Source organism: Bradyrhizobium sp. 4 (assembly GCF_023100905.1).
Lineage (GTDB): Bacteria > Pseudomonadota > Alphaproteobacteria > Rhizobiales > Xanthobacteraceae > Bradyrhizobium.
Genome location: NZ_CP064686.1, coordinates 3,758,318 through 3,808,220 on the forward strand (window position 1 = coordinate 3,758,318; position 49,903 = coordinate 3,808,220).

Below are 49,903 nucleotides of genomic sequence, written 5' to 3' on the forward strand. Positions count from 1 at the left end.
TCTGGCTGCCGGGTCCGCGCTCAAATCCGAACCACGGCAATGCATGCCGCATCGCGCGCGTTGCGAATGCTTCGACGATGACGAACAAGAGAGCGATGCCGGCGAGGAAGGACCATGATGCATCCGGCAGCATCCATGCCGCGAGCCACGCGGGAACGGACGCCTTCAGCGATGCCAGCAGCGCGAACCATCCGAACAGCGATACGAAGCCCTTGATGATGTCGGGCCCGATCGTGCCGGGCTCGAGACGGATGCCGATCTTTCCAAGAGCGAGTTCGATGCGCTCGCCATCGGTGAAGAAGAGGAAGGCGCCGAGGTAGAGCGGGACGCGCGACTGAAACAGGAGCGCGACCATGCCGAACAGGACGGCGTAGCCGAAAGCGTCACTGACGATGGTCGTGCCGGCCGCCTGCGATGGCTCCGGTGCAGCCGTGGCCCGAGGCAGCGACCTGGCGCGCGCCATGTGCTCGAGCATTCTAGCGCGGCGCTCCGGCGCGTAGGCTGCCGAGCGGTGGATCCATGGCGGCGGCGCCGGCGAGGCAATTCCGGCCTGGTCGTCCGAGGGAGATTTATGCTGCGCCATGGGCCTGCATCCGGTTCCATCTGGACATTGGTCGGAGCCGAGGGGCAGGGAGGTTCATGCGGGGGCCGCAGATATCGCCGCGTCATCCAAAACGCCCGGATAATGGCGCTCCCTAGCGGAATCGAACCGCTCTCTCCACCGTGAAAGGGTGGCGTCCTAACCGATAGACGAAGGGAGCAAACCCAGGGCCCCGCCGCTTTTCGCGGCACGGCCGCTGGCCGCCCGAGTCATGCCCGGCGGCTGCAGCGGGCGAACCTATAATGGCCTTTGGCGCCCTGGGCAAGCCGTCAGGGAACGGTCTTTTGGCACCGGTGGATAGCATCCTCCGCCGGATCATTCGGGGCGAATTCAACGGTTTCTTAGGTTCCCTGAGCTAGCGCTGGAGGGGGAGAATTTGAGCCGATGCCACCGCCCAAGAAGCGCGCAGCCCGCAAGTCGCTGTCGCAGCATGCCTGGATCACGCTCGAGGGCGGATTCGCGGCGCGGCAATGCCTGGTCCAGGACATCTCCGCCACGGGCGCCAAGATCACGCTGGACGAGGATGCGGGCCAGCTCCCGGGCGTGATCCGGATGGCGTTCGCGCGCGATGCGCGGACCGGGCGGAGCTGCCAGGTGGTTTGGCGCCGCGGCAAATCGGCCGGCATCAAGTTCATCTGACCCCGGGCAAAGTGACCTCGATGGCGCGCGGCGCCGGTTCGGGTTAGAACGGCCCGCATGCGTGCGCCGCTCCTCATCCTGATCTCGTTGCTGACCATGTCCGCGGCCGCGGCGGAAGCCTTGCGTCTGCCGCCTCCGGAGGGCCCGCAGACCGGCAAGGCCTTGCCGCTCAAGGGTGCCGGCGGGAGCGCGAAAGCGGGCTCCTGCCCCGCCTATGGCCGCGGCTTCCATCTGGTCGAGAGCACCGGCACCTGCGTCAAGATCGGCGGCTCGATCAGCGTCGAGACCACGATCAGGCGCTGACCTCGATGCCACCGGATATCATGCGGCCCGAAATCATCGTCCCGTTCGTGATGTATTGCGCGCTGCTGTGGTGGATCGGCCGCGGCCTGAGCTGGACCGCGCGGCTCGCCACCGCGGCCGTGACGCTCGTGCTGATTTTCTGCGTGCTGCTTTTCGAGCGCGGTTGGCCCTAAACAAAAAAACGCGAAAACAACCCCATGCACAGTAGCCGCCACCTCTTGGCGGCACGCGGCGAAGTGCCGATTCATCGTGCTCTCAACGAGGGTTAAGCCGCATCACCGCTCACGACATCGGCGGTGCCACAAATTGCGCAAAACCGGGCCGTTTGCCGAGATCGGCGAGCCAGCGCGTCAGATGCGGCTGCGCGGGCCGGGTGATGCCCTCGACGCCGAGCCAGCGCCGCGCATAGGCGCCGATCGCGATATCGGCGAGGGTGAACGCATCGCCGTCCATGAACGGACGCGTGGAGAGCAGACGGTCGGCGATGGCCCAGACCTCGGCGGCGGCATCCGCATCCTTCTGCAACTGGATCATGTCGCGCTCGGCGGGCGGCGTGCGCACGAGGCCCCAGAACACCGGGCGGTCGACCGGCTGCACCATCGACAGCGTCCAGTCGAGCCAGCGGTCGACGCTGGCGCGCAGCTTCGGCGCCTCGGGATAGATCGGCGTGCCGCGCCCGTGCGCGAGGCAGAGATAGCGCATGATCGAATTGGACTCCCACAGCGTGAAGTCGCCCTCGACCAGCGTCGGGATCCGCGCATTGGGGTTCATCGCGAGATAGTCGGCCTCGCGGGTCTTGCCAAACGCCATGCCGGCGTCGATGCGCTCGTAAGCCAGGCTGAGCTCGGCGAGGCACCACAGCACCTTCTGCACGTTGACCGAATTGGCGCGGCCCCAGATCGTCAGCTTTTGGTCCGGCACGTCATCCTCCCCAGGCGTTTCTTTCGGCGCGGGTAATAGCGGAATTCACTGCGGCGAGCGACGCGCGATTGCGCCGATCCTCTCATGCAAAAGGTCCGCATGCAAAAAGCTCCGCCCGAGGCGGAGCTTTCATTGCAAGGTCAAGCTGGTCAGGCGATCAGCGGCCGAAGAACAGCCACAGCAAGATGATCACCGGGATCGGCACACCCAGCATCCACAACAAAATTCCGCGTCCCATCGTGTCCTCCTCCAATTGCATTGTCGAAGAGAGAACGCTTAGGGCAGGGGCTGGTTCCCGCGGAAAGGCTCTACCAATGGCCGATGTTGGGCATCGACGACCACGGCTCCTGCGGCGGCTTCGGGTCGCCCTTCTGCAAGATCTCGATCGAGTGCAGATCCGGCGAGCGGACGAAGGCCATGTTGCCGTCGCGCGGCGGCCGGTTGATCGTGACGCCGGCCTTCATCAGCTTCTCGCAGGTTGCGTAGATATCGTCGACCTCATAGGCGAGATGGCCGAAGAAGCGGTCCTCGCCGTATTTTTCCTCGTCCCAATTCCAGGTGAGCTCGACCAGCGGCGCGCCGCGCGTCTGCGGCTGCTTCTTCAGCGCCTCGAGATCGTCCGACGAGCACAGGAACACCAGCGTGAAACGCCCCTTGTCGTTCTCGATCCGCCGCACCTCCTTCAGCCCCAGCGCATCCTGGTAAAACTTCAGCGCGACATCGAGATTGCGCACGCGCAGCATGGTGTGGAGGTATCGCATGGTTGTTGCTCCCTGGGTGGATGGAGGGTTTTTGGTTCGGCCGAGCCGAAGGGAGTAGGAGATAGCAGGAAAATCCGAGGAGGGGCAGGGGGCGGGTGCACATGTGCATGAGGGCGAAGCCGGCTGATGAAGTAAATCAGCCGGCGAAATTTCAATGCACTTTCACCGTAAATCCAGTGGCGCACACGCGCCATTGGCAGTGTGTGCGGGGCGGTCTGCTGCCGCGGCCTATTGCGTCGCGAGGCGCTTTCCGGCCTGCTCGGCCGGCGGCGTGAAGAGCGATACTGCGGTGCCTTCGGGGTCACGAAACTGGAACGTCCTGTTGCCCCATGGCATCGTTTTCAGCTCGTGCACCAGCGTGACCTTGTCTTTCAGGCGCTCATAATCCGCATCGATGTCCTCAACCTGAAACTCGATCACGGCGGTCCGATTGGCGCCGGGCTCGGCACTGTTTTCTTTCCAGAGCGCGACCGTCTCGGCTGCGCCGATTGCCAGGTTGGCGCCCGGCGTCACGATCTTGGCGAACACCGGCGCGAGCCATTCGGCGGAAACTCCGGTGATCATTTCGTAGAACGAAACCATGCTTTTGATGTCGGTGGCGATCAGGCGAGTGGAGGCGAACTTCATGGCATGTCCTTTGGTTGACCGCAGATTTGAGCGGCATCGCGGGGCTCGTCGCACACCGCTGCTGCCACCCTGATGTCAGCAGTCACGACGCCGCGCCGAGCGTGCGAACTAAGGGCATGAATTGCGATGGCAGTGCTCAAGCGCTAGACCACGAGCCCCTTCACGCGAAGCGCCCCAGAGCGCGAACCGGGCCGTCAGAACGGTGACGCAAACCGCAGAATTGGCCACCTCACTCACGGGTGGACAGGCTTGTGTAGCCGCTCGCAGATGAACTCCTCGCGGCAATGACGCGACTAACGGCCATGGCCAATATCCTAGGTGAGCTTCTGTTTGCACTGATCCGCTCGATTGTTGCTGGATGGGCGTATGCGCTCTGGGTCAAACTGGCGACATGGCTCGAGCCGAAAATCCAACGGCGTTGGGTGAAGCTTGCCGTAGGAGGCCTCCTCGGCTTGGCAGCTTATTTTATGATTCCGATCTTGATGGGGCTGTTGGGCCTTTGAACACAATGAAATCCGTTCTCATCGTCGCACTGGCAATCGGGGCGCTCGTCTCGACGGTGCTGCTCGTCATGGAGCAGCTCACCGACTACTCCATCGCTGTGATGGTATGGGAGATGCCGGGCATATCCGCAGCCTACCTTTTCTGGGGAGCGGTTGGCAGTTCCGTTTTCCTGGGCGTCGCCATCACTTGGGCCGTGAATGCAATCGTTTACGGCGCGCCCGCCTTCGTTGTCCTTACAGTCGTCAAGCTGGCAATTCGCGGTCTGCCGAAGTGATCTGGCAATGACCGTGGGGGCAGATCTTGGCCTATGCGTCGGGAATTACGCATTACGGTGACACGCAGTTAACTGCGTGATCGCGGTGCTGTTCGCGAGCACCGACGGCTACCTTACGGGACAGTGCACTGACGCCGCAGGTGCCAACGAAACGCATCACGCTTAACGTTTGTGAATGCCGCGTTGGCCGAACGCCTGCAATTCTCCAGTATTGGCGGCACTTCAGATCATCGGTGGAGTCAGGCTCTCCCGTCTCGCGGGACGGAGCGTGCATGCCTCGATCGGCGTCCGCCCGCCAACACACTAGCCGTATTCATTATGAGATTGAGGACAGGTGATGTTGTTTTTGGAGGAGTTCAACGAGCGAACGCTGTCGCACATGGACAGGGCGCTGGAGCGCGTCAGCGAGATGATGCCTGAGGTGATGGAAGCCTACACCGCGCGCCGGTATGTCGCCGAACGAATCATCCACTGCGCCAAGCACGAGACACGCGAGATCGACGGCCTCGTCGCCGCCGGCCGGCGTGCGGTCGCTGAGCTGGCTGTGAGGGTCGTCGAAAGCGATTAGCTGTCTGGCCGCGAACCTGCCGCAGAGGACCGCGCTCGCCGGCGATGATGGGGGTGAATTGGCGCTTCGTGAGAGGCGGCGATGGGCGGCCTCCCTGTCAGCCGCCGCCCATCTTTCGGGTTTCGAAATGCAGCGCCGTTTACTTCTCGAGCCCGGCCTTCTGCCGCATCGTGTCGATCAGCTCTGACGCCTCTGCCTTGGTCAGATCCTCCTTGGGGAGGGGCTTGTGGGCCTGCTCGGCGAGGGTCTTGAGGTAGGATTCCTGGGCGCCGGTCATCGGGTCGTCCCCGGAGACCCAATCCTTCGGATCCTTTTGGGTGTTGCCTGCGGTGTTGCCAGCCATCTTGTTGTGAGTCACGGCGATCTCTCCTTTTCAGGCTCAATGCCGACTGATGCTTTTTGTTCCTTATTTGTTCGTGGCCGGCCCCTGACGCAGCCAGGGGCGCACTTTGCCCGGATCAGCGTCGGGAGATGATCACGGAACGGCCGGCAGCGATCGGCGTCTGCGCATCAGACTTAGCTTGCGCCCCCAATCGAGGATCGGTGCCTCAACGGCGACGTGCAAGGCGGCGGCGAGACCGATGGAGAGCAGGATGCCCGCGATGATTGTCCCGACGGTCGACAGAAGCCACAGTCCGTCGAAGCTGGCGATCCATTTCACCACCAGATAATGGACGATATACAACGCGTACGAGATCTTGCCGAGCCATTGCAGGACCGGTGAGAAGGATCGCCCCTCGATCTCGACAGCGACCACAGCATGGATCAGCAATCCCGCGCCGAGGCCATAGGTCAGGACGCGCGCGAATTGCGGGTCGGCCGCGCCGCGCACGAAAATCCAGTACCACCCGGCCACGAACAGGCCCGCGGAAACGGCGGGGAAGTGGCGCGAAAAGCGCAATCGTCGGCTTCTCTGGAGATAGGCGATAACAACGCCGGCACCGAATTCCAGCACCAGCGGATGAAAGTAGATCCCGGCCTCCAGGCCGAAGACGAGAGCAAGAATGACCAGGGCGAATCCAGCGAACAAGATATCGAACAGCCGGTCCGGCTTGATCGCCAGGACGATGGCGACGGCGACGTAGAAGTGCAGTTCGAAAGCCAGCGACCAGGCTGGGCCAAGGTACCAGTTCGGATAGGTCCATGCGAAGATGGTTCCGAGATCGAGAGCGGGGCGGTCGCCCGGCGCCAGCGCGATCCAGGAGGAGCTGACAAACGCCGCCAGCAACACCAGCCAATAGAGCGGGAAAATTCTGAGGGCCCGTCTGAAAGCGAAATCCAGCGGGTTGTGTTGTGCCGTCGCGGTGGTCGCGATGATGAAGCCGGAGATCACGAAAAAGATGTCGACGCCGCTCGCAAGTATCGTCAGCGCACCCTCGGCAAGCTCCGGCCCAACCATGTCGGGTCGCGCACTGATCGCGTGTCCGCAGACCACCGACAGCGCAGCGACGCCGCGCATCGCCTGTACACCCGCGAAGATTCGCACCAAGCCTCGCCACGTTCATTCCAGAATAGTGCAATTTAGGCGAGAAACCCATTAAGGAACAGTTGCGCGGATGCGATAGAATGGGTGTGGATGCGTTAGGGTGAGGCATGCATCTGAGGCGGATTGATTGCTGTGCCCTTCCTCCAAGGCACGACCACAGGAGCACTCCCTAGCGCTTTGCTTCCTGCTTGCCCCGCCTGATTTCCTCTGCCTCGTCCACCAGCTTCAAGGCGGCGCCGTCGTAGCTCAGCTTCAGCCCACGACCGACGGTCCATATCCATCCCTCCCGGGCATCCCCGGTTGGCTGGGCGTTGAACTGGTCGGATATCGATTTGACGGCAGCGTCTTGGGGGCCCGGATTGCTCAACTCCGCGTTGACGCGCCAGATGGGATGTTTGGGGTCCGGATTCTTGGGGTCGACGTCGTCGGCAAAGATCGTGACCTTGGCGCCGTCGACTGCGCATTCGAGGACGTAGGAATCGCGAAGCTGACGGCAGCGGTAGCGACGTTGCGTGATGAGCTTGTTGGTCTCGTCGAATGTCATGCCGGGCGAAAAGCCGAGGATGTCGGACTTCTGCACGAGTGCCAGTGACGCAGGCTTCAGAAAGCTCGGCTGGACCGCCACGAGAACAGCCGCGGCAACAACGATCACGCCGGCGACAACAATGGCAATCTTCATCAGCCCCTCGTAAGAAACGTCCGACCATACAACAGCCGGAGCGTTCTACCAGCATCGCGCTGCATGGTTCGAGACGTCCGCTATCGTTGGAGGATCGCACCACCGAAAGATCGCATGGTCACATATCGCTTGGTCATGAACGTGAAAACCGCCCCTGACATGACCAGGGGCGGTTTAGCAAAGGGGATTTCGAAACGCGGTCTAGTGACCGGTGCCGGGCTTCGTCGTCTTCGGCGGCTTGCCATCTTCGATCCGGCCTTCGTTGCGCAAGTCGCGACCTTCCTGGGCTTTCTTCTGGCTCTCAGGGGACTTGCCGTGTTCGTTCATCTCTTCCTTGATGAACCCGGCGCCTTCCTTCACTTTACCTTCAACGCTCATGACGATCTCCTTGTCCTGGTAATAGGTCAACTCGCGCGAGACCTGACCGTTCCGGTGCGCGCACCTATGTGAGGAGTGCAGTATTGAGGGTGCACTTTGTAAGGGTGCACTTGCCGGGAACAGGTTAGTTGTCAGCGCGTCCCGATGCGTTGATGTCGCGGGCAGAAACCGGAAAAATGCGCCGCGTCCAACATCCCCATTGCGTCCGGTTGTCACCCGGCAGTGCGTTGGACAACGCGGCTTCGGGCGACAGGTTTCCATCGGGACCCGTTATGAAATGGCCGCGCCGCCTTTTGGAGAGCGACGCGGCCAAGAGGCAAGCGATATAGGAAACCGGCTTACTTCATGTTGCTGCGGGTCTTGGTGCCGCCCTGGTCGCTGCCGGGGCCGGAGCCGCCCTGGCCGGAGGCGTCGGGCCTCACCATTCCGCCCTTGCTCGTGCCGTCATGGCTCATGCCCGTCGTGCCCCTCGTCATCGTGCCCTTGTCCGTGTTGTTCATGCCGGGCTTCTGCATGTTGTCCGACTGCGCGGCGGGGCCGGTCTGGGTCTGGGCAAAGGCAGAGCCGCACATGAGGCCGAGGGCGGCGGTCGCAATGATGAACTTCTTCATCTCAAACTCCTGGTTGGTTGAGTAAGCCAACGGGAGCGCAGAAGCCCTGTTCCTAAAACAGGGCGTTCCAGAGTGCAAAAATTCTCGTCTGCGCGCGAACCGCTATCGACTTCGCTTGAAAGCGCTCTAAGCCGCAATCCGCTGGTCGGCCGGACCCGTCAAGTGCTTGAGCACTTCCGCATGCTCCAGGTCTGGAACCGCGATGGCGGTGTGGCTGTAGCTCGCATGGGTTCGTGATTTTGCAATCTGGTCCAGGATCTCGCCGCCCTTGATGACGTGGAGGCCCATGCCCTCTCCGGACGGGAAGATCGCGAGCACCACGTCATAGGCCGTGATGACGGCGCGCAGCGCTTCGGCCTTGTCTTCGGCAATTTCGACGAACACGCGAACATCGGCCGCGAGTTCACGCAGCTCGTTAAAATCCAGCACTGTGGGTACTCCAACGCAACGATACTGAGAGGAGCTTGGAGGGGTTAGGTTACCGAAGTCTCAACGGCGCATGCCCGGCAACAGGTTTCTCGACCGGGCGCCCCCCGCGAGGCGATAGACAAGCGGGCATTGCCGCCTGCTCGGCAATGCGCCGGCACGGAAAGAACATCTGGAACGGGGGAGGGACGAAGCGCGCCTCATACCCCTAAGGGCGTCACACGATGCGCGCGTGACTTTATGCGCGCTTTACTTGGCGTATCCCTGGGAGCGGAGCCACGCGATCTTGCGGTCGCCGTTGATCCAGTCGTCGGCATCTGCCTTGCTGGTGAAGCCCTTGATTTCGCGCTGTTCGCTGTCCGGGTAATCCGCCAGGATTTTCCAGTCGTTGTCTGCAATGCGGACGGTTTTGAAGGTCACTTTTGTTTTTGCCATGCCGCATTATGCAGGAGATGACCGGAAAAGAGAACCTGCCTTGTGACGGTCACCCGCGCGGCCCCAGGCGCAGACCTGGGGCCAGCCTGATCGGCATTGCGCGGCCGGGTCCCCCAGAAAAGGCGAAAGCCCCGCCTGGGGGAAGCGGGGCTCTCTGATGGGGGTGAAGCTTGGGGACTTCAAAGAGTTAGACGCCTCAGGAAGAAAATGGTTCAACGCGGAAACGGCGCAAGCTGCGGCATCTTTGCCGGGGCGTCCGGGCTCCCCCAGAACCCCCTGCTTGCGTTTTGGGCGTCGATGGGTTCTAAGCCCCGTCACTTCATGAAAGTTGGCATGAATCAGAAGCGCGTTGCGCGGTTGGACCGCGTCCTGAGCAAAGCCTGCTCGCGCGCACAGAAGGAAATTCAGACATGGCGAAGATGACCAAGACTCAGTTGATCGATGCAATTGCCGAGGGTACGCAGCTGTCGAAGAACGACGTGAAGTCGGTCATCGAGTACATGGCAACCGTCGGCTACAAGGAGCTCAACGAGTCCGGCGAGTTCGTCATTCCCGGCTTCGTCAAGATGTCGGTTGTGAACAAGCCGGCGACCGAAGCCCGCATGGGCGTCAATCCCTTCACCAAGGAGCCGATGCAGTTCGCCGCGAAGCCGGCGAGCAAGTCGGTGAAGGCCTCGCCGCTGAAGGTGGCCAAGGACTCCGTCTAAGGGCTCGCCAAGGGCTCGCGTTTTCGTTGTGGACCCTCTTTTTCGCGGAGTGCTGCCGCGGAGTGCTGCAATGACCGCTTGCTTGTGCTGAACCAATAAGGAACTCTGTTAGGGAACTCTCGGGCGTCGTCAGGCTTTGCTTCCGAAAGGGAGAAATCACATGACTGGTCTCAGTGAAGTAGAGATTCGAAACCGCGCCTATCACCTCTGGAAGGAGGCCGGCGAGCCCGCGGGCACGATGGACACCTTCTGGTACGAGGCCGAAAAGGAGCTTCTCGCCGAGCGGACCAAGCAAAGCGAAGTCCCGCCCGGGATGACCGACAATCTGCCGGTCTGACTTTGCTGGTCTAAGAGGCGGACAGAGGCGAGCGTCGACAGTTCTCAAAGCAGCCACCCGGCGTAACGCCCGGGTGGCTGCTTTGCTGTTCGGGCCATCGCTTGGATGGCGGCCGCCTCAAAGAAAAACCCCGGGCTTAGGGACCGGGGCTCTTCAAGCTGGTCGGCCGCGTCGCGACATGCCGCCAGCACCACTGAATTCGGTTTGACAACGCGAGACGAAAAAATTCGTTCCGGCTGCTACTCCGCCGACACGGACACGTCGACGATCGCCGGCGTATCGACCTGGCGCTCGCGCCAGACGACGAGATCGCATTTGGGATTGAGCCACTGATACTCGGAGCCGCGCGCCTTCAGGTGCGCGAGCGCTGCATCATGTGCGGCGGTCTGATCCGGCGCCTCGACCATGATTTCCACGGTCTCCTCGATCTGACGCACCACCTCGACGGCGTAGTATTTTCTGGTCACGGTCCCTCGCTCCGGAATGACTAACGGGGAGGGCCATGGCGCGTTCCCCAAAAGAAAAACCCCGCGCTTTCGCACGGGGCCTTCCTGGCTGGCTGCGATGGGATTTCAGCGCCGCGCCGCCGGCCGCGTTCTCGAACTTAAGGTTGAAAACCCAAAAAGCAACCGCGCCGACGCGCGGAAGGCTCAAGGCGATGTGCCCGGCGAATTTCGCGGGAGGGGCTGGACTTTTTGTTCTTAGTTTGTTCTAGTGAAGCATCTCTTTTGGCGGCGACCATTTGGTTGGAGGTCCCCATGACTGTCGAGAAACAACGCGAAGTGATCAGGCTCTGGAATCAGCTCAGGAAGCTCGAAGGTCCGGCCGCGGAAGAACTCCGCATCCAGATCCTCGAATGCTTTTCGGAGAAGGATCTGTCGGGGAAGGAGACGGTGAAGCGCGCAGCGTGATGAGCGTCGCACTACGTCGACGATAACAGGCAATCGCGCCTGCCTTCACCGATCGTTAGGAATCGTTATGCGCTGATTCCTCGACTCCGATTCGTTCCTTGCGAACGAAGTGGAGTCGGATGCAGAACAAGCCGTGGCTTCTGTGTCGATGCGGGACATGCCCTCTCTGACCCAGCCGGCGTGATGCTTGGCACAGTCCCGTTGGCGTCTCCTCGTTATGAGATCAGGCGAGGGAGACGCGACATGGATGCGTGCTGGTTTATCGAGATGTTTGCCGAGATCGCAAAAGTGTTTTGGTATGACCGGCATCCGCGCTTGCGCAAAGGCAGGCCGTCGGTGCCGCAGGTGCCACCGCGATCGAAATCCGATGACGCGATGTGAGCGCGCGACCGTTTGCGATGATGCGATCATTTGCGCACAAACGAAGAGTTAAGACTTGCTTCGCGCCGATTTCTGCGATTCCGATTCGTTCTTCGAGAACGAAAGGCAGGTGAAGCTGGAACAAAGCCGGCCGGCGGATCGCCACAAGCTCCGCAGCCTCGGCTTCGCGCGAGGTTGAGACGGCTCGCCGAGTTCTGAAGGCACTTGGCGAACTCCTAACGGAAGCTTGCCGTGAAGCCGATAACCCTATTCGGTTAGGTTAAAAGCCCAATCGCGTTGCGCTTGCCGCTGCTTGGGATAGGTGTGTCTGGCGACGTCTGGAAACGACTTTGCCAACAAGCGACTTTGGCCAACAAGCAATTTTGCCAAGAACGAATTCATGACACCTTTTTCACAACCGAGCTTTTATCAAGGCGACCGCCACACCTACCGGCGCGTCGCCATCGTCGGCACGCTCTTTTGTCTGGCCTTCGTGGTGATCAGCGTCTCGCTGCGGCCACAGCTCGAGGACACGCGTGTCGCGGTCAAGGCCGACAGGCTGATGCGCACGGCGGGCCAGCCACCTCACACGAATTAACGGTCGTCGCCGGAGATCTGATGGTCGGCGCAATTCCCTGGGCACGCGGTGCCATGTGAGGCGAGCGCCACGAAACCGGCATAACCGGACAGGTTGAGCAGGACTTCGAGCCAAACGGGCATGTCGGCCTCTTTTCTCCTTGAAGGCTACGCCAACGTGCGCGCGAAGCGCATGTTCCCGGACAAGACGGACCGGCGCCTCAAAGCGGGGTGGTGGGGTCGAGCCGCCGGCCGAGGGCGCCTACGGACTCGCTCGACGGCTGTTCCTTAAGGAACTCGGCAATGGCCCGCGCCAACTCGCCGTCGCTCATCGGCGTCGGCGGCGGGCGCAGCGTGCCGACACCGAAACTGCGGACGATCTCGTCGTAATGCTGATCGCCCGATCTCGGAACCAGCCTGCGGATACGGGCCAGCAATCTGGATATCGGCACTTTATCCTCCTGGACGCTCCCCGCTGGCAGCAATTGTGCTGCGTTGCCAATTTGCTGTCCGTGAAACTGAAAACCCCGCCAGCATTGGTGATGCTGACGGGGTCTTCGTGCTGTTGCCTCAACCGGATGGCGGAGGCGTCCGCACTTGAACAAGCAATTCGCGGAACGCGCGCCTGTTCCATGCGTGGCGGATTTAATCCGAGCTCGGTTCCACAGCCTTGCGCGCAACCATCTCACCGCGCCGGCGTTGTCTATGCGAGATACGAAGGAGGAGATTCATGATGAGGAAGACACTGGCAGTTCTGGCTACCGTTGCGGCCGTCGGCGTGACCGCGGTCGCGGCGCCTGCGCCTGCCGAGGCGCGCGGCCGCGGCATCGGTCCGGGCCTCGCATTCGGCCTCGCTGCCGGCGCCATCACCGCGGGCGCCGTCGCCGCGTCCCATCCTTACGGCTACGACTACGGCCCGGGGTACGGCTACTATGGCCGCCCCGCTTATGCTTACGGCCCCGGTCCGTACGCCTACTACGGCGATGGACCGTACTACCGCCGCCACCATTATTACCGTCACTGGTAACGGCTGACCAAATGAAAAGCCCGGAGCAACGCTCCGGGCTTTTTTCATGTCGGTGATGTGTGTCGTTACGGCCAGAGCGAGGGCCGCTCCACCTTGCGCGCGTTGTCGAGCGTCGACACGAAATACTCGTCACGCTCGCGCTTGAATTTTTCCTGGGTGGCACGGAAGGCGGCGACACGGGCGGCGATCTCTTCGCGTTCGCGGATTTTACGTTGTTCGTCCTCGGTCATTTCAAATCCCCTCTGCACGTGAGTATGTGTCCTACTGAACTCAAGCACTGCCGCCGCAATCACGTTGAGTCGCGTCAACACATGCATTGGCGCTTCTGATTGGGGCGTCAATGGGGAGGAGGCATTGCAGGATTGTGATAAGCGAGGGGCGGAAAAAATTGCCGACCACGTCGTGCGCCGCGGTGGATAACCGCGTCAACAATCTTGTCGCTTGCGCATGTTGCAGCTAGCGCAAAAACAAATCGGCAAAACCGATCGGCCAAGCCAATCGGCAAAGCAAAACGGGAGGCCGCGTTGATTGCATCGGATCTTCGCAGCGGCGTCGAGCGTCTCGGCGACATGATCGCCGAAGCCAAACGGATCGTGCCGTTCACCGGCGCCGGCATCTCGACCGAGTGCGGCATCCCCGACTTCCGCTCGCCGGGCGGAATTTGGACCCGCAACCGCCCGATCCCATTCGACGAGTTCGTCGCCAGCCAGGAGGCGCGCGACGAATCCTGGCGCCGGCGCTTCGCGATGGAGGAGGTCTTTGCGGCGGCCAGGCCCGGCCGCGGCCATCGCGCGCTCGCCTCGCTCTATCGTGCGGGAAAGGTTCCCGCGATCATCACCCAGAACATCGACAATCTGCACCAGGCCTCAGGCGTCGCGAGCGACCACGTGATCGAACTTCACGGCAACACCACCTATGCGCGCTGCATCGGATGCGGTCAGGCCTATCCGCTTGATTGGGTCAAGCGCCGCTTCGACGAGGAGGGCGCCGCGCCCAACTGTACCGCGTGTGACGAGCCGGTGAAGACCGCCACGATCTCCTTCGGCCAGATGATGCCCGAGGACGAAATGCAGCGCGCGACTGCGCTGTCGCAAGCTTGCGACCTCTTCATCGCGATCGGTTCCTCGCTGGTGGTATGGCCGGCCGCGGGCTTTCCGATGATGGCGAAGAGATCAGGCGCACGTCTGGTGATCGTCAATCGCGAGCCCACCGAGCAGGACGACATCGCCGACCTCGTGATCCGCCACGACATCGGCGAAACGCTCGGGCCCTTTGTCGGTAATTGAGGCAGCAATTTGATTCGCGGCTGTGCAAGCTGTTCATAGGTTCCGCCGAATCTCTTTTTTGTCTATGCGTCGCAACCGGGAGTGTTATCTTTTGAGTCGAAAGATTCGCGTCGCGTCGAGTTGAGAAGATTCTCTAAAGACGCGTGATTCGGCGCCGCCATTCAGGCGGGTTGCATGGCATGTGTGGGGTCCGGGGTTATGGGGTCGTCGGACGGATTTGAGTCCAAGAAGGTCGGAGTTCCCGCGGTGGGCGAACACGGCGGTGGCGGTCGCGACAGCGCACTCAGTCCGTTCACCGGACTTGGTGAGAGCAGCGCCAACCTCGTCGAGGTTCACGGCGTCATCAAATGGTTCGACGCCTCAAAGGGCTACGGCTTCATCGTTCCCGACAATGGCTGGCCCGACGTGCTCCTGCACGTTACCGTGCTTAGGCGCGACGGCTTCCAGACCGCCTACGAGGGCGCCCGCATCGTCGTCGAGTGCATTCAGCGCGCCAAGGGCTACCAGGCGTTTCGCGTCGTCTCGATGGACGAATCCACGGCGATCCATCCAGCGCAGATGCTGCCGCCGCGCACCCATGTCACGGTGACGGCGACCAGCGGCCTGGAGCGGGCTCAGGTGAAGTGGTTCAACCGGCTCCGCGGTTTCGGCTTCCTGACCTGCGGCGAGGGCACGCCCGACATCTTCGTGCACATGGAGACGCTGCGCCGCTTCGGCATGACCGAGTTGCGGCCCGGCCAGTATGTCCTGGTCCGCTTCGGACCCGGCTCCAAGGGCATGATGGCGGCCGAGATCCATCCCGAGACGGGATCGCCGGTTTCGTCCCACTAATTCCATTCCCGCGATCGTGAGCAGAGGCGCGCTGGCTGGCCGGCGCGCCTCTGGCTTTTCCGGCGACCGCCACGTAAGGACTGGTCCAGTCCCACGCCTCGAGAGCCATCCATGAATTTCGATCGAAAGGCCGTCTTCGCCGTTGCGAAGGGCTGGCTTGCCGCCATCCTCGTCATCGCCGGCTGTGCCGTCGCGAGCGCACCCGTCCGCGCCGCCAGCTTCCAGCCGCTCGAGATCGTCACCAGGAACGGCGTGCAGGTGTTCTCGGTCGAGATCGCGACCACCGAGGAGGAGAAGCAGACCGGCCTGATGTACCGCAAGGAACTGGCGGACGGCAAAGGCATGCTCTTCGACTTCAATCCCGAGCAGGAGGTGTCGATGTGGATGAAGAACACCTACGTCTCGCTCGACATGATCTTCATTCGCGCCGACGGCCGCATCCTGCGCATCGCCGAAAATACCGAGCCGATGTCGACAAAGATCATCTCATCCAGGGGGCCCGCGCGGGCCGTTCTGGAGGTTGTGGCGGGGACGGCGCAAAAATATGGTATCCGCGCCGGCGACCGCGTCGGCCACCCGCTGTTCGGCAGCAAGTAGGCGGGCAAGGGGCTATTGGCAGGGCCATTGCCCCCGTCCTGACGGTCTTTTGGGAAGCTTGCTGGCGCCTTTGGAAGGCTTGCTGGCGCTTTGGGAAGCGTGTATCGACGGGGCTCGCCGGACATTCGGGGTATAGCGCAGCCTGGTAGCGCGGCAGTTTTGGGTACTGCAGGTCGTTGGTTCGAATCCAGCTGCCCCGACCAAGCCCTACCGCTAAAGACATGATTCAACGCCTCTTTTTTCGCCCGATTCTGAAAGATCGTGCGATTCTGAAAAACTGGTTCTGACCTTGTTCTTGGCGACGAAACGCGCGATCCGCTCCTCGTAACGGAACCACTCCCGCGTGATGCACAGATCTGCGAAACGGCGATGCATCGCGTGCTCGTTCAGGATCGACCCGGGCAGAACGAGGAGGAGATCGAGCGGCTCCGGAAAGAACGTCTGCAGCTCCGCAACGCGGCGGCGCACGTCCTTACTAAACCCAATCTTGACCCGCTCCGCGGCACGCACGAAGTAGATCGAACCGCGCGGGCTACGTTTCGCAAGGCCCCGGCCGGGCTTCTTCCGTGCACGGAGCTGCCACTCTTGCAGGTCCTGCGTGAGCCGGAGCGCGCGGGCTTTGATGACGGTCAGCTGCTCGGCCGCCGGCTCGCCGAGACCATGCCAAAGCCTGGCGGTGCGCGGCGTGAAATCCTTGGCCTCGCGGGTAAGCTGGGAAGCCGACCAGTACCAGGTCGAAAAGCCGCCGGGCTTCGGCAGCCGCTTCAGCCCTGGAATGTCGCTCGCTTTAGCCATTGCCTTCCCCTGATTGGCGCGACTGTTTCCGAGCCTCCGCGATCGTCACGATTTTGCGTCGACGTTGACGGATGTAGCGCTCTGTCGTCTGCTTGTTTGTGTGGGTCAAACCCTCCTGGATGACGGAGCGGTCTACCCCTGCCTCTTCGGCTTCAGTCGCGCCGCCGGCACGCGCGTCCATGCTCTGGATATCGGCCGGGATGCCTGCCGCATTGGCGATCTGGCGCCACCATTTCGCATACGAACGATACCGGATCGGCAGACCGTGCTCGCCTTTGACGATCGCGCCGCGGCGCTGATCGTCCGAAACCAGTTCCAACAGCGGGAAGAGCAAGTCGTAGATCGTCAGATCGAACTCTGCGGCCGCGCGATACTTCGACTTCGAGGTTCGCGTGCGCCAGCGCCAGCCTGGGATGGCTTCCCACGTGTAAAACCCCGTCCAAGTCTCGTCATCCTGATGAAGAATCGAGATACCGGCGGGGTAACGAGCTTCGGCGGCCCGGGGTGACCAGTCGCCGATGATGTCCTTCTGCCGCAGCATCAGTTCGAACTGCGATGCCGTCCCGATCGACATGTAGAGCGCGCGTTCGCGCGGAATGATCCCCTTATCCGCCATCGCAAAAGCGGTGCGGATAAATGCGCGAACGTGCTGATACGTGAGCTCCTGCTCGCGAGCTCCTCCGCGTTCAAACTGGACCTTTGCGAGCTCGTCAGCGAGAAGCTTGCACTCCGGATGACGCAACGCCGCCATGAAGCGTATCACCATGCGCACCATCGCGACCGCATTGTGCGCCCGATCAACACGCTCCGGCCCGACCGTTTGACTGCCGTCGACCTCGATCGTGACGACGCCCTTCCGCCATTGCTGGTACCAATGCTCGACGTCCAGGACGGTCACATTTTTGATTAGCCTGGCGCCGACGGTGCCGATGATCACCTTGATATCCGCCAGGTAGCCGCGCCGGGTATTGTGCTTGACGCGATGGAAGCGTGAGAGGGGGTGCTCCTGATAGATCTGGCAGGCCGATTTAACGGTGCCGTCGTAGCGCGTTCGGGTCAGCGAGGGCTCCTGCTCCGCGACCGAGGTGCGCTCAGCGACCCAGGTACGCAAGCGAGCTGTGTGCTGCTGGCAAAGCTCGACGAGCTCGTCTTCAGTCGCGTCCGGTGGCAACGGGACGCAGATGTCGGGGTAGCCCATGGGGTCGCGCAGGATCTGCTTGGCGATCCAGTAAGGCAGGTTGTGTCTGCCGCGCTTGAGGCCTGGCGCGCGTCCGCGGCGGGGCATCGAAGTTTTCCGGCCCGTCCTGGGCGTTTGTGACAAATCCGCGGAAATCATCTGCTCCAACCTCGTTGTCCGAGTCCAGCCAGCGCCGAACCTTCGGCCAGTAAAAACCGCCCCATTCCTCACGGAGCGGTGGAAAACCGGCTCGCGCCTGTTTCTCCTTGATCAGCGCGCGAAACCGATCGCGGCCCAGTCCCGGAGCGATGCGTCGGCGCAACTCGTCCCAGCCGACGTAAAGCCCATCCGATTCGGTGCGGTCGGGCTCGGTGTCGATCATGGCGCGCCCGCGCTTGCCGATTCTCTGCCGCCGACCACCGCGAGCTGCGGCTTGTTCAGCCGCTCCAGCAGTTCGCTGCAGCTCGTGACCCGGACGCCGTCGACGAAGAAGCTCTTGCCCGGCTCGACCTTCGACCGGCGCCGGCGCGGTCCGCTGACGGTGCCGGTCAGCCGCGGATACGTCTCGTTGCGGTAATGGTTGGCGTAGAAATCACTGCCGTCGACGTGGCAGACGAAGACCAGCTTGCTGGCCACAAGATCCTCGCGCGTGATCGGGCCGCTCATGGCGTGCGCCCTTCCAGCTTGTCGGCGACCTCGCGCATGCGGCGGACGGTCCGCCAGAGATGCTCGGGGGAGGGCGCCGTGCAGCGGCACAGCTGCATTTCAAGCCGGGCTGCCGCGATCCGGCAATTCTCGATCGAGCGGACCAGGCGGCCGACCTGGGTGATCTCGGGTGCACGCTGCATCATAGGAAGAACCCTTCCTGGCAGCGCGCGCAATGGCCGGAGTCTTCGTCCACGAAGATCGGCGCGTGCAGGGCCGGCGTTCGCGAAGCCGGGCAATACTGCGCGCTGAAGAAGCCCGCGTTGGCGGGAAGCACGAGCTGAGGCCGCTCCGCGTCATCCTCGACCATCGCCCTGGGCTCGCACGCCGAGCAGAGCGGCGGGTCGATCGAGACCCAGCCGCAGCCGCCCGGACAGGCGTTGTCGTCGGTGCAGCCGCAGACATGGCAGGCCATGCCGGCCGTGCGCGGGCGCGCGGTCATTTCGATGGCTTCGCAGCGCATGGGCTCCTCCCATTGAGGCGGTCGAGCTCGCCGGCGCGGTAGCCGACGAGATAGGACAGGACATCGCGATCGCCGCCGAAGGTGCGCGCCAGGATCTCGTCGGGCGTGACGCGCCAGGGCCGCGCGGCGACCGCGTCGTCGCGGCCGAGCTCCCAGGCATCGCGATCGGAAGCGGTGGAGCGGGGAAGAGGATTCGATACCTCACCTCCGGCGCGGGAAGGCGCCGGCGCTCTGTCTTGAGCTATCCCCGCAGAAAGCGTGTTAAACATCGGACCGCCCCGAAAACGACGACAGGCTGCCGTCGATCAGCGGAAAGTTGCTGCGGGACGCGCGCAGCAGGATCTCGGCCTCGCGCGCCTTGGCCTTGATCAGCCGGATTTCGGCGAGCACCGCGCCGCGATCGGCATAGGTGCCGTCGGGATCGGCCGCGCGAACGGTGTGGGCCGCAGCCAGGATCTCGCGAAAGCAGTTTTCCGCGCGTTCCGTCATCAGCGATGCGAAAGAGATCCGGGTCATCGGCGCAGCACCCGCACGCCCTTGGGTGCATTCGCCGCGATCCACTTCGACCAGGCCCCCAGCGCGGTATCGAGCGCGAGCTGGCTCTCGGCCTCGGGCATGCCGGGGACGACCAGGTCGAGCGTCTTGCGGTTGCGGTAGAGCCGCGCCTGGCGCGCGTTGCCGCCGATGAAGGCGCGGAGCTGCGCCTCAGGTCCACGGGCGATCACGGTGGGGCCCTTGGGAATGGCCAGGCCAAACTCGATCAGGCCGGAGGCGTAGCAATAGGCGCGGATCATCCGACTGCTCCAATGATTTTGCGAAGCAGCGCGGTTTCGAGCGCGTTCAAATCGCCGGATCGGATGACGGTCTGGCCGGTCTCGCGAACGATATAACCGGCGGCTGCAGCCCTCACGACGTCGATCCCGATCGCAGCGACCAACCCGTCCTTCAGGAGGGACATTAGCGGCGGGGTGAGGTGGCGCGCGGCGAGTTCGATGTCGAGGGCGGTCATGGATCGATTCATCGACATAGCTGCACCTCGAGCGGCGCGGAGAAGTCGTCGACCTGCACCAGAACCATGCCCAGGGCCGCGGCCTGTGCGCGGCGGTTGATGCCGGCTTCCCAGCCGCGGTTGTAGAGCTTGGCGTCCCAGTGCGCGTCGGCCTTGGGGAACGCGGGGCCGGGCAGGCCGGCAAGGCCGTCGGCTTCGCCGCGGGCGTAGGGCGTGCGTGGAATATCGGCATCGGAACGCATGGCTTCCCCTCATGCGGTGTGAAGAAAGACGCGCGGGCTGGTTTTGCCGGTCGAACCCAGGGCTGCTGGGACCAACCCGCGCGTGGTGCCGGACGCTTACGAAGTTGCCGGCAGCAGTCTCGGTTGGAATTGACCGGCTCTCGCCAGATTGCCGGCCGCCCGACTCAACCGCCGGACAAGGGCAACTATGTTCAAGAAAATTTTGAAATGCAATCCGAATTTCAAGAAAATCCCGATATTCAAACTCGCCTCATACAAGAGGTGAATTGCGCAACGCTACTTTAGGTAGGAAGCTCAACGGTTTGAGTGAGGGGACGATCGGGGGTTTTGTTTATGAGTACCGACCCGAGCTGGCAGAAACGACAGGCGCTGCAAATCGCGTCGATGCTGCCCGAGCAAATCGAGGACGCCTGGGCCGTCCTGGATCTGGTCGAGGAAATTATAGGGTATTTGTTCGGGCCGCGGCCGCCGGGTGTGCCGCCCACCGACGGAGGAGATCAGGCTGACGTCTTGCCTTTTCCCGGGGGGCCGAGGGCACCGAGGCGTCGCGCCAGCTCAAGCGGCAGCGCTTCAGTCTTGCCGAAGTAGAGCCAGTCGAGCGATAGGCCGGAAAACTTCCGTACCAGCAGGAAAGCAACTTCCCTGCTGAGCGGTGCGCCGTTTTCGAACGCGTTCCACCGCTGTACGCTGATGTTGAGGAATTTGGCGACCGCCGTCGACGTCTCGAATCCAAAAGCGCGCCGCAGGTCTTTCAAACGCTGCGACTGGCCCGGCACCTCTTCTTTAGGTTCCGGATTTGTACTCTTGGACGCCTTCTTCGCCATCGCAGCGAAAGGTGCAGCGCGCGCAGATTCGAAGCTATCAAGCATTTCGATCTCGTTGCATTTCAAAAAAATCCCGAATATCGCTGGGTGCATGGGCAAGCGGTCTGAGTCGCGAGAGCTTCAAAACACCATCGAAGTGCTGGAGGCGCTTGGCGGCGAACATGTCGTGGCCGAGCTGACGCTGCAGCGCGGTCCAGACGGCTGGAAGAACGTGGAGGGATGGAAGCGGGCCCCAACCTTCCCGTCCCGCTACTACTGCGTGATGAATTGGGCGCTTCGGAAAAAGCGGCTGCGTGCCCATCCCAAGCTTTGGGGGCAGGTGATCGCTCCGGACATGGAGGAAGCGGCGGCGTGATGCAGAGGTACGCGGGAACATCCGCGGAGTCACCACAGCCGACGACACAGAGTCGAATCGCGCGCAAGGCCTAAGCGCATCACACTCGACCTGTGGATAAGTTTTTTGGGTTTTCTGGCGTTTTGTTGCGTTCGCGTCCCTTTCCCTCCAAGTGGCTGAGGCCGCAATGAATCTCCTGCGCGATCGGGGGCGATCGCCCGAATTTCGTCAGACAGACGTCGACGAGCTCGTCGCGACGGCGGCCCAGGCTAGTTGGCCGCGCGGGGCGGGCCGTCGGTTGATTGAGCCGCAGCCATCAGAGCCGCCCCAAGACGATTGGCGTCCGTTGGTGTCATGGCCCCAAGCAGCGGCTGTGACCGTTCGCCCTCCATCAGCACGATCACGAACGGCTCGCCGGAGTTCTGCTCGATGCGCCGTTGCGCGTTGTAGCGCATTATCCGGTCAGGACTTCGCGGGACGCTGGTGGGCACGCCGTCTCGCTCGAGCTGCTGAATGGCTTCGCTCAGCCGTGCGACGATGGTGCCGGCCATGACGCGACCCATTGAGAGCAGGAAGGGCTCGCCCTCGGCCGGCGTGAAGATCAGCGCGAAGCTGTCGTCATTCTCTTCGCGCGTGAACGCGGCCAGCTCGAAGCCCTCGATCGTCTTCTGGTCCATCGAACGTATCCTCATTGGTTGTTGCAGCGGGGATGCCAGGCCTGCCGGCGAGTGCGAATCGCCGGCGGGCTGCCTTTCAAGCCTAGCAGTGGCGGGGGCCGCTCCATGAACCTTCTCCGCGACCGCTGGCGGCGCTCCGCTCTCCATCAATTCTGGCAAGGGCTCGACAGAGCGGATCGTGCGACCGCCGTGATCGGCATTGCGCTCGCGTTCGCCGCAGCGGTCAGCGTCCAGGCAATCGCGCGCGCCTGGTCGGCCGAGACGGTGACCCCGCGGCTAGCCCCGCAAGTCACTGCGCCGCCCTTCGAGCTGCGCTTTGCTGAGGCCGGCAGGTGATGGGAAAGCTTCGATCCTGGCTCCGCCGGCTCCTGGTCCCGCAATGGCCGCCAGGCGAGGCCCTCGTCGCGGCGGATGGTTATCGCTACGGCACAAGGCTGCCCGACGGGTCCGTTGCTTTCGCGCCGGGCATCAAGGTGTCGCGCGACGAAGAGGTGATCCGCTTCCTGGCGCGGGACGAGATCGCTAAGCGCGAGCAGGAGATCCGGCGCGCGCTTGATCTCAGGCTTGTCGCTTGGGGCGCGCCGCCGCCACCGCCCGATACGGACTGGAGGCGAGGCGGATGACGAGGGAAACCGCTTATGACGCCGCCAAGAGAGCCTTTAACAACCGCATGCTCGAGCACGCGACCCGGATAAGGCGCGACCCCTCGCTGTCCGGTAAGACGCAGACCGTCGGCGCCGAGCTTAGCGCGCTGGTCAACCACGAGACCGGCTATGCCTGGCCGTCCCAGGACTATCTCTGCGATCTCCTCGGCATGCCGAAGAGAACGATCAAATGGGCAATCGCGCGGTTGAGCGAGGCCGGCTATTTCGAGATCACCAAGGTCGGCTTGAACAACCGATACCGGCCAATCGAGGAAGTACAACAGGGGCAAATCTTGCCCCTATTGGAACGTCAGCAGGGGCAAGCTTTGCCCCTAGTTGAGGAAACCAGGGGCAAGAATGCGCCAAACAAGGGGCAAGAATCGACCCCTGCTAGGGGCAAGAATGTACCCCCTACCTTACTAGATACCTTTCTAAACACCTTTCCGCCCGCGGACGCGCGGGCCGGCGGCGCAGCGCCTGACGGCGCCGCTGGCCCCTCGTTCGATCTCGGCCTTCCCGGGGTGGAGCTGCGACGGAAGCTCGGCGATGATGTTTTCGGCAGCTGGCTCGGCAAGGTCGCGATCGTCGCGATCGAGGAGGACGAACTCGTGTTGCAGGCGCCCACCCGGTTTGTAGCCGACAAGCTGGTCAGCAACTACGAAGGGCCCATCCTCGCCGCCTGGCGCCTCGAGCATCCGGCGTTGGCGCGGCTGCGCACCATCGTGGCGCCGACCCCGATCGCCGCCCGGCGGCCGGAAGACCCGGACATCTGCTGGTTGGGGGAGGTCGGCGTCGATCTCGTTCGGAGGCGGATGCAGGTGTCCAAAAAGCGCGCGGCGGAGGCCGTCACGAACTGGCTTCAGCGCTGCAAGAGCCCAAGCGGGCTGCGCAGAATTCTGGTTGAAGCTGATCAGCTCGGCAACATCGGAACGCGGGATCAATTTCGCAACGTCGTCAACGATCGCACTCGGCGAATGCTGCAGGATGAGCAGCGGCCAATGCCGTTCATGCTGGGTCCGCAGGCCGTCAAGAGGAGCGCATCATGAGCGACGAGCACCAGGCGGCGGGCGAGGGCGCCGCCGCGCCGTCACCGGGTGCCGCGAAAGCGGAAAGCTTCGCCGGCCGCGTGCGCATCGGCCACTCGATTGAAAACCTGCGCGCGCTGCACGGCAAGATGGGCGCGCTCGAGCTGACGATGCTGGCGTCGCTCGACGAGCTGCGGCGGCTCAAGGCCGAGGCCGCGGCGATCGCCGACGCCCTGGCGAAGGAGCGCGGCTAACGATGCTGGCAAAATCCGAAGCCGAAGACGCGCCGGCGACGAAGTTCGCCAAGGATCAGCTGAAATCGATCGTGGAACGCATCGAGCGGCTCGAGGGCGAGAAGAAGGCGATCTCCGATGACATCCGGGACGTCTATTCGGAGGCAAAGGGCAACGGCTACGACGTCAAGGCGCTGAAGACGATCGTGCGGATGCGCAAGCAGGATCCGAACGAACGCGCGGAAGCGGAGACGATCCTGGAGACCTATCTGCAAGCGCTGGGGATGCTGTGATGGCAAAGGTGGCGCCGACCGGGACGTTGACCTGCGGATCACGTTCACGATCAACGAGACGGAAGCAAGGGCGCTCGATGCGCTCGTCGGATATTCCGACGAAGCATTTCTCGGCGTCTTCTATGAGAAGCTCGGCAAGGCGTACCTGAAGCCTCACGAGGTCGGGTTGATCCCATTTTTCGCCGCTGTCCTGGCAGCGGTGAAGGGGCCTCTTCGTCGGGTCGATGAGGCGCGCGATGTCTACGCGGGACGAAAGAGGGCTTTGACGCCTGCGGAGATCAGCAGGTTGTCGGGCGTGCTCTGATGCAGCTCGCCGAGATCCTCACCGTCTATCGTGCCTCCGATGATGAGGCAACGCGGCAGCTGTACGCAAAACTCAACGCCCAAGGTCATGCCGGCGACATCGCCGTCAACCTGCTGCGCGCCTGCAAATGCTCGGAGCGGGCCAAGCTCTACCGCCGCGGGCCGGGCCACAGAAGCGCGGCGTACGATCGCAAGGACTGGAGCATCAGGAATCTCGTCGGCGTGCTTGCCAGGCATGATTTCGGCTGGCGCTGGGGGTGGGCGATCGACGCGGATCTGCGCGGCCGCGGCGATCCCCATCACCACATCGTCTATCTCGAGCTGCCGACCGGGCAGGTCTCGTTCCACGTCGGCGAGCGTTACGAGGGGCCGGACTATGCGGGCGCTTGGGATGGCGTCAAAGAGGTCGCCGCGGATCGCATCTGCCGGTTCGCTGCGCAGGTGTTCGTGGGGGATTTCGCGCCGCTGCTGGCACCGGCGGACCCCCGCTAGAATCCGGGTTAACGGGGCTCAACAAGCGATTGTATTTGTGCGGCTTTCCACCGACCCCTATATAGGGATTCGGGGGGAAGGGCCCATGCCGTCTGGCAAGGTGGTGACGGGTGACACCGTCTACGTTCGGGCGACGGCCGAGGAGGTCGCCTCGGACGGGTTGCGCGTCCTCATCGACAGCGGCAACTGGGCGGTGTCGGTCTGGGTCCCAGCCCGGGAGTGCGCTCGGCACGAAGACATCGGCGAGCTGAAGCCGATCCGGAGAGCCAATCCAAGGCATATAGAGCGTTAACGGCTTCGTCACCGGTCTGCCGTAACCCTGCACCGGCAAGGGGTTATGTGCATGCGTTACCACCCCGGTTCATTTGATCTTTCATTCCAGCTGCCCCGGCCGGCGCCAGGGCGCGTCTATGCGGGCCTCCAGCGCGGCATTGTCGAGCAGGGCGGCTGCGCGCTCGAGGTCGAGCTGCCGTTCGTGCGGATCCGCGGCGGAAGCCAGCCGGTCGTGTTCAACGCTGCGGCGGCGCTGCTCCTGGACGCCATCCGCAGCGGCCCTGCGGCCATCAGCGCGATCCTGCATACTCCGCTGCGGCCGTCCGGCTTCGATCGCTGGCACATCATCGTCGGGGCCCCGGTGGCGTTCGCGCCCGGGGGCATCGACCCGTATTTTCCGAGGTCAGCATGAGCATGCCGAGCACAGCCGCCGAACTGCAGAAGGTGTTGCTTCCAGATCTGCGGGAGCTGCTGCATGCCTTCGTCCAGTGCAACTCTCGCAGCAGCGACCTGCCGACCCGCTTCATCGCGCTGCGCGCCGCCAATCTCGCCAAAGAAGTCTCTTCGGTGCTGACCCCGCACAAGGACACAAGAAGCCCTGAGGTCGAAGCCGGAATCCGCGAGCTCCGGCTCAACGAGCTGCTCGAGCAGCGGCGCGAGCTTTCCAAGCAAATCGATGCGCTCGATGCCGAGGAGCGCAAGATCAAGTCGATCGACAAGAACGCCTGATGCGCGCGAAGGGCCATTCTCCGGGCGGCAATCAGATGCCGCGCGTCCCAGTGGGCTTCGAGAAGCACACCTTCGCCGAGTTGGCGGCCGCCGCCGAGAAGCGCGGGATATCACTGGCCGAGTTGATCCGCGAAATGGTCGAGCTCGGGCTCGAGACAATGAAACAAGAAAAGGCCGGTGCATGCCCCACATCGATACGTCCACTTGGGTCAAAGGCACCTTCGTCGGCTATGTCGACCTCGTAAAGCCCGAGCCGATTGCCACCACCGGGCGCGAGCTGCTCTGGCACGTCGTCATCACCGAGCCAGGGCGCGAGGCGCGCGCGATCGACAGCATCCAGCAGCTCGGCCTCAACCCATATTGGCCGCATCTGCACAAGCGCACGCCCGGCGGCCGCCGGCGCTCGCGCGAGATCGAGGTCTCGATGTTTCCGAGCCGGATCCTGGTGCCGATGCCGCAGACTGTGGAGGCCTGGCATCGCATTCGGTCCGCGCGCGGCGTGGTCGACTTCATGATGCAATCCGGCAGCCACAAGCTGGCGACCCTGCCCGAGATGGTGGTGCGCCTGGTGCGCGAGGTTGAGGAGAAGAAGGACGCGAAATATCGAAACCTCCTGATGCGCGCCAAAAAGACCCCGTATTATTCCGGGCGAGACGTGTGGGTGGAGATCCTGCCGCTGCGCAAGATGCTGGGCAAGATCGTCGACCTGGACAGCCAGGGGCGCATCAATGTGCTGACCGAGGTCGAGATCCTCGGCCGCCAGATCTGGCCGCTCAAGCCGCACCTGGTGCAATTCGTCGAACAATAATTTTGCGAATCTGGATCAGGTCAGGATTCCGCTGCCTTATGATCCTCGACTGCAAGTGACGCGGCCGGCTCGCCCGGTGCGCGGTTCGCGGCATCGACCGGCGTAACCCGGGGAGTGTCGCGGCGCGGCCTCATCGCCGTTCCGGACCCTGATCTCCTTCGGAGATTAGCTACTGCGAAGCTATGACGATGAAATAAGACCAGGACGCCCTCTGATGTCTTTCTCGATGAGCTTCGTCGCGCGATCGCGCCTTCATGCGCTTCGCCTTCTGGACCAGCGCAAGGCCGACGTGCCGGCGCCGGTCCACGCCTTCCTCAAGTCGTCGATCGAGAACGTCTCCTCGCCCAAGGACGCGCAGCGCGTCATCCAGGTCGAGGCCAGCGGCCATCTCTGCGACGGCAATTCATCCTCGCCCTATTCGAGCGCAACGCTCAAGGTCCAGCCGATCGACATCGCGGACTGATGGATATCGGAGACGCGATCGAGGCTGCGGCCGGCGATCGCGCCGATCAGATATCAGCGGATCCCGCCAGGGCAGCTTCCGCCCGCCGCGCGGTCAATCGCGTGCGCTCGACGGTGACCCGATTCTTGGACGAGTGCCCGGACGATCTGACCGTGTTCGAGCTCAAGGAGCTGCTCGAGCGCGGCAATTGAACTTCGAGAGCCGCGCAAGCGGATTAGGGCCGGCCTTTTGCTTGGGCGCCGGCGGCCGGCGGATGTAACCGGAACGGATGGGAGCTCTCTCGGATGAAACTCACGTCGATCGCGAAGAACGTCTTCGCGCACACCGCGCCTGGATGCGACATGCCGGAATTCGTGTCGGTCAACCAGCACGTCGACGGCGGCTTCAGCATCATGGCGCGGAGTCCCCGGGATGCCGGCGGCGGCCTGGGGCAATCGATGCTCAATCGAGCCAAGGCGCGAGAGCTCGGCCTGGCGCTGATCCAGGCCACGAACTGATGAAGTCTACCTTTCTGCATTAATGCATAAAATGCATAGTTCCATCGTCCGCGCCGCCCCACGAGCGTCGATGTTCATTTTCTCCTCCTCGATCGAGGTCGAAAAAAGTGACGTCCACCGAGCTCGTCGACCCGATGGCCTCGGTGCGCGCCTATCTCGAGGCGGAGAAGTCCGCCAATACCCGCAAGGGCTACACGGCCGATTGGGCTGACTTCACCACCTGGTGCGGGCAGGTTTCTGAAGACCCGCTGCCGGCGCTTCCTCTCACCGTGGCGCGGTACTTGGCGCATCTGGCCGATATCGGCCGCAAGACCGCCACGATCGAGCGGCGGGTCGCCGCGATCCGGAGCGCCCACAAGGCCGCAAATCACGAGCCCCCCACGAACAGTGAGGGCGTCAAGGCGACGATGCGCGGCATCCGCCGCACGATCCGATCGAAGCAGACCCGCAAAAAGCCGACGACCTCCGGGGTGTTGGCAAGAGTGCTCGAGCATTTGCCGCCGACCACTGCCGGCCTGCGCGACAGGGCAATTCTGCTCGTCGGATTCGCCGCGGCGCTGCGGCGCTCCGAACTGGTGGCAATCCAGCTCGAGGACATCGAGCGCCGCGCCAGCGGGGTTCTGATCCATCTCGGCCAGTCCAAGAGCGACCAGGACGGCAAGGGCACCGCGCTGACCGTGCCCAACGGCAAGAAGCTTCGGCCCATCGACGCCCTGGACGCCTGGATCGCCGCGGCCAAGATCATCAGCGGTCCTGTTTTCCGCGAAGTCGATCGACACGGCCGGGTCGGCGCTGCGGGTCTCTCTGGCAGATCCATCGCCCGGATCGTGAAGCGCGCCGTCAAGGCGGCCGGGCTCGATGATGCGGCCTTCTCAGGACATTCGATGCGCGCGGGGTTCATCACGTCGGCTCTCGATGCCGGCGAGGATCCGCTGAAGCTCAAGAAGCACAGCCGGCACGCCAAGCTCGACACCCTGTCGATTTACGACCGCCGCGAGAACGAGCTCGAGGATCACGTCGGCGGTGACTTCCTCTAACCCCACGAGAGGCAACCATGAACGCGAAGACAAACGGCAAGCCGCCGGAGATTCCGTCCGGCAAGTCCGGCGACCAGGCGCCGCCGGCGGAAGCCAGCGAGGCCGTAACCGAGTTGGACGGCACCGAGCTCAACGACCGCAAGCGCGAGCGCATCGGCGAGATCAAGGCGGCCGAGGCCGCGTTCCTCGAGCTGCTCGCCTATCTCGCACCCAACGGCCATCCGAGCCGCGAGCTCAACCTGGCCAAGACCAAAGTCGAGGAAGCCGCCATGTGGGCGATCAAGGGTGTGGTGGCGCAATGACGCAGCAATCACGCCTCGCCGTGCTCGGCGCCGTTGCGCTCGCAGCCACTATCGGTCTCGGTGTTCCAGGCCCCGATCGCACGTGCCTCCGGCCGGCTCCCCAAACCGTCCCGAACCCGCAGCGCCGGCCGAAGCCGAAGCGGAAAAGGAAGGGCTTCTCGCCAAATTCGAGATCGGGCCAAGAGGCCGATCGCTCACGCCTCATTTGCGATCGCTCATCGAGCGTCAAGTAGTTCTGCCGCTGGGCCCGCGCCGGCAACATTTAAGCAAGCCGATTCCGGAGACACCTCATGTCGAACCTCTATCCATCTGGCGTCTCCGCGTCGGCAAGCTTCATGCCGAACGCCGCGGCCTATCCTGCCGGAAACATCGTGGACGTCGCTAAGGAGCTTGTCTTCAAGGACAAGGATGATCGCCCCGTCACGCCTGGCGCGATCATCCGCGTGCTCAGCGCCGTTATCAAGATCGACCAAGCTGCGTTGATCTCGGGCGAGGGCGCCTATCGGCTCCACTTCTACAGCGTGACGCCGCCGAGCGTGCGCGCCAAGAATACGGCATGGGCGCGGGCGTCCGGAGATCTTGCCGCATACCGTGGCGCACTGGATCTCGGAACGCCCGTCGCCGCCGGCGGCACCTGCTACGTCAAAACGCAATTCTCCGATCAACAGGATTTTAATCTGGCGAGCGGACTCAACAGTTTCTTCGGCGAGCTCGTGACGGTCGGCGGCGTCACGTTCACCGCGACGGCGCGCCAGATCTTCCTCTATGGCTTTTTGATCTGAACCCATGGCCACGACGCCTCAAAAGCTGCTGCTCACAGGCCTTGGGTTACCGAACATAACTTTGGAGCAATTTATCGTGCTGTCAAACCCGATGACCCTTGGAACGGCCGGCGACAGCCGCAATGTTTGGCCTTCGACCAGCGGCGTCACCAACAGCAAGCAGTCCAACCAGATCGCGACATGGCTGGAGTTCTTCTCGCAAGGTCGGTTCAAGCTATCGCAAGCCCACGCCTTCGCAGTGGGCGGAACGCAAGTAAGCGATCTGCCCGGGCAGGTTGCTAGCCTTCTTGCTGTGACCCCGCGGTGCGCTGCGGCTCTGATCGAGACGGGCACCAACACTTTCAACGGTGGCGGTACGGCCTCGGCGGCATGGGCAATCTATGGACCCTGCATTGCACAGCTCGCAAATGCCCGGATTACGCCGGTCGTCGTCCTAGACCTTCCTCGACAGCAATCGACGTTCTCTCCGGGCGCGTCGGCTGCTCTTGAGAGCTGCAGGTTCAACCAGTTGATCCGCCAAAACGCGCCTGCGCTTGGCGCTATCGTAGTCGACCTGACGGCGCTCTTCGTTGACGCTGCTAGCGCAACGGGAGACCCGTTGTCTGTCAACTATGGAGATGGCATCCATCTTAATCCGCGCGGTGCGTTCCTAGCTGGTCAGTTCATTGCGAATTACTTCACGGCCTTCGGCAAGCCCGCCGGCGGCTTCGCCTCGCAGCGCGACACCTACGATGCCGCGCACAATCCGAGCGGCAGTTTGCTTACCGCGAGCATGGGCTTGATGCAGGGGGCCGGCGGCAGCAACTCCGGCACGGGCGCATCGGGCACCGTAGCCACGGGTTGGAAAAATCACTTGAATGGCGGCACGGGAACGTCTGTTGCGTCGATCGAGGCGCGGACGGACGGTGGTCCCGGCAACTGGCAGCGTCTTGATGTTGCTTCGACGGGTGCGAACGCGATGGATGTGCGGCTCGAGCTGGCGAGCCAGATCACCACAAATTTTGCCGCGGGAGATCAGGTCTATCTGGAAGCGGATATCCAGATTCTAAATGGTGTGAACGTAAATGCCGCACGCTCGGGCTTGGTTGCCTACGCCAGCGGTTTTGTGAAGGTATCGGAAGGAAATTACACCGCTCTAACGTCTAGCCCGGTGGAAGTGCTCCCGGATGGTACCTATGCAGGCAAACTGACGACGCCACCTGTCACAATTGACGGCACCGTGGTCAATCTGACGCCCACCTTCTTCTTTGGCACTACGGCGGCGGGCGGGTCGCTGGCTGCTCGGGTTGGCGCCGTCGTACCCCGAAAGGTGATCTAGCATTGTGACGGCTTATTCGTCACCACGACAACTTCCGGAAATTGCATTGCGCGAATGATCGACCGGTCAACGGCATGGAATTGCCTGACCATCATGAAAAGAAGACCTCCGATGCAACGGAAGTCGTTCACGGCCGCCGCAATCTGATGAATCGAGTTGAGCGCCCTGCCGACCTTTGGGTGGACAGCGAAGTCGTCCCGAAGTTCCTTCAGCTTGCGAACCTTGAGCCAAGATGGAGACTGTGAGAAATCGATTGCGAAACTAGGAGCCATTTTCGGCATCCACTTTTTGATCTTGTCCTCGGTCGAAAGCCGCCTTGATCGACTATCGATCAGATGCTCTGCCTCAGGACGCCCCGCGTTGTAGACGTGAGCCCTAAGCGCGAGGAACGCTTCAAGAGTTGTGAATCCCTTCTCCAGCATGGTCGCGACTGCATCGATATCGAGCTTTTCGACGGCTCGGTCACGAGCCTCGCAAGCGGATAGCCAATTGGATAAGAATGCGATGCGGATTTGCACGGTCTCCTCCAATCGAATTTCTGTTGTTTCTATCGGAACGTTTTCTACGCTGAGGACTGCTGTGCCGGTGGCGGAGGCATCCGCTGAGCTGGCGCTGATGCGGAAGTTTGAGGGGGACGCCAAATTCTCCAACTCCGGGATAGTGAAGAAGAAATTCGCAGCGAGGGCATCAATCGTTCCTTGCCAAGGATATCCATGAAGCTTAAGCGTCGCGGCGATGCCTCCGTCTGACATCGTTCGAAGATGATCGCCCAGGCTGTGGTCGGCGTTCCGTACGAAAAAGAAGAGCAGCTCTCGTGCCGCGGCAGCGCCGATCGACCTTTGGATTGTAAGCGTCCTGGCCACCGAAACTATCTCCCCACAGCACGGAATAGCCCAATCTCTTCCGCCTTTTTCCGGACGTCCGCTACAATGCCCTCAACCAGATCGATCATTGCATTGATCGACCCCACCGGGGGTTGCCACATCAAATGCCCGAGCTCGCCCGCCTCACCAAAGCAAATAAACGGCGTCACGTGGAATTCGATGTGGTCGACCACACGCTGATCGAAAGTTACGAGTGTCATCTCATGGGATCTGGCGTCCCATAGAGGTGGAAAGTGAATGATCGGCTGGGTGATCAGATCGGTCACGCCAGATTGGCAGAGTTCCATGATCGTCTCGAGTCTCATCTCGGATGGCGCGCCCCAAGACAGGGGCATGAACCCGAAGGGACTCAATAGCCGATGGGTGTCTGAGTTACGAATGTCGCTGATGGCGTACAGCAGCTTGTTTCCGTCCTCATCGCCATATCCTTTGTAGGACAGCATTACATCCAATATCTCTGGTCGGATGCCTTCGTTGCTCCGCTTTGGACCGAACTTGGACTTCTCAGGGTGTAACGGGAAACTGGTATTGAACGGAGTTCTCTTTTGAACGTCGGCGCAAGCATAGGCGGCGTGATCCAGGGCATCTCTGAGGTCACGGATGGCATCGCGAGCGGCTCTGCGCATCTCCTTTGGAAGAGGAACAAACTTGACCTTGTAAAAACCGTACCGACGATCGGTCATTGTATCCACCCGATCAACCGGAGGGGTCTCGGCGATATGCGTATCGATTAGGTGCTTCAGATCAGAGAGCCGCTTTTTGGAATTCTCGATGAGCTCGTAAGCACTGCTGAGAGGATGGTCCGGGTCTAGTTCATTCGACTTCGATTCGACGAGGAAAGGGTAGTCGGGCAAGCGGCTCTCGATCGAGGCGACCTCCACCCCCTCCGGAATCTCATGGTCAAACCTACAAAGTAGGCCTCCCTGCCAATCGCGCCGCCCAATGATATGACACCATAAGCTCTCTCTCAATTCCTGCGCGAGCGACTCGACTTCGCGGACGTCGATGATGGTCGCTTCGCGCTCGTGCTTCAGCCGAGGGAGACCGCCAGAATTCAACGCCTCGTCACATCGGTCGTGGATCTCCAGCAATCTTGTTTGCGTCAATCCAGGCTTATCGCGAAAGCGGAAAAAGAAACCATCTGGCCCGCTTGGGTCGCTTGGATTCGCGGGTTCATAGTCCGTGGCCAAAGGGAGAAATCTTGGATGCAGCCCAGCCAGCGCGTTGACGATCTCCTTCGTGGACCGTTGATTTTGCCTCATCTTGACTTCATCAATGTCCCTATGGGCAACCAGACATCCCATAGCGACCAAGTCGCATATCTTACGGAGATGAAGGTAACAGAATTCCCGACTAAACATTGGGGCGGGATCGTCCCCAGCCCTGCCGCGTGTGATGTAGCGGTCGATTTCTGCCAAGCGAAACTTTATCTCCGCCATGATCGATGCATAAAGCTGCCCAGCGACATCAATTTCCGAGTTCGTCACCGCAACCCCGCCGTCAAAAAGGGCAGCATATCGCACATTTGCAAGCCGGTCGCCCCTTCGCTGGCAGCAAAAAGCCCGCAACGACGTGCGGGCTTAGTTGGCAGGAATTGGGTATTGGGGCGTCAGCTTTCGTCGTTTTGCCAGAAGGTCAGCGACGGTTTGGTGACAAATACCAGTCCAGCAAGGGCGGCGACGGCGACAGCGACTAACGTGATTGCAGTCTCTTCCATGAGTTCTCCTAGGGCAGCCCTCCTAAGCAGGGATGGCGGCTCGCTGCGGCGGTATCGTGGCTGCAACATGAGTTCAACGTGCTGTTTGGCTAACCGTTCCGTGACAGGCGGTGAAGGTTAACGGTGCACTCCCTTCAAGGCCGCGGATGCGATCCACTCAGGCGTCCTCTGGAGGGAGTTTCGCAACCAGGTGGGGCCAGTTTCGTTCAACGATGCCGCGGATCTCCGGATCGATGACCTCGATGCTATCGAAGCTCTCGATCTGCATGCGAAGTGCTTCCAGTTGGTCTGGGTCGAGCGGTTGGCCTTGGTAAAATTCCATCTTCATGGGGCTAGCTCCAACCGGTTACGCTTAGCCTTCGTTCCAAGGAACGTCCACTCAACTCAGGGATCGGCCCCGCTGGCCGATCGTGATCTTTCACCTATCAGCCCAATCATCTTCGCACCGACTCTCGTTGAGGGACGCGATGAGGCTACGCAAGCTGATCAAGCGCTACCAGTCGCATCCGCTGTCCCGGTGGCACAAGCTCCGTTACTCGACCCAACAGAACCATCGTAACCTGCTCCGGCAGATCGACCGTCGCTACGGGCGCGTCAAGCTTCGCCGCATCAAGGCGAAGACGCTGCTGGAGTGGCACGGCGAGTGGCTGGACGGAACGAAGTTCTCGGCGGCGCGGGCCTTCATCAAGAAGATCCGGACCGTCTTCGGCTTCGGGATGACGTTGCTGGAGGACAAGGATTGCGTGCGGATCCGACAGGTCATGTCGGCGATGCGATTTCCGGGCCCGGCAAAGCGCACTGAGCGCATCACGGCCGAGCAGGCTGTCGCGGTCCGAGGGCGTGCCTGGCGCGGCGGCTGGGGTTCGGTCGCATTGGCGCAGGCATTGCAGTTCGATCTAATGCTCCGGCAGAAGGATGTGATCGGCGAATATCTCCCGGCCGAGCTGAAGGAAGGCGGCGCCGGCATCGTCATCGGCGAGGAAAAGTGGGTGAGGGGTCTTCTCTGGTCGGAGATCGACGACGACCTGGTGCTGCGGCATCAGACCTCCAAGACCGACAAGCCGGTCGTGGTCGACCTCAAGCTCGCGCCGATGGTGTTGGAGGATCTCCGGCGTATGGGTATCGTGTCCCGCCGGGGGCCGGTGCGCCTGATCAAACGACTGGATGGGCCGATCATCACGAACGAAACGAGCGGGCTGCCCTGGTTCGCGTTCGAGTTCCGGCGCGTTTGGCGCACCATCGCCAGATCGGAAGGCGTTCCGGACAACGTCTGCAACATGCACAGCCGCCATGGCGGCATCAGCGAGGGCTTCGACGCCGGCGCCAACCCCGACAATATTCGCGCGGCGGCCACGCACAGCGATCTCGCGACCACTCAAGGATACAACCGAGGCAACGAGCTCGAGCGATCGTCCAGCGTGCTGATTGCGCGGGCTCGGCACAGGGGAAAGACGAAGCCAGTTCGTCACAGTACAAAGCTCGCCAGGCGCCCGAACCGTCGATCGACAGGTCAACCGCGAGCAGCATAATCCTGGCGTCCGCTAGGGGCGATTATCGGACTCCAGCCAAATCCAGCTCTTGGCTCTTCACCGCCTTGGCGCGGAACGTACGCAGCGATCGTTGGCCGACAAAGTGTTGGTCCTCGCTTGTGAGCACGATCTCGATGCCGAGCTCGCGCGCCTTTGAAGACGCGTCGTTCAGAGCCTTCACTACTTCGAGTATGTCCTTGATTACGACTTGCTCCGTGTAGTCGGCCATGATTCTCTCCCCCCTGCAGGTGATTTGCCTGCGTTAACAAAGGAGAGAGCATGGCCACGACAGCAACGAAGCGCAAGCCGGCCAAGGCCAAGTTCACCAAGAAGGCTGCCAAATCGACGGCGCGAAGGAAGTCAGCAGCAACGCGCACCAAGCGCTGACGCTCTACGCGCCGCACTCGGCGGAGCAGCTGCGGTGTGCAGCTGCTCCGATCCATAGCGAGATCAGAAGCATGCAGGCTCTGAAGAACTGTTTGGCTGTTAGTCCGTTCGATCGCGAACGGATCGAACGGGAAGATCGCGCTCATTTCCGCAATCTCGAGCGCATCTCCGCAAAATCCGAAGATGCGGAAGCGCGGCTCGCTTCGGCAAATTCGAAGCGTGAGCGCCGCCAGGCGCGCAATCACCGCCTTGTCGCAGCCGGCTAGCGCGGGTCCTCCCGGGGCGCAAAGCAAAACCGGTGGCCCGGCCCCAAAAAGTCGCTAGCTCCGGGGGTCAAATCTGATGCAACGACCCCCTGATGCAACGCCTTTGGAGCTGATTTCCATCAGCGAGGCGGCCCGGAAGATCGGGGTCAACAAGTCCACACTGAGCCGCCAGGTCGAGAGCGGCGCCGTCCGGTCCCACGATGGAAAAGTCGTGTTGGCTCAAGTCCTTGAGGACCGGCAGAACAACGTCAATCTGAGCCAGTCGCGGCGCCGTCCGGCCAAGCTGAAGGGCACCAAGGCTGCAACGAAGCCGCGCACCGTTGCATCCGCGGATGCAACGCCAGGCCGCCCGGATGCAACGCCTGGGACCGATGCCGCGGACGGCGACTTCGAACAGCAGCTGGCCGAGGGCAGGATGCTGCCCTTCGCCGGTGCCCAGCGGGTCAAAGAGAACTACCTGGCGCGGCAACGCGCGGTCGACTTTGAGAAGGACGTCGGCCGGCTGGTCGAGCGCGCCGCCGCGAACAAGGCGTTCTTTGACCAGGCCCGCGAACTGCGGGACGCCTGGCTGGCATGGCCGGTCCGGGTGGTCACCCTGATGGCGTCGGATCTCGAGGTCGACGATCGCAAACTGGTCGAGGTCCTGACGAAGTATGTCCGCCAGCATCTCGACGAGCTCGGCAAGCCCGCTGCTCCCGAGCTCGCTCCGCCAGGCTGAGGATCTCGCGACGTCGTGGCGCGCGGGGCTGAGGCCTCCGCCCAACATGACCGTCGTCGACTGGGCGGAGCAGAACCGAAAGCTTTCGAAGGAATCTTCAAACGGCGGACGCTTCATCGTCGCCAGGGTCGAGGTCGCGCGCGGGCCGATGCTGTGGGCCACCGAGCCCGGCGTGAAGGTCATTACGCTGCAGGCCTGCACCCAGCTGCTCAAGACCACGTTCCTCGAGAACGTCGCCGGCTACTACATGCACCTGGATCCATGCCCTATCCTCGTAGTGCAGCCCAAGGACGCGGCGGCCGAGACTTTCTCGAAGGACCGCCTGGCACCGATGATCCGCGACACCCCTGTGCTGCGGGATATCTTCCGCAGCCAAGCGCGCGACGCCGGCAACACGCTCACCCACAAGCAGTTCCCGGGCGGGCATATCACGATGGTCGGCGCCAACAGCCCGACCAACCTCGCGATGCGGCCGATCCGCATCGTGCTGTTCGACGAAATTGACAAGTACCCGCTGTCGGCCGGCAACGAAGGCTCGCCGATCGTGCTGGCAGAGGAGCGCCAGGCCGAGTTCGCCGCCAACAGCCTGTCCGCCCGCGTCTGCTCGCCCACCGTCGAGGGGCGCAGCGCGATCGCCAAGTCCTACGAGGTGAGCGACCAGCGCAAGCCTTTCGTGGAATGCCCGCACTGCAAGACCTGGCAGGTCCTGGAGTGGGAGCAGGTCCGCTTCGAGAAGGATGCCCAGGACCGGCCCAAGCCCGACACGGCCGCCTACATCGGCGAATGCTGCGGGGTCGTATGGACAGAAGCCGACAGGTTGCGCGCGCTCGAGCGGGTGACCTGGCGCCAGACCCGCGAGTTCTTTTGCTGCGGCAAGAAGCAGAAGCCGGAGATATGGATCCGCGAGCCCGCGGCGCCCGGTGTCGAATACGCCGTCTGCAGTGAATGCGGCAAGCGCGCGGTCCCGAACGACCACGCCGGCGGAATCGCCTCGAAGCTCTACGCGCCGAAGCAGAGCATCCGCCAGCTGGTGAAGAAATACCGGAGCGCGCTAAAGGCCGGCATCGAGGAGCTGAAGACGTTCTACAACACGCAGCTCGCCAGGACCTGGAAGGTGGCCGGTGAAGCACCCGAGTGGGATCGCGTGTATGGCCGCCGCGGCGGTTATCGATCCGGCACGGTGCCATCGGGCGTACTGATCCTGTTCGCCGGCGTCGACGTCCAGAAGGATCGCCTCGAGATCAGTGTCTGGGGTTTCGGCCGCAATCGTGAGCGCTGGCTGATCGAGCACCGCGTCATTCCTGGCCAGGTCATCCAACAGGCGACCTGGGACGAGCTCGCCAAAATGTTCGACGATGTCTGGCGCCGCGAGAGCGGCGCTGAAATGTCGGTCCGCGACTGGGGCATCGATTCCGGCGCCTTTGCCGCAGAGGTCGGCGCCTTCGTCCGCAGCCAGATGGGACGCAACAACGTCCACGCCGTCGACGGCCACGACAATTCGCTGATGCCGTACATCGGCGTCGGCGCCCTCGATGTCACCGTGCACGGCAAGAAGCTTCGTCGCGGCCTGAAGACGGTGAAGGTCGGGTCGTCGTACTGCAAACAGGAGCTGATGGGCCAGCTGGGCCTCGACCGGCCGGAGGAGGGGAAGGCGTTCCCGCCCGGCTATGTGCATCTCCCGGAAGATGTCAGCGAGGACCAGGTCAAGCAGCTGACCTCGGAAGAGCTGCAGGTCAACGTGGTCCGCGGCCGCACGCGTCGCACCTGGACCGTAATGTCCGGCCGGCGCAACGAGGTCCTGGACTGCGCCAACTACGCGCGCGCGCTGGCCGCAATGCGGGGCTGGGACCGTTGGCGGCCGAACAGGTTTCGCGAGCTCGAGGACCAGCTCGGCGTTCCCCACAACGACAGCCCGCCGCCGGCCGGCGCGCCAGCCGCGGCCGCGGGCTCCGCTCCAGCATCGACACCGGCGCCGGCGCGACAGCCGCTGGTGCGGCGCTCCTCTCGATCGAACTACATGGATTGATCATGCCCGCTTCCCTCGAGCAGCTGCAGGCGCGCCTCGACGCGCTCTATGAGCTGCAGGCCACCGGCATCAAGGCGTCGAGCTCCGGCGACAAGCGCGCCGAGTTTCGCGACATGTCCGAGCTGCGCGACGCGATCGCGGCCGTGCAAGCCCAAATCGGCACGCTGCAGTCGACGCCGACCCGCAGGTCCCGTCGCATCATCGTCTGCAAGGATCTCTGAAGGTGGGTCTGTTCTCCTTCATGGGCGGGAAGGCGAAAGCCTTCAGCGACGGCCTCGAGGCCGGTCGCATGGCGCGGCGCATGGCCAATTGGGTGCCGAGCCGGGTTCACGTCAACACGCTGATCTCGGCCTCCGGTGCGACAGCGCTGTCGCGAGCGCGCTACCTGGTCCGCAACAACGGCTACGCATCGAATGCCGTCGAGGTCTTCACCTCGAACCTGATCGGCGCCGGTATCGTGCCAAGCTGGAACCCGCCGCCGGAGACGAACAACGGGCCGAAGAGCGGCGTTGAGGTGATCGGCGCCAATGGCGGTCCGAACCTCGAGGACGAGCCGCAGCCTGACGATACGGAATCTCCGCTCAAGGCGAAGCTCCAGCAGCTCTGGACCGATTGGACGGACGAGGCCGACGCAGAGGGCCTGACCGACTTTTACGGGCTGGAGCGCCGCGTCGGCCGTGAGCTCTTCATCGCCGGCGAGGTCTTTATCCGGCTACGGCCGCGCTTCCTTTCGGACGGGCTCACGGTCCCCCTGCAGCTGCAGGTGTTGCCGAGCGAGATGCTGCCGATCTGGAAGACCGAGCCGGCCGAGGGCGGCAACTATATCCGGCAGGGCATCGAGTTTGACCGGATCGGCCGGCGCGTCGCCTACCATTTCTACAAGGAGCATCCCGGCGACCAGACCGTCCAGCAGAACACTGGCGAAACCGTCCGCGTGCCTGCCGAAAGCATCCTGCACGTGTTCGATCCCGTCGAGGCCGGTCAGATTCGGGGGCTCTCGAAGCTGACGCCCGCGATCGTCTCGCTCTGGATGCTCGACAATTTCGACGACGCCGAGCTCGAGCGGAAGAAGACGGCCGCACTGTTTTCGGTGTTCATCCACCGGCCGGACCCTAACGGCGAGTTTTTCGAAGAAGCGCTGGCCGCCTCCAAGGACCCGAACAACAAGCCGGCGGCGATCAATCTTGCGCCAGGCACCGTGCACGAGCTGCTGCCCGGCGAAGAGATCGAGACGGCGTCACCGGCAGATGTCGGCGCCAGCTACGAGCCGTTCCAATATCGCACGCTGCTGCGGATCTGCGCCGCGCTGGGGCTGCCATACGCGGGCATGACCGGCGACCGCAGCCGGGCGAACTATTCTTCCGAGCGGTCGGCCAACATCGATTTGCGCAGACGTTGCGACGCGCTGCAGCACAACGTCGTGGCTTTCCAGATGTGCCGCGCGGTCTGGGCGATGTGGCTGCGCCAGGCCGTCCTGGCCGGCGCGATCGAGCTGCCCGGCTTCGCCGACGATCCCAAACCCTACAATCGGGTGACCTGGATCCCGCCGAGCTGGCAGTGGATCGATCCGCTCAAGGATCTGCAGGCCGAGGTTCTGGCGATCGACAACGGCCTCAAGCCGCGCTCGCTCTCGGTCGAGGAAGCCGGCCGGGATCCCGACGAGAACGACCGACGCATCGCCGCGGACCAGCGCCGCGAGAAGCGGCTCGGCATCGTGCTGCGGGGCACGCCGACCGCAGCCAAGCAGGTCTCGCTGCCGCCGCCCGACGACACGCCGCCGACCCAGCAAGGAACACAGCAGTGATGGCCTATCCGCACATTGCCGAGCGGCTGTTCGGCCACCCGCAATGCATCGAGCCGGCGGCGTTCCGGACCATTCTGGAAGGCCCGCTGGCCAGGCGCGTGCTGTCGGGGGAGCTCGCCGAGGCGCGCGCCAGCAAGAAACAGAAGCAGCAACTGAAAGCCTCGACCTCGCGGCTCTCCGCGATCGTCGATTGCCAGCCGGTGATGGTCGCCGGCGGCGTCGCCGAATTCGGGCTCACCGACGAGGGCGTGGCTATCCTGCCTGTCTGCGGCGTGCTCTCGCGGCGGTTCGACTGGCTCACCGCGCTGTGCGGCTGGACCACCTATGAGGGCCTGAGCGCGGCGTTCGATCAGATGCTGGCCGACAGCCGCGTTAAGGCGATCCTAATGGACGTGGAGAGCCCGGGCGGCGAGGCCGCCGGCATGCTCGACATCTGCGACAAGATCATCGCCGCGCGCAGCATCAAGCCGGTGTGGGCGGTGGCCAACACCTTCGCGGCCTCGGCCGCCTATGGCGTCGCCGGCAGCGCCGAGCGCCTGGTGCTGCCGCGGCTGGGGCAGGTGGGCTCGATCGGCGCGGTGATCGTGCACATCGACCAGTCCGCCTACGACGCGGCCTCCGGAGACAAGTACACGGCCATCTATTCCGGCGAGCGCAAGATCGACGGCTGGGCGCATGCGCCTTTGTCGGACGGCGCCGCCAAGACGCTCCAGGCCAACGTCGACAATTGCCGGCAGCAGTTCTGCGACCTGGTCGGCCGCCAGGGCCGCATGACCACGAGCCAGGCGATGAAGACCGAGGCCGGCGTGGCCGCGGACAACAGCGCCGTCGACGGCCGCTATGCCGACGCCGTCGCCACCTTCGAAGATGCTCTTGCCGAGCTCACAGATCTCGCGGCCGGTCGGTCGCACAGCATTTCCGCCGCTGCGAGTGCGGGCTTAACCGGAGGGCCTTCGCCCATGAAGACCGAAAAGACCGCGGCGACGGCCGAGACCGTACCCGCCAAGATCGAGACCACCGTCGCGACCACCACGACGCAGCCGGCCGCCGCTGCCGCCGACGACGGCGACAACGGCGACAAGTGCCCGAGTTGCAATGGCTCCGGCAAGAAGCCGCAGGCCTCGGCCCAACAGGCTGCGCCCCAGGCCGCCGCTCCCGCGGCCGCGGCGACGGCCACCGAGGCTGGCTATACGATCGAGATGGCGAATGAGACGCTGGAGCTCTGCGCGATCGCCGGCGTCAGCTCGGCGGAGGCCCGCAAGTTCACCGCGGCCAAGACCCCGGTCGAGAAGGTGCGCGCCGATCTGGCCGCAGCGAAGGCCAACGCCTCGGATGCAGTCGCCCTCAACACTGCGCCGGCGGCCGGCAGCGAAGCCAAGCAGGCAACCGCCGGCTGGGACGATGCGATCGCCCAGGCGAACAAGCTCAACGGCATCCCCACGAAGTGACGTTGTGACGTTCCGCGCATTCGCGCGGCACGCAACCCCGGTCTTGAGAACAACAGGAGTTTGAGACCATGACGACTTTGACTGAAACTCTCCATGCCGGGGGCTTCATCGTAAGCGAAGCCAACGGCAAGCGCTCCCGCGACCAGGTCACCATCGGCCTGTCGCAGACCCTGCTCACCGCCCAGGTGCTCGGCCGCGCGCCGGTCGCCGCAAGCGTAACGTCCTCGGCCGCGGCCGATGCGGGCAACACCGGCAACGGCGTCTTCACGATCGACGCCACCACCCCGGTGCTGGCCGACGCCAAGAACGGCGTCTACCGCATCGTCTGCATCGAGCCCGTCACCAACCTTGGCACCTTCGAGGTCCTCGATCCCAAAGGCATCGAGATCGGCCGGTACATCGTGGGCGGCACCTTCGCCACCCAGATCAAGTTCGCGATCGCCGACGGCGCCACCGACTTTGTCGCAGGCGACGCCTTCTCGGTCACGGTCGGCATCGAGGATCCCGTCGACTACGATTACAAGGCCTTCGACACGACGGCGACCGACGGCTGCCAGCGTGCGGCCGGCGTGCTGTTCAGCGCGGTCACCACCGATGGCTCGACCAAGAAGCAGGCCGTTGCGATGCGTCGCGCGTGCGAGCTTCGCGCCTCCGACCTGGTCTGGCCCGGCAGCAACCTGACCGCGGCGCAGAAGGCGCAAGCGATCCAGGACCTCAACGACCTCGGCATCATCCTCCGCTAACCGGCAAGCCGACTTCCCCACGGTCGCTTGAAGCAACCCGCGCCGGCGCCGCCGGCGCGAACACGTCTCCTCGCGCTTCATGCGCTCCATTCCACGAAGGGAATTCGACTATGCTGACCATGGACGTCTTCAAGCAGGATGCGTTCAGCTCCACCACGCTGACCGCCGTCGTTGACAAGCTCGGCTACACGCCCGGCTTCCTTGGCTCGATCGGCGGGCTGTTCCTGCCCGTACCCGTGCGCACCACCGCCGTCTTCATCGAAGAGCGTGCCAATGCTCCCGCGCTGATCCAGACCACGCCGCGCGGTGCGCCGCCCAAGCAGCGTGGCGGCGAGAAGTCGAAGGTCCGCGCCTTCGAAACCGTGCGCCTGGCGGAAGCCAGCCGCATCACTGCATCGGAGCTGCAGGGCATCCGTGCGTTCGGTTCGGAAACCGAGCTCAAGCAGCTGCAGACCGAGGTCGCGCGCCGACAGGGCCTGATCCGCGGCGATTTCGAACTCACCTGGGAATACCATCGCCTCGCGGCGATCCAGGGCAAGGCGCTCGATGCCGACGGCTCCACCATCTATGACTGGGCCACCGAGTTCGGCCAGGCCATCCCGGCCGAGATCGACTTCGACCTGGACAATGCGAACCCCGTGACCGGTGCTGTCCGCAAGAAGTGCAACGCCGTGAAGCGTTCGATCCTGACTGCATTGAAGGGCCTCGGTGGCAACGCCGTCGGCATCGGCGCGGTCGTCGGTGACGCCTTCTGGGATGACCTGACGAGCCATCCTGAGGTCGAGAAGACCTTCATCAACACGCAGCAGGCGGCGGATCTCCGCAACGGCTTCGGTACTGCCTGGTCGACCTTCCGCTACGGCGACATCACCTGGGTCAACTATCGCGGCTCCGACAACGCGGAGGTCGCGGTTGGCGCTGACAAGGCCAAGTTCTTCCCGATCAACGCCGGCATCTTCCCGGTCGCGCAATCGCCCGGCGAGAGCTTCGACTTCGTCAACACGCCCGGCCAGCAGGTCTATTCCGGCATCGTGACCGACAAGGACCGCAACTCCTGGGCCGACGTCGAGCTGTTCTCCTATCCGCTCTTCGTCTGCACGATGCCGTCGGCTCTTCACCAGGGGCGCCGGACCTAACCGATGGCGCTCGCCGATGCTCTCGCCGCCGCGGCGGTCGACGCGGCCTACCTCGCATGGGGCAGGTCCGCGTCGTATTCGCCTCCCGGCGGCGGGAGCTCGGCGAGGTGCACGGTGCTGCTCGACATCAGGGATTCCTCCGCGAAGCCGGAGGATGGCTCGCCGCCGGCGGGCCAGGCCTGGATCGAGGTTCGCGCCAGGGAAGTCGCCGCGCCTGCGGCCGGCGGCACCTTCACCATGACGATCGGCGGCAAGGTCTACGCGGTCGCAAGTCGCCCGCTGCCGGCCGACGGCGACGGTTATGCCTGGAAGATGTGGGTCGAATGATCGAGGCAAAGGTGCAGCCGATCCGGCGCGAGCTCGACGTCGCGATCGCGTCCTGGCTTGGTCCGGAGGCGAGGGCGGATGTCCTGGTCGAGAACGCCCGCGAGATCCTGAGCGAGACCGATGCGCGCAACCGCGACGCGCTCGGGCAGGATGTGCCGCATCGGACCATCGTCGACGGGCTGCCGACCGAAGCGCTCGAGCGCGTGCGCGCCGACGGCGTCATCGTCCGGACCTACGACGTCATACCGATCCTGCTGATGGAGATCGGCCGGCTGCTCTGGATCCATTCGCCGGTGAAGTCCGGCGATTATCGGCGCTCGCACCGGCTGCTCGCGGACGGCGACGAGATCGCCGAGGTGCGGGAAGGGTGGTCACTGCCCTCGCTCCCGGCCGGAACAAAGGAATTCATGTTCGCGCCGATCGTGCCCTATGCCCGCCCGATCGAGCGCGGCTGGTCGAAGAAGGCACCCGACGGCGTCTACCAGGTGGTCGGCGTGATGGGCAAAGCCGTCTTCGGCAAGTTCGCCAAGATCTCCTTCGCCTATCGCGAGATCACCGGCCTCGCCGAATCCAGGACCGAGCAGAATGCGCGCCCGGGCAAGCCCCGGGATCTGCGCCAGCCGGTCATCATCATCCAGCCGAATTGAGCCATGCCGAGCAAGGCCGTTTCCGATGCATTCGAGGCGCGGCTGCAATCGTGGCCGAACCTTGCCGCGTGCCCGCTGGCCGATCTCAACGAGGTCTCCATGGTACCGAAGCCGCCGTATCTCCAGATCGAATGGCCCGCGGTCGTCGAGGACCGCATGAGCAAGGGCAAGCCTGCCGTCTTTCGCGAGAGAGGCGGCGCCCGCTTCATCATCACGGTCTCAACGAATGCTGCCGGCTGGAAAGCCCAGGTGCTCGGCTGGGCGGACGAGCTGCGAGATCTGTTCCGCGCGCAGGCCTTTGGCGGCGTCGATACCGACGAAGCATCTCCCGCAGTGCTCGACGAGCGCAATCGCGAGGGCACCAAATTCCACGTGCCGTTTGCCGTCGCCTACACATTCGACGTCCTCAAATAGGCCGTCGCTTCTCTCCCCGAAACCTGTGACGAAGGAGCCTGCAGATGAGCGGCCTTGTTCCCTCAACCAACCAGACCAAACAATCCTATAGCCGCAAGGTCGCGGCGAACTACGGCGTCAAGCCGACCAATCCGGCCTGGCAGGAATTCCAGAACGGCACGTTCGGCCTGAAGGCCTCGCCGACCCGCGGCCGCAGCAACGATCGCCGCGGCGATGGCCAGGCCGCCGGCACCTTCCTCACCGATCTCTCCAACGCGGGCTCAGTCGGTACCGAACTGAAATTCAAGCACCTCGACGATCTCTTCGAGGCGATGATGAAGAGCCAGTGGCTCACTCAGGCCGTCATCCAGGTATTGACGATCGACACCGAGATCAGCGACGTCTCGACCACGGCGGTGACGGTGTCCGCCGGCGGCGCCAGTTTCAAGACCGGCCATTTGACGCGTACCCTGGGCTTCACGACCGCAGGCAACAACAAGGTTGCGCGCGTGGCCTCGTCGACCGCCACCGCGATCACCTATCCAGCTGCGACCTTCGTCGCCGAGAGCAATCCGATCCCGGTCGGTGCCAGCGTGCGGGTGATCGGCTTTCAGGGCGCCAGCGGCGACCTGGTCGCGACCGTCACCGGCGGCAACGGTCTCACCTCGACCCTGCTGGACTTCACCACGCTGGGCAATGGCGTCGGCGTCGGGCGCTGGGTCTGGATCGGCGACATCACCGCCGCGGGCAACAAGTTCGCCACGGCCGGCTGTAACGGCTGGGCACGGATCTCCGCCGTCGCGGCGCAGCGCCTGTCGTTTGACATCGTGCCGAGCGGGTTTGCGGCCGATGCCGGCACGGGCAAGACCGTCGCGGTCTACACCGGTGACTTCCTGAAGAACGGCACCACGATTTGGGCCTTCGACTGGGAAGGTCAGCAGAGCGGTGTCACCACGCCGATGTACGAGTACTTCTACGACACGCTGGTCAACGGCTTCACGATGACGCTCGCCGGCGGCAAGGAGATCACCACCTCGTTCGATTTCATGGGCAACCAGGCCGACGCGATCGGGACCGTGCGCTACACCGGCTCGACCGATACGGTGCCGCCGACCTACGGCACCATGACCTGCACCACCAATGTCGGCGACCTCACCGAGGGCGGCGTCACGCTGATGGGCGGCGTCAACTGCATGAGCTCGGGCTCGATCAAGATCGCCAACAACATCGGCCGCGATCCCGTGGTCGGCCCGCTCGGAGCGTCGGCGACCAATGTCGGCGCCTTCACCGTGACGGGCAATATCGACACCTATCTCGCCGATCCCACCATCATGGCGAAGGGCATCAACAACACGCTGTCCTCGTTCGTGACCTTCACCGGCAACAATGCCGGCGACAAGGAAGGGTATCGCTGGGACGTCCCGGCGATCCGCCTGACCCCGGATTCCGAGGTCGGCGCCTCCAACCAGGCCCGCAAGGTCTCCGGTCCGTTCGACGCCGAGCCGCATCCGACGCTCGGCTACACCATGTCGATTGGCCGCTTCTGGTACATGCCGTCCTAACTCCCGGCATCGAGACGCGCCCCCACGCGCGCAGAAAAGCCCGTCCAGCCGCCTTCCTCCCCGGGGCGGACGTTCGGGCCCGGCCGGGCAGTCGTGGGGCTGCCCGGCCTTCCAACCCCACGAGGAATTCAAATGGATATCGAAAGTGCAGTCGTCGTCACGGACGGCCAGCAGTGGCAGAAGGACCTCCCGGAGCTCGGCGACCTCGAGGTGCTGGTGGCGCCCTGGGAAAACCCCGCTTTCGAGCGGGCGATGCAGAAGGGCATCCGGGCGCTTCCGCCGGCGCTGCGGGCCGACGGCAACATCGACCCGACCGCGTACGGCAAGGTGCTGGGTCGCGCGATCGCGCGCACGGTGCTGTTCGGCTGGCGCAACTTCACCAGCGGCGGGGTCGAGAAGCCCTTTGACGCAGCCTATGCCGAGCAGCTGCTCAGCGATGCCAAGTACAAGCCGTTCCGCGACGGCGTGATGGCCGCGGCCAGGCGGGTCCAGCAGGGCGTGAAGGCGGAGGACGAGGCAGTCCTGGGAAACTTGCTGACTTCCTCGAGTGGCAGCGTCAGTGGGGCGCAGACGTCGAGCTCCTGAGGAAGCGCTACGACGAGATCGGCGTGGAGCATCCGGCGCATTTCTATCCGCCCGAGCTCCTGCCGGGATCGGGCATCTACCTCACCGCGCTGCGCGCCTTGCGCGGTGATCGCCCCCTCTCGATTGGGGCCATGGGCGGCGCGGTGTACTGCGCCATTCCGTTCCGCTCGATGGTGGCGTTCGCCGGACACTACGGCATCGACAGCATCTGCGAATTCGACCGTTTTGCAGAGCTGCTGCGCAGGCTCGACGAGCTCGAGCGGGCCGAACTCAACAAGCCAAAACCCGGATCATAGGCGTTCATGGACATCCAGCAGGTTGTTCGCGAGGTAACCGTCCGTGGCTCTTCACAGGGCATGGACCAGGTCGCGCGCGCCTATAACCAGGTGGCGGAGGCGGCCGATCGGACCGCGACCGTCACCGAAAAGACCACCAAGGCGCAGCAAAGTGCGGAAGCCGCCGTCGAGAAGCTGCGCTTGCGGTACCAGGACGGCTATCGCCAGCAGCAGCAGCTCGTCGAGGCCCAGCAGATCTATCAGCGTGCGGTCGACCAGGGGCGGGTGTCCCAGGCCGCCGCGGCCGCCGAGCTCGCCAACATCCAAGGCAAGCTTGGGCAGGTGACCGCCGCGCAGAAGGCGGCCGCGCCGGTCACAGCCGCGTACAACGCGCAGATCTCCTCGCTCACCGGGAATCTCGGCCTGGCCGGCCAGGTCCTGACAGCGCTCGGGCCCGCCGGCGTCGCCACCGCGGTCGGCATCGGCGCCATCGTGGCCGTGTTGAGCCTCGCATCCGAGAAATCGCACGAGCTGGCGCAGAAGGCCAAGGAGCTGAAGGAATTCTCTGAAGCGACGGGCCTTTCCACCACGCAGTTCCAGGCGCTGCGCGCGGAGGCCGGCAAGTTCGGCATCGACAGCGACACGCTGGCGACCGGTCTTGGCCGCTTCACCGAAGGCTTCAACGAGCTGCGCAACGGTTCGGGCGAACTGCTCACCCAAATCCGCAAGATCAATCCCGCGCTCGCCGATCAGATGCAGCAGGTCACCGACACCGCATCGGCGTTCACACTGTTCGGCAAGGCCGTCGCGTCCACCGACAACATCTTCCAGCGCAATGCGCTGCTGAAGGCCGGCCTTGGCCGCGGCGCCTCGACCTATGGCGCGCTGTTCGATAGCGCGCCGAATGTCGGCGCGATCACCGACGCCTATGCCGCCGCCGGCAAGGGCATCGACGAGAACATGATCAACAAGCTGCGGCAGCTGCAGATCGATATCGACAAGACCAGGAGCGCAGCCAGCGGCATCTTCGCCAGCGCGTTCGGCACGTCCACGCTCGAGGCGGAGAAGAAATACGCCGAGCAGATGGTCGATATCGCAAAGAGCTTCAAATACATCGTCGACAATGTCGGCAAGGTGAAGCTGCCCGAGATCGAGCTTTCGGACAACAGCAAGACGATCCTCAACGCCTATATGACGGTGGTGAACGCCGAGGGAAAGGCGATCAAGATCGTATTCAATCCGGTCGGCTCCGCGATCGATGGCGTCAAGGCGCTCGCCGGCGTCGGCGCCAAGAAGTACGACGAGAGCACGAACTCGATCGCGAATTTCCAGTCGCCTGCGAATTCCTACTCCACCTTCCAGCGCACGGGCCCGGGCGCCGCGGCCGACAAGACGCCGCAGGCCAGGCTCGCCGACATGGAGCACGAGATATCGCTGCTCGGCTCAGCCGCGACGGCCTCCGAACGCTACCAGGCCGCACTGCTGAAGCTCACCGTGGGCCAGGAAGGGGCGACGCTGTCGGGCGAGAAGCTCGCGCGCGCCCAGGCAGCGCTGCAACTCGATCGGGATGCCGAGCTGATCGGGGCGCGGGTCTCCGCGCTGGGCGCGGCCGCGAGTGTCACGGATCTGCTGGCGCAGAAGCAGAACGCGCTGGCGAAGGCGCAGCTGGCCGGTGCCAACCTCACGCCGGCGGAGATCGAGAACCAGAAGCGCCTGGTGGTCGAGCAGGCCAACGGCGTCGGCGCGATTAATGCCCAGATCGACGCGCTGCGCGTTCAGCAGGCGACCTTGGGAATGTCGGTCGGCCAGGCCGCCGCCTATAACGCGGTCGAGACCAAGCGGCTCGAGGCGATCCGCAACGGCGCGCCGCTGGACGAGCAGCAGCTCGCGGCGCTGCGCGAGAAAGCGCAGGTGCTGGGCCAGCTGACGCAGAAATCCGCGCAGGACGCCGCCCAGAACCAGGCCAAGTTCGACCGGGAGACCATGTTCCTCTCGGACACCGAGAAGCAGATCGCTCAGATCCAGCAGCGCCTCCACGGCAATGACTGGAAGAGCTTCACGGACGATGCGCTCTCCGGCACGTTGCGCGTCAACGCCGCGCTGCAGGAAGGCAAGGACACCGCCGTCGATTTCACCAAGAGCTTCGTGCAAGGGCTGATGCAGGGCAAATCCGGCATGGAGGCGCT

78 protein-coding genes and 3 tRNA genes (2 of these 81 cut by a window edge) are annotated in these 49,903 nt (G+C 63.5%); 49 read left to right on the plus strand and 32 right to left on the minus strand.

What is annotated here, in order from left to right; genetic code table 11:
* Both IVB45_RS17345 and IVB45_RS17350 read right to left on the minus strand, forming a co-directional pair.
* Positions 1–583, minus strand: partial view of a hypothetical protein gene (locus IVB45_RS17345; protein WP_247361153.1) — the 5' portion only. The gene continues 65 nt to the left of window position 1, outside the view; 583 of the gene's 648 nt are visible here — the first part of the coding sequence; the start codon lies at positions 581–583; the stop codon falls past the left edge of the window.
* 103 nt (positions 584–686) lie between these two features.
* Positions 687–761: transfer RNA gene (locus tag IVB45_RS17350), tRNA-Glu, on the minus strand.
* Between the two features lie 224 nt (positions 762–985).
* Between IVB45_RS17350 and IVB45_RS17355 the strand changes: the two genes are divergently transcribed.
* The 3 genes from IVB45_RS17355 to IVB45_RS17365 are packed head-to-tail and all read left to right on the plus strand — an operon-like array spanning position 986 to position 1,716.
* Positions 986–1,240 carry a PilZ domain-containing protein gene (locus IVB45_RS17355; RefSeq protein WP_027569919.1) on the plus strand — a complete coding sequence of 85 codons (255 nt, stop codon included), beginning with the start codon at positions 986–988 and terminating at the stop codon, positions 1,238–1,240.
* 57 nt (positions 1,241–1,297) lie between these two features.
* The gene (locus tag IVB45_RS17360; RefSeq protein ID WP_247361151.1) at positions 1,298–1,543 is read left to right on the plus strand and encodes a porin; all 246 of its coding nucleotides are present in this window, start codon (positions 1,298–1,300) and stop codon (positions 1,541–1,543) included.
* Between the two features lie 5 nt (positions 1,544–1,548).
* Positions 1,549–1,716, plus strand: coding sequence for a hypothetical protein (locus tag IVB45_RS17365; protein ID WP_155809976.1), 168 nt, complete (start codon positions 1,549–1,551; stop codon positions 1,714–1,716).
* Between the two features lie 109 nt (positions 1,717–1,825).
* On the opposite strand, the gene IVB45_RS17370 is transcribed toward IVB45_RS17365, so the two are convergent.
* From IVB45_RS17370 to IVB45_RS17380, 3 genes are all read right to left on the minus strand, one after another.
* Positions 1,826–2,464, minus strand: coding sequence for a glutathione S-transferase (locus IVB45_RS17370; RefSeq protein ID WP_247361148.1), 639 nt, complete (start codon positions 2,462–2,464; stop codon positions 1,826–1,828).
* A 308-nt stretch (positions 2,465–2,772) separates the two neighbouring features.
* Positions 2,773–3,225, minus strand: coding sequence for a VOC family protein (locus tag IVB45_RS17375; protein WP_027517781.1), 453 nt, complete (start codon positions 3,223–3,225; stop codon positions 2,773–2,775).
* Between the two features lie 228 nt (positions 3,226–3,453).
* Entirely contained in the window at positions 3,454–3,852 is a 399-nt protein-coding gene (locus IVB45_RS17380) for a VOC family protein (RefSeq protein WP_027569922.1), read from the minus strand.
* A gap of 302 nt (positions 3,853–4,154) precedes the next feature.
* Between IVB45_RS17380 and IVB45_RS17385 the strand changes: the two genes are divergently transcribed.
* The 3 genes from IVB45_RS17385 to IVB45_RS17395 all read left to right on the plus strand — a co-directional run bounded on the left by IVB45_RS17385 (position 4,155) and on the right by IVB45_RS17395 (position 5,198).
* On the plus strand, positions 4,155–4,355 hold the full coding sequence (locus IVB45_RS17385; RefSeq protein ID WP_027569923.1) for a hypothetical protein: 201 nt from the start codon (positions 4,155–4,157) through the stop codon (positions 4,353–4,355).
* Positions 4,356–4,360: 5 nt separating this feature from the next.
* Positions 4,361–4,630, plus strand: a complete 270-nt coding sequence (locus IVB45_RS17390) for a hypothetical protein (RefSeq protein WP_247361145.1) — start codon at positions 4,361–4,363, stop codon at positions 4,628–4,630.
* 337 nt (positions 4,631–4,967) lie between these two features.
* Positions 4,968–5,198, plus strand: coding sequence for a hypothetical protein (locus IVB45_RS17395; RefSeq protein WP_247361143.1), 231 nt, complete (start codon positions 4,968–4,970; stop codon positions 5,196–5,198).
* Between the two features lie 139 nt (positions 5,199–5,337).
* On the opposite strand, the gene IVB45_RS17400 is transcribed toward IVB45_RS17395, so the two are convergent.
* From IVB45_RS17400 to IVB45_RS17430, 7 genes are all read right to left on the minus strand, one after another.
* Positions 5,338–5,541, minus strand: coding sequence for a DUF3072 domain-containing protein (locus IVB45_RS17400; RefSeq protein ID WP_051462968.1), 204 nt, complete (start codon positions 5,539–5,541; stop codon positions 5,338–5,340).
* A gap of 132 nt (positions 5,542–5,673) precedes the next feature.
* Positions 5,674–6,684, minus strand: coding sequence for an acyltransferase (locus IVB45_RS17405; RefSeq protein ID WP_346015314.1), 1,011 nt, complete (start codon positions 6,682–6,684; stop codon positions 5,674–5,676).
* A gap of 169 nt (positions 6,685–6,853) precedes the next feature.
* Positions 6,854–7,363, minus strand: a complete 510-nt coding sequence (locus IVB45_RS17410; protein ID WP_027569927.1) for a hypothetical protein — start codon at positions 7,361–7,363, stop codon at positions 6,854–6,856.
* Positions 7,364–7,564: 201 nt separating this feature from the next.
* Entirely contained in the window at positions 7,565–7,741 is a 177-nt protein-coding gene (locus IVB45_RS17415) for a hypothetical protein (protein ID WP_007610124.1), read from the minus strand.
* Between the two features lie 338 nt (positions 7,742–8,079).
* The gene (locus tag IVB45_RS17420) at positions 8,080–8,352 is read right to left on the minus strand and encodes a hypothetical protein (protein WP_027569928.1); all 273 of its coding nucleotides are present in this window, start codon (positions 8,350–8,352) and stop codon (positions 8,080–8,082) included.
* 126 nt (positions 8,353–8,478) lie between these two features.
* A complete protein-coding gene (locus IVB45_RS17425; RefSeq protein WP_007610128.1) occupies positions 8,479–8,781 on the minus strand; it encodes a hypothetical protein in 303 nt (100 codons plus the stop codon).
* 246 nt (positions 8,782–9,027) lie between these two features.
* Positions 9,028–9,213, minus strand: coding sequence for a hypothetical protein (locus IVB45_RS17430; RefSeq protein ID WP_007591378.1), 186 nt, complete (start codon positions 9,211–9,213; stop codon positions 9,028–9,030).
* A gap of 410 nt (positions 9,214–9,623) precedes the next feature.
* On the opposite strand from IVB45_RS17430, the gene IVB45_RS17435 reads away from it, so the two are divergent.
* Both IVB45_RS17435 and IVB45_RS17440 read left to right on the plus strand, forming a co-directional pair.
* Positions 9,624–9,920, plus strand: a complete 297-nt coding sequence (locus IVB45_RS17435) for an HU family DNA-binding protein (RefSeq protein ID WP_007591377.1) — start codon at positions 9,624–9,626, stop codon at positions 9,918–9,920.
* Positions 9,921–10,080: 160 nt separating this feature from the next.
* Positions 10,081–10,257 (plus strand): DUF2934 domain-containing protein, encoded by a 177-nt coding sequence (locus IVB45_RS17440; RefSeq protein WP_084462276.1) that lies wholly within the window; start codon positions 10,081–10,083, stop codon positions 10,255–10,257.
* Positions 10,258–10,496: 239 nt separating this feature from the next.
* Here the strand turns inward: IVB45_RS17440 and IVB45_RS17445 are convergent, their stop codons facing one another.
* Entirely contained in the window at positions 10,497–10,724 is a 228-nt protein-coding gene (locus tag IVB45_RS17445; RefSeq protein WP_247286144.1) for a hypothetical protein, read from the minus strand.
* A 291-nt stretch (positions 10,725–11,015) separates the two neighbouring features.
* Here IVB45_RS17445 and IVB45_RS17450 point away from each other — a divergent pair, with 291 nt between their 5' ends.
* Both IVB45_RS17450 and IVB45_RS17455 read left to right on the plus strand, forming a co-directional pair.
* Positions 11,016–11,168: a hypothetical protein gene (locus IVB45_RS17450; RefSeq protein ID WP_197031199.1), complete on the plus strand. Its 153-nt coding sequence runs from the start codon at positions 11,016–11,018 to the stop codon at positions 11,166–11,168.
* Positions 11,169–11,928: 760 nt separating this feature from the next.
* A complete protein-coding gene (locus tag IVB45_RS17455; RefSeq protein WP_247286143.1) occupies positions 11,929–12,126 on the plus strand; it encodes a hypothetical protein in 198 nt (65 codons plus the stop codon).
* Here the strand turns inward: IVB45_RS17455 and IVB45_RS38920 are convergent.
* Both IVB45_RS38920 and IVB45_RS17460 read right to left on the minus strand, forming a co-directional pair.
* Positions 12,123–12,248 (minus strand): hypothetical protein, encoded by a 126-nt coding sequence (locus IVB45_RS38920; RefSeq protein ID WP_106943514.1) that lies wholly within the window; start codon positions 12,246–12,248, stop codon positions 12,123–12,125. The two genes, IVB45_RS17455 and IVB45_RS38920, sit on opposite strands and share 4 nt — an antisense overlap.
* A gap of 77 nt (positions 12,249–12,325) precedes the next feature.
* The gene (locus tag IVB45_RS17460; protein WP_027569930.1) at positions 12,326–12,556 is read right to left on the minus strand and encodes a hypothetical protein; all 231 of its coding nucleotides are present in this window, start codon (positions 12,554–12,556) and stop codon (positions 12,326–12,328) included.
* A 281-nt stretch (positions 12,557–12,837) separates the two neighbouring features.
* Here IVB45_RS17460 and IVB45_RS17465 point away from each other — a divergent pair, with 281 nt between their 5' ends.
* Entirely contained in the window at positions 12,838–13,131 is a 294-nt protein-coding gene (locus IVB45_RS17465; RefSeq protein WP_247361390.1) for a hypothetical protein, read from the plus strand.
* Between the two features lie 65 nt (positions 13,132–13,196).
* Here the strand turns inward: IVB45_RS17465 and IVB45_RS17470 are convergent, their stop codons facing one another.
* Positions 13,197–13,361 (minus strand): hypothetical protein, encoded by a 165-nt coding sequence (locus tag IVB45_RS17470; protein ID WP_007610153.1) that lies wholly within the window; start codon positions 13,359–13,361, stop codon positions 13,197–13,199.
* A 294-nt stretch (positions 13,362–13,655) separates the two neighbouring features.
* Between IVB45_RS17470 and IVB45_RS17475 the strand changes: the two genes are divergently transcribed.
* The 4 genes from IVB45_RS17475 (at position 13,656) to IVB45_RS17490 (ending at position 16,048) form a co-directional block, all read left to right on the plus strand.
* Positions 13,656–14,417, plus strand: coding sequence for an NAD-dependent protein deacetylase (locus IVB45_RS17475; RefSeq protein ID WP_247361138.1), 762 nt, complete (start codon positions 13,656–13,658; stop codon positions 14,415–14,417).
* Positions 14,418–14,615: 198 nt separating this feature from the next.
* Complete coding sequence (locus IVB45_RS17480) at positions 14,616–15,248, plus strand: cold-shock protein (RefSeq protein ID WP_018457757.1); 633 nt, start codon at positions 14,616–14,618, stop codon at positions 15,246–15,248.
* 111 nt (positions 15,249–15,359) lie between these two features.
* Positions 15,360–15,845 carry a DUF192 domain-containing protein gene (locus IVB45_RS17485; protein WP_027517796.1) on the plus strand — a complete coding sequence of 162 codons (486 nt, stop codon included), beginning with the start codon at positions 15,360–15,362 and terminating at the stop codon, positions 15,843–15,845.
* Positions 15,846–15,971: 126 nt separating this feature from the next.
* Positions 15,972–16,048 (plus strand) — tRNA-Pro (locus IVB45_RS17490).
* A 10-nt stretch (positions 16,049–16,058) separates the two neighbouring features.
* Here the strand turns inward: IVB45_RS17490 and IVB45_RS17495 are convergent.
* The 10 genes from IVB45_RS17495 to IVB45_RS17540 form a co-directional block, all read right to left on the minus strand.
* A complete protein-coding gene (locus tag IVB45_RS17495) occupies positions 16,059–16,640 on the minus strand; it encodes a GIY-YIG nuclease family protein (RefSeq protein ID WP_247361136.1) in 582 nt (193 codons plus the stop codon).
* Complete coding sequence (locus tag IVB45_RS17500; RefSeq protein ID WP_247361388.1) at positions 16,633–17,976, minus strand: tyrosine-type recombinase/integrase; 1,344 nt, start codon at positions 17,974–17,976, stop codon at positions 16,633–16,635. Before IVB45_RS17500 ends, IVB45_RS17495 begins: the two co-directional genes overlap by 8 nt.
* A 219-nt stretch (positions 17,977–18,195) precedes the next feature.
* Entirely contained in the window at positions 18,196–18,483 is a 288-nt protein-coding gene (locus tag IVB45_RS17505) for a hypothetical protein (protein ID WP_247361134.1), read from the minus strand.
* Positions 18,480–18,668, minus strand: coding sequence for a hypothetical protein (locus IVB45_RS17510; protein ID WP_247361132.1), 189 nt, complete (start codon positions 18,666–18,668; stop codon positions 18,480–18,482). Before IVB45_RS17510 ends, IVB45_RS17505 begins: the two co-directional genes overlap by 4 nt.
* Entirely contained in the window at positions 18,665–18,985 is a 321-nt protein-coding gene (locus IVB45_RS17515) for a hypothetical protein (protein WP_247361131.1), read from the minus strand. Before IVB45_RS17515 ends, IVB45_RS17510 begins: the two co-directional genes overlap by 4 nt.
* Before the next feature lie 175 nt (positions 18,986–19,160).
* A tRNA-Gly gene (locus tag IVB45_RS17520) sits at positions 19,161–19,236 on the minus strand.
* A gap of 10 nt (positions 19,237–19,246) precedes the next feature.
* Positions 19,247–19,501 carry a hypothetical protein gene (locus IVB45_RS17525; protein ID WP_247361129.1) on the minus strand — a complete coding sequence of 85 codons (255 nt, stop codon included), beginning with the start codon at positions 19,499–19,501 and terminating at the stop codon, positions 19,247–19,249.
* Complete coding sequence (locus IVB45_RS17530) at positions 19,498–19,779, minus strand: hypothetical protein (RefSeq protein ID WP_247361127.1); 282 nt, start codon at positions 19,777–19,779, stop codon at positions 19,498–19,500. The genes IVB45_RS17525 and IVB45_RS17530 overlap by 4 nt, the downstream gene beginning before the upstream one ends.
* Positions 19,776–19,994 (minus strand): hypothetical protein, encoded by a 219-nt coding sequence (locus IVB45_RS17535; RefSeq protein WP_247361126.1) that lies wholly within the window; start codon positions 19,992–19,994, stop codon positions 19,776–19,778. Before IVB45_RS17535 ends, IVB45_RS17530 begins: the two co-directional genes overlap by 4 nt.
* 8 nt (positions 19,995–20,002) lie before the next feature.
* Complete coding sequence (locus IVB45_RS17540; RefSeq protein ID WP_247361122.1) at positions 20,003–20,236, minus strand: hypothetical protein; 234 nt, start codon at positions 20,234–20,236, stop codon at positions 20,003–20,005.
* Between the two features lie 123 nt (positions 20,237–20,359).
* On the opposite strand from IVB45_RS17540, the gene IVB45_RS17545 reads away from it, so the two are divergent.
* Positions 20,360–20,521 carry a hypothetical protein gene (locus IVB45_RS17545; protein WP_247361120.1) on the plus strand — a complete coding sequence of 54 codons (162 nt, stop codon included), beginning with the start codon at positions 20,360–20,362 and terminating at the stop codon, positions 20,519–20,521.
* 212 nt (positions 20,522–20,733) lie between these two features.
* On the opposite strand, the gene IVB45_RS17550 is transcribed toward IVB45_RS17545, so the two are convergent.
* Positions 20,734–21,060: a helix-turn-helix transcriptional regulator gene (locus IVB45_RS17550; RefSeq protein WP_247361119.1), complete on the minus strand. Its 327-nt coding sequence runs from the start codon at positions 21,058–21,060 to the stop codon at positions 20,734–20,736.
* Between IVB45_RS17550 and IVB45_RS17555 the strand changes: the two genes are divergently transcribed.
* Positions 21,041–21,415 (plus strand): hypothetical protein, encoded by a 375-nt coding sequence (locus IVB45_RS17555; protein ID WP_247361116.1) that lies wholly within the window; start codon positions 21,041–21,043, stop codon positions 21,413–21,415. The two genes, IVB45_RS17550 and IVB45_RS17555, sit on opposite strands and share 20 nt — an antisense overlap.
* A 248-nt stretch (positions 21,416–21,663) precedes the next feature.
* On the opposite strand, the gene IVB45_RS17560 is transcribed toward IVB45_RS17555, so the two are convergent.
* Positions 21,664–22,071: a hypothetical protein gene (locus IVB45_RS17560; RefSeq protein ID WP_247361114.1), complete on the minus strand. Its 408-nt coding sequence runs from the start codon at positions 22,069–22,071 to the stop codon at positions 21,664–21,666.
* Positions 22,072–22,176: 105 nt separating this feature from the next.
* Here IVB45_RS17560 and IVB45_RS17565 point away from each other — a divergent pair, with 105 nt between their 5' ends.
* The 17 genes from IVB45_RS17565 to IVB45_RS17645 all read left to right on the plus strand — a co-directional run bounded on the left by IVB45_RS17565 (position 22,177) and on the right by IVB45_RS17645 (position 31,270).
* Positions 22,177–22,407 (plus strand): hypothetical protein, encoded by a 231-nt coding sequence (locus tag IVB45_RS17565; RefSeq protein ID WP_247361113.1) that lies wholly within the window; start codon positions 22,177–22,179, stop codon positions 22,405–22,407.
* A complete protein-coding gene (locus IVB45_RS17570; protein WP_247361111.1) occupies positions 22,407–22,694 on the plus strand; it encodes a hypothetical protein in 288 nt (95 codons plus the stop codon). The genes IVB45_RS17565 and IVB45_RS17570 overlap by 1 nt, the downstream gene beginning before the upstream one ends.
* Positions 22,691–23,761: a helix-turn-helix domain-containing protein gene (locus IVB45_RS17575; protein ID WP_247361108.1), complete on the plus strand. Its 1,071-nt coding sequence runs from the start codon at positions 22,691–22,693 to the stop codon at positions 23,759–23,761. The genes IVB45_RS17570 and IVB45_RS17575 overlap by 4 nt, the downstream gene beginning before the upstream one ends.
* The gene (locus IVB45_RS17580) at positions 23,758–23,994 is read left to right on the plus strand and encodes a hypothetical protein (protein WP_247361107.1); all 237 of its coding nucleotides are present in this window, start codon (positions 23,758–23,760) and stop codon (positions 23,992–23,994) included. Before IVB45_RS17575 ends, IVB45_RS17580 begins: the two co-directional genes overlap by 4 nt.
* Positions 23,995–23,999: 5 nt before the next feature.
* Positions 24,000–24,266 carry a DUF2312 domain-containing protein gene (locus tag IVB45_RS17585; RefSeq protein ID WP_247361386.1) on the plus strand — a complete coding sequence of 89 codons (267 nt, stop codon included), beginning with the start codon at positions 24,000–24,002 and terminating at the stop codon, positions 24,264–24,266.
* 303 nt (positions 24,267–24,569) lie between these two features.
* Entirely contained in the window at positions 24,570–25,061 is a 492-nt protein-coding gene (locus IVB45_RS17590) for a hypothetical protein (protein ID WP_247361104.1), read from the plus strand.
* 85 nt (positions 25,062–25,146) lie between these two features.
* The gene (locus IVB45_RS17595) at positions 25,147–25,353 is read left to right on the plus strand and encodes a hypothetical protein (RefSeq protein ID WP_247361102.1); all 207 of its coding nucleotides are present in this window, start codon (positions 25,147–25,149) and stop codon (positions 25,351–25,353) included.
* 51 nt (positions 25,354–25,404) lie between these two features.
* The gene (locus IVB45_RS17600) at positions 25,405–25,746 is read left to right on the plus strand and encodes a hypothetical protein (protein ID WP_247361100.1); all 342 of its coding nucleotides are present in this window, start codon (positions 25,405–25,407) and stop codon (positions 25,744–25,746) included.
* Positions 25,743–26,063 carry a hypothetical protein gene (locus tag IVB45_RS17605; RefSeq protein ID WP_247361098.1) on the plus strand — a complete coding sequence of 107 codons (321 nt, stop codon included), beginning with the start codon at positions 25,743–25,745 and terminating at the stop codon, positions 26,061–26,063. The genes IVB45_RS17600 and IVB45_RS17605 overlap by 4 nt, the downstream gene beginning before the upstream one ends.
* Positions 26,064–26,244: 181 nt before the next feature.
* Positions 26,245–26,871 carry a transcription termination/antitermination NusG family protein gene (locus IVB45_RS17610; protein WP_247361097.1) on the plus strand — a complete coding sequence of 209 codons (627 nt, stop codon included), beginning with the start codon at positions 26,245–26,247 and terminating at the stop codon, positions 26,869–26,871.
* 214 nt (positions 26,872–27,085) lie between these two features.
* A complete protein-coding gene (locus IVB45_RS17615) occupies positions 27,086–27,334 on the plus strand; it encodes a hypothetical protein (RefSeq protein ID WP_247361095.1) in 249 nt (82 codons plus the stop codon).
* Complete coding sequence (locus IVB45_RS17620) at positions 27,334–27,525, plus strand: hypothetical protein (RefSeq protein ID WP_247361094.1); 192 nt, start codon at positions 27,334–27,336, stop codon at positions 27,523–27,525. Before IVB45_RS17615 ends, IVB45_RS17620 begins: the two co-directional genes overlap by 1 nt.
* 93 nt (positions 27,526–27,618) lie before the next feature.
* Entirely contained in the window at positions 27,619–27,831 is a 213-nt protein-coding gene (locus tag IVB45_RS17625; RefSeq protein ID WP_247361092.1) for a hypothetical protein, read from the plus strand.
* Between the two features lie 107 nt (positions 27,832–27,938).
* Positions 27,939–28,868 (plus strand): site-specific integrase, encoded by a 930-nt coding sequence (locus IVB45_RS17630; protein WP_247361090.1) that lies wholly within the window; start codon positions 27,939–27,941, stop codon positions 28,866–28,868.
* Positions 28,869–28,885: 17 nt separating this feature from the next.
* On the plus strand, positions 28,886–29,170 hold the full coding sequence (locus IVB45_RS17635; RefSeq protein WP_247361088.1) for a hypothetical protein: 285 nt from the start codon (positions 28,886–28,888) through the stop codon (positions 29,168–29,170).
* A gap of 290 nt (positions 29,171–29,460) precedes the next feature.
* Positions 29,461–29,952, plus strand: coding sequence for a hypothetical protein (locus IVB45_RS17640; protein WP_247361085.1), 492 nt, complete (start codon positions 29,461–29,463; stop codon positions 29,950–29,952).
* 4 nt (positions 29,953–29,956) lie between these two features.
* Entirely contained in the window at positions 29,957–31,270 is a 1,314-nt protein-coding gene (locus IVB45_RS17645) for an SGNH/GDSL hydrolase family protein (protein ID WP_247361083.1), read from the plus strand.
* Here the strand turns inward: IVB45_RS17645 and IVB45_RS17650 are convergent.
* The 3 genes from IVB45_RS17650 to IVB45_RS17660 all read right to left on the minus strand — a co-directional run bounded on the left by IVB45_RS17650 (position 31,267) and on the right by IVB45_RS17660 (position 34,199).
* Positions 31,267–32,133: a hypothetical protein gene (locus IVB45_RS17650; protein ID WP_247361081.1), complete on the minus strand. Its 867-nt coding sequence runs from the start codon at positions 32,131–32,133 to the stop codon at positions 31,267–31,269. The two genes, IVB45_RS17645 and IVB45_RS17650, sit on opposite strands and share 4 nt — an antisense overlap.
* A gap of 5 nt (positions 32,134–32,138) precedes the next feature.
* Entirely contained in the window at positions 32,139–33,677 is a 1,539-nt protein-coding gene (locus IVB45_RS17655; RefSeq protein WP_247361079.1) for a hypothetical protein, read from the minus strand.
* A 351-nt stretch (positions 33,678–34,028) separates the two neighbouring features.
* The gene (locus IVB45_RS17660; RefSeq protein ID WP_247361078.1) at positions 34,029–34,199 is read right to left on the minus strand and encodes a hypothetical protein; all 171 of its coding nucleotides are present in this window, start codon (positions 34,197–34,199) and stop codon (positions 34,029–34,031) included.
* A 139-nt stretch (positions 34,200–34,338) separates the two neighbouring features.
* On the opposite strand from IVB45_RS17660, the gene IVB45_RS17665 reads away from it, so the two are divergent.
* Entirely contained in the window at positions 34,339–35,400 is a 1,062-nt protein-coding gene (locus IVB45_RS17665; RefSeq protein ID WP_247361076.1) for a hypothetical protein, read from the plus strand.
* Between the two features lie 22 nt (positions 35,401–35,422).
* Here IVB45_RS17665 and IVB45_RS17670 read toward each other — a convergent pair whose 3' ends face one another.
* Entirely contained in the window at positions 35,423–35,629 is a 207-nt protein-coding gene (locus tag IVB45_RS17670; RefSeq protein WP_247361074.1) for a hypothetical protein, read from the minus strand.
* Positions 35,630–36,156: 527 nt separating this feature from the next.
* Between IVB45_RS17670 and IVB45_RS17675 the strand changes: the two genes are divergently transcribed.
* The 14 genes from IVB45_RS17675 to IVB45_RS17740 form a co-directional block, all read left to right on the plus strand.
* Positions 36,157–36,771, plus strand: coding sequence for a hypothetical protein (locus IVB45_RS17675; RefSeq protein WP_247361072.1), 615 nt, complete (start codon positions 36,157–36,159; stop codon positions 36,769–36,771).
* Between the two features lie 46 nt (positions 36,772–36,817).
* On the plus strand, positions 36,818–38,797 hold the full coding sequence (locus IVB45_RS17680; RefSeq protein ID WP_247361070.1) for a terminase gpA endonuclease subunit: 1,980 nt from the start codon (positions 36,818–36,820) through the stop codon (positions 38,795–38,797).
* Between the two features lie 2 nt (positions 38,798–38,799).
* Complete coding sequence (locus tag IVB45_RS17685) at positions 38,800–39,018, plus strand: hypothetical protein (protein WP_247361068.1); 219 nt, start codon at positions 38,800–38,802, stop codon at positions 39,016–39,018.
* A gap of 2 nt (positions 39,019–39,020) precedes the next feature.
* Positions 39,021–40,601 (plus strand): phage portal protein, encoded by a 1,581-nt coding sequence (locus IVB45_RS17690; RefSeq protein WP_247361065.1) that lies wholly within the window; start codon positions 39,021–39,023, stop codon positions 40,599–40,601.
* Positions 40,601–42,049, plus strand: coding sequence for a S49 family peptidase (locus IVB45_RS17695; protein WP_247361063.1), 1,449 nt, complete (start codon positions 40,601–40,603; stop codon positions 42,047–42,049). The genes IVB45_RS17690 and IVB45_RS17695 overlap by 1 nt, the downstream gene beginning before the upstream one ends.
* Positions 42,050–42,117: 68 nt before the next feature.
* Positions 42,118–42,792, plus strand: coding sequence for a head decoration protein (locus tag IVB45_RS17700; RefSeq protein WP_247361061.1), 675 nt, complete (start codon positions 42,118–42,120; stop codon positions 42,790–42,792).
* A 110-nt stretch (positions 42,793–42,902) separates the two neighbouring features.
* Positions 42,903–43,928 (plus strand): major capsid protein, encoded by a 1,026-nt coding sequence (locus IVB45_RS17705; RefSeq protein ID WP_247361059.1) that lies wholly within the window; start codon positions 42,903–42,905, stop codon positions 43,926–43,928.
* Between the two features lie 3 nt (positions 43,929–43,931).
* Positions 43,932–44,255 carry a hypothetical protein gene (locus IVB45_RS17710; RefSeq protein ID WP_247361057.1) on the plus strand — a complete coding sequence of 108 codons (324 nt, stop codon included), beginning with the start codon at positions 43,932–43,934 and terminating at the stop codon, positions 44,253–44,255.
* Positions 44,252–44,902, plus strand: a complete 651-nt coding sequence (locus IVB45_RS17715) for a hypothetical protein (RefSeq protein WP_247361055.1) — start codon at positions 44,252–44,254, stop codon at positions 44,900–44,902. The genes IVB45_RS17710 and IVB45_RS17715 overlap by 4 nt, the downstream gene beginning before the upstream one ends.
* Positions 44,903–44,905: 3 nt before the next feature.
* Positions 44,906–45,316 (plus strand): hypothetical protein, encoded by a 411-nt coding sequence (locus tag IVB45_RS17720; protein WP_247361053.1) that lies wholly within the window; start codon positions 44,906–44,908, stop codon positions 45,314–45,316.
* Between the two features lie 44 nt (positions 45,317–45,360).
* Entirely contained in the window at positions 45,361–46,857 is a 1,497-nt protein-coding gene (locus IVB45_RS17725; RefSeq protein ID WP_247361049.1) for a phage tail tube protein, read from the plus strand.
* 132 nt (positions 46,858–46,989) lie between these two features.
* Positions 46,990–47,442 (plus strand): hypothetical protein, encoded by a 453-nt coding sequence (locus IVB45_RS17730; protein ID WP_247361045.1) that lies wholly within the window; start codon positions 46,990–46,992, stop codon positions 47,440–47,442.
* Between the two features lie 23 nt (positions 47,443–47,465).
* Positions 47,466–47,738 (plus strand): hypothetical protein, encoded by a 273-nt coding sequence (locus tag IVB45_RS17735; RefSeq protein ID WP_247361042.1) that lies wholly within the window; start codon positions 47,466–47,468, stop codon positions 47,736–47,738.
* 6 nt (positions 47,739–47,744) lie between these two features.
* A protein-coding gene (locus IVB45_RS17740) for a hypothetical protein (RefSeq protein WP_247361039.1) crosses the window boundary here: on the plus strand, positions 47,745–49,903 show its 5' portion. It continues 1,396 nt past the right edge of the window; only the first 2,159 of its 3,555 coding nucleotides appear in the window; it begins with the start codon at positions 47,745–47,747; its stop codon lies off the right edge, out of view.

What these genes read in the sequence shown, in the direction of transcription:
- IVB45_RS17420 (WP_027569928.1), bottom strand. Translation starts at nt 8,352, where the DNA reads ATGAAGAAGTTCATCATTGCGACCGCCGCCCTCGGCCTCATGTGCGGC.
- IVB45_RS17480 (WP_018457757.1), top strand. Translation starts at nt 14,616, where the DNA reads ATGGGGTCGTCGGACGGATTTGAGTCCAAGAAGGTCGGAGTTCCCGCG.
- IVB45_RS17465 (WP_247361390.1), top strand. Translation starts at nt 12,838, where the DNA reads ATGAGGAAGACACTGGCAGTTCTGGCTACCGTTGCGGCCGTCGGCGTG.
- IVB45_RS17390 (WP_247361145.1), top strand. Translation starts at nt 4,361, where the DNA reads ATGAAATCCGTTCTCATCGTCGCACTGGCAATCGGGGCGCTCGTCTCG.
- IVB45_RS17430 (WP_007591378.1), bottom strand. Translation starts at nt 9,213, where the DNA reads ATGGCAAAAACAAAAGTGACCTTCAAAACCGTCCGCATTGCAGACAAC.
- IVB45_RS17395 (WP_247361143.1), top strand. Translation starts at nt 4,968, where the DNA reads ATGTTGTTTTTGGAGGAGTTCAACGAGCGAACGCTGTCGCACATGGAC.
- IVB45_RS17730 (WP_247361045.1), top strand. Translation starts at nt 46,990, where the DNA reads ATGGATATCGAAAGTGCAGTCGTCGTCACGGACGGCCAGCAGTGGCAG.
- IVB45_RS17710 (WP_247361057.1), top strand. Translation starts at nt 43,932, where the DNA reads ATGGCGCTCGCCGATGCTCTCGCCGCCGCGGCGGTCGACGCGGCCTAC.
- IVB45_RS17515 (WP_247361131.1), bottom strand. Translation starts at nt 18,985, where the DNA reads ATGCGCTGCGAAGCCATCGAAATGACCGCGCGCCCGCGCACGGCCGGC.
- IVB45_RS17440 (WP_084462276.1), top strand. Translation starts at nt 10,081, where the DNA reads ATGACTGGTCTCAGTGAAGTAGAGATTCGAAACCGCGCCTATCACCTC.
- IVB45_RS17665 (WP_247361076.1), top strand. Translation starts at nt 34,339, where the DNA reads ATGAGGCTACGCAAGCTGATCAAGCGCTACCAGTCGCATCCGCTGTCC.
- IVB45_RS17600 (WP_247361100.1), top strand. Translation starts at nt 25,405, where the DNA reads ATGCGTTACCACCCCGGTTCATTTGATCTTTCATTCCAGCTGCCCCGG.
- IVB45_RS17470 (WP_007610153.1), bottom strand. Translation starts at nt 13,361, where the DNA reads ATGACCGAGGACGAACAACGTAAAATCCGCGAACGCGAAGAGATCGCC.
- IVB45_RS17700 (WP_247361061.1), top strand. Translation starts at nt 42,118, where the DNA reads ATGACGACTTTGACTGAAACTCTCCATGCCGGGGGCTTCATCGTAAGC.
- IVB45_RS17620 (WP_247361094.1), top strand. Translation starts at nt 27,334, where the DNA reads ATGGATATCGGAGACGCGATCGAGGCTGCGGCCGGCGATCGCGCCGAT.
- IVB45_RS17610 (WP_247361097.1), top strand. Translation starts at nt 26,245, where the DNA reads ATGCCCCACATCGATACGTCCACTTGGGTCAAAGGCACCTTCGTCGGC.
- IVB45_RS17670 (WP_247361074.1), bottom strand. Translation starts at nt 35,629, where the DNA reads ATGGCCGACTACACGGAGCAAGTCGTAATCAAGGACATACTCGAAGTA.
- IVB45_RS17685 (WP_247361068.1), top strand. Translation starts at nt 38,800, where the DNA reads ATGCCCGCTTCCCTCGAGCAGCTGCAGGCGCGCCTCGACGCGCTCTAT.
- IVB45_RS17565 (WP_247361113.1), top strand. Translation starts at nt 22,177, where the DNA reads ATGAACCTTCTCCGCGACCGCTGGCGGCGCTCCGCTCTCCATCAATTC.
- IVB45_RS17680 (WP_247361070.1), top strand. Translation starts at nt 36,818, where the DNA reads ATGACCGTCGTCGACTGGGCGGAGCAGAACCGAAAGCTTTCGAAGGAA.
- IVB45_RS17510 (WP_247361132.1), bottom strand. Translation starts at nt 18,668, where the DNA reads ATGATGCAGCGTGCACCCGAGATCACCCAGGTCGGCCGCCTGGTCCGC.
- IVB45_RS17380 (WP_027569922.1), bottom strand. Translation starts at nt 3,852, where the DNA reads ATGAAGTTCGCCTCCACTCGCCTGATCGCCACCGACATCAAAAGCATG.
- IVB45_RS17385 (WP_027569923.1), top strand. Translation starts at nt 4,155, where the DNA reads ATGGCCAATATCCTAGGTGAGCTTCTGTTTGCACTGATCCGCTCGATT.
- IVB45_RS17705 (WP_247361059.1), top strand. Translation starts at nt 42,903, where the DNA reads ATGCTGACCATGGACGTCTTCAAGCAGGATGCGTTCAGCTCCACCACG.
- IVB45_RS17505 (WP_247361134.1), bottom strand. Translation starts at nt 18,483, where the DNA reads ATGAGCGGCCCGATCACGCGCGAGGATCTTGTGGCCAGCAAGCTGGTC.
- IVB45_RS17355 (WP_027569919.1), top strand. Translation starts at nt 986, where the DNA reads ATGCCACCGCCCAAGAAGCGCGCAGCCCGCAAGTCGCTGTCGCAGCAT.
- IVB45_RS38920 (WP_106943514.1), bottom strand. Translation starts at nt 12,248, where the DNA reads ATGCCCGTTTGGCTCGAAGTCCTGCTCAACCTGTCCGGTTATGCCGGT.
- IVB45_RS17410 (WP_027569927.1), bottom strand. Translation starts at nt 7,363, where the DNA reads ATGAAGATTGCCATTGTTGTCGCCGGCGTGATCGTTGTTGCCGCGGCT.
- IVB45_RS17415 (WP_007610124.1), bottom strand. Translation starts at nt 7,741, where the DNA reads ATGAGCGTTGAAGGTAAAGTGAAGGAAGGCGCCGGGTTCATCAAGGAA.
- IVB45_RS17640 (WP_247361085.1), top strand. Translation starts at nt 29,461, where the DNA reads ATGTCGAACCTCTATCCATCTGGCGTCTCCGCGTCGGCAAGCTTCATG.
- IVB45_RS17725 (WP_247361049.1), top strand. Translation starts at nt 45,361, where the DNA reads ATGAGCGGCCTTGTTCCCTCAACCAACCAGACCAAACAATCCTATAGC.
- IVB45_RS17500 (WP_247361388.1), bottom strand. Translation starts at nt 17,976, where the DNA reads ATGATTTCCGCGGATTTGTCACAAACGCCCAGGACGGGCCGGAAAACT.
- IVB45_RS17695 (WP_247361063.1), top strand. Translation starts at nt 40,601, where the DNA reads ATGGCCTATCCGCACATTGCCGAGCGGCTGTTCGGCCACCCGCAATGC.
- IVB45_RS17595 (WP_247361102.1), top strand. Translation starts at nt 25,147, where the DNA reads ATGCCGTCTGGCAAGGTGGTGACGGGTGACACCGTCTACGTTCGGGCG.
- IVB45_RS17485 (WP_027517796.1), top strand. Translation starts at nt 15,360, where the DNA reads ATGAATTTCGATCGAAAGGCCGTCTTCGCCGTTGCGAAGGGCTGGCTT.
- IVB45_RS17635 (WP_247361088.1), top strand. Translation starts at nt 28,886, where the DNA reads ATGAACGCGAAGACAAACGGCAAGCCGCCGGAGATTCCGTCCGGCAAG.
- IVB45_RS17495 (WP_247361136.1), bottom strand. Translation starts at nt 16,640, where the DNA reads ATGGCTAAAGCGAGCGACATTCCAGGGCTGAAGCGGCTGCCGAAGCCC.
- IVB45_RS17615 (WP_247361095.1), top strand. Translation starts at nt 27,086, where the DNA reads ATGTCTTTCTCGATGAGCTTCGTCGCGCGATCGCGCCTTCATGCGCTT.
- IVB45_RS17605 (WP_247361098.1), top strand. Translation starts at nt 25,743, where the DNA reads ATGAGCATGCCGAGCACAGCCGCCGAACTGCAGAAGGTGTTGCTTCCA.
- IVB45_RS17720 (WP_247361053.1), top strand. Translation starts at nt 44,906, where the DNA reads ATGCCGAGCAAGGCCGTTTCCGATGCATTCGAGGCGCGGCTGCAATCG.
- IVB45_RS17530 (WP_247361127.1), bottom strand. Translation starts at nt 19,779, where the DNA reads ATGATCCGCGCCTATTGCTACGCCTCCGGCCTGATCGAGTTTGGCCTG.
- IVB45_RS17590 (WP_247361104.1), top strand. Translation starts at nt 24,570, where the DNA reads ATGCAGCTCGCCGAGATCCTCACCGTCTATCGTGCCTCCGATGATGAG.
- IVB45_RS17550 (WP_247361119.1), bottom strand. Translation starts at nt 21,060, where the DNA reads ATGGCGAAGAAGGCGTCCAAGAGTACAAATCCGGAACCTAAAGAAGAG.
- IVB45_RS17625 (WP_247361092.1), top strand. Translation starts at nt 27,619, where the DNA reads ATGAAACTCACGTCGATCGCGAAGAACGTCTTCGCGCACACCGCGCCT.
- IVB45_RS17715 (WP_247361055.1), top strand. Translation starts at nt 44,252, where the DNA reads ATGATCGAGGCAAAGGTGCAGCCGATCCGGCGCGAGCTCGACGTCGCG.
- IVB45_RS17580 (WP_247361107.1), top strand. Translation starts at nt 23,758, where the DNA reads ATGAGCGACGAGCACCAGGCGGCGGGCGAGGGCGCCGCCGCGCCGTCA.
- IVB45_RS17560 (WP_247361114.1), bottom strand. Translation starts at nt 22,071, where the DNA reads ATGGACCAGAAGACGATCGAGGGCTTCGAGCTGGCCGCGTTCACGCGC.
- IVB45_RS17435 (WP_007591377.1), top strand. Translation starts at nt 9,624, where the DNA reads ATGGCGAAGATGACCAAGACTCAGTTGATCGATGCAATTGCCGAGGGT.
- IVB45_RS17360 (WP_247361151.1), top strand. Translation starts at nt 1,298, where the DNA reads ATGCGTGCGCCGCTCCTCATCCTGATCTCGTTGCTGACCATGTCCGCG.
- IVB45_RS17450 (WP_197031199.1), top strand. Translation starts at nt 11,016, where the DNA reads ATGACTGTCGAGAAACAACGCGAAGTGATCAGGCTCTGGAATCAGCTC.
- IVB45_RS17455 (WP_247286143.1), top strand. Translation starts at nt 11,929, where the DNA reads ATGACACCTTTTTCACAACCGAGCTTTTATCAAGGCGACCGCCACACC.
- IVB45_RS17645 (WP_247361083.1), top strand. Translation starts at nt 29,957, where the DNA reads ATGGCCACGACGCCTCAAAAGCTGCTGCTCACAGGCCTTGGGTTACCG.
- IVB45_RS17540 (WP_247361122.1), bottom strand. Translation starts at nt 20,236, where the DNA reads ATGCGTTCCGATGCCGATATTCCACGCACGCCCTACGCCCGCGGCGAA.
- IVB45_RS17575 (WP_247361108.1), top strand. Translation starts at nt 22,691, where the DNA reads ATGACGAGGGAAACCGCTTATGACGCCGCCAAGAGAGCCTTTAACAAC.
- IVB45_RS17365 (WP_155809976.1), top strand. Translation starts at nt 1,549, where the DNA reads ATGCCACCGGATATCATGCGGCCCGAAATCATCGTCCCGTTCGTGATG.
- IVB45_RS17375 (WP_027517781.1), bottom strand. Translation starts at nt 3,225, where the DNA reads ATGCGATACCTCCACACCATGCTGCGCGTGCGCAATCTCGATGTCGCG.
- IVB45_RS17570 (WP_247361111.1), top strand. Translation starts at nt 22,407, where the DNA reads ATGGGAAAGCTTCGATCCTGGCTCCGCCGGCTCCTGGTCCCGCAATGG.
- IVB45_RS17535 (WP_247361126.1), bottom strand. Translation starts at nt 19,994, where the DNA reads ATGACCGCCCTCGACATCGAACTCGCCGCGCGCCACCTCACCCCGCCG.
- IVB45_RS17660 (WP_247361078.1), bottom strand. Translation starts at nt 34,199, where the DNA reads ATGAAGATGGAATTTTACCAAGGCCAACCGCTCGACCCAGACCAACTG.
- IVB45_RS17400 (WP_051462968.1), bottom strand. Translation starts at nt 5,541, where the DNA reads ATGGCTGGCAACACCGCAGGCAACACCCAAAAGGATCCGAAGGATTGG.
- IVB45_RS17525 (WP_247361129.1), bottom strand. Translation starts at nt 19,501, where the DNA reads ATGACCCGGATCTCTTTCGCATCGCTGATGACGGAACGCGCGGAAAAC.